43 protein-coding genes and 1 pseudogene (1 of these 44 running past the window's edge) are annotated in these 57,671 nt (G+C 74.1%); 23 read left to right on the forward strand and 21 right to left on the reverse strand.

Annotated features, from left to right (window positions below):
- Positions 1-113 precede the first annotated feature (113 nt).
- The 4 genes and pseudogenes from AB0O01_RS32860 to AB0O01_RS32875 all read right to left on the reverse strand — a co-directional run bounded on the left by AB0O01_RS32860 (position 114) and on the right by AB0O01_RS32875 (position 4,553).
- Positions 114-917, reverse strand: coding sequence for a class I SAM-dependent methyltransferase (locus tag AB0O01_RS32860; RefSeq protein WP_365319205.1), 804 nt, complete (start codon positions 915-917; stop codon positions 114-116).
- Between the two features lie 94 nt (positions 918-1,011).
- A complete protein-coding gene (gene rfbB, locus AB0O01_RS32865) occupies positions 1,012-1,980 on the reverse strand; it encodes a dTDP-glucose 4,6-dehydratase (RefSeq protein WP_365319207.1) in 969 nt (322 codons plus the stop codon).
- A 165-nt stretch (positions 1,981-2,145) separates the two neighbouring features.
- Positions 2,146-2,280: pseudogene (locus AB0O01_RS32870) on the reverse strand (glucose-1-phosphate thymidylyltransferase); the annotation flags it as partial.
- Between the two features lie 185 nt (positions 2,281-2,465).
- Complete coding sequence (locus AB0O01_RS32875; RefSeq protein WP_365319209.1) at positions 2,466-4,553, reverse strand: SpoIIE family protein phosphatase; 2,088 nt, start codon at positions 4,551-4,553, stop codon at positions 2,466-2,468.
- A 774-nt stretch (positions 4,554-5,327) separates the two neighbouring features.
- Here AB0O01_RS32875 and AB0O01_RS32880 point away from each other — a divergent pair.
- Complete coding sequence (locus AB0O01_RS32880) at positions 5,328-7,454, forward strand: SpoIIE family protein phosphatase (protein WP_365319210.1); 2,127 nt, start codon at positions 5,328-5,330, stop codon at positions 7,452-7,454.
- A gap of 180 nt (positions 7,455-7,634) precedes the next feature.
- On the opposite strand, the gene AB0O01_RS32885 is transcribed toward AB0O01_RS32880, so the two are convergent.
- Positions 7,635-8,921 carry a S1 family peptidase gene (locus AB0O01_RS32885; protein ID WP_365319212.1) on the reverse strand — a complete coding sequence of 429 codons (1,287 nt, stop codon included), beginning with the start codon at positions 8,919-8,921 and terminating at the stop codon, positions 7,635-7,637.
- Between the two features lie 13 nt (positions 8,922-8,934).
- Between AB0O01_RS32885 and AB0O01_RS32890 the strand changes: the two genes are divergently transcribed.
- A complete protein-coding gene (locus AB0O01_RS32890) occupies positions 8,935-9,303 on the forward strand; it encodes a PaaI family thioesterase (protein WP_365319408.1) in 369 nt (122 codons plus the stop codon).
- A 200-nt stretch (positions 9,304-9,503) separates the two neighbouring features.
- Here AB0O01_RS32890 and AB0O01_RS32895 read toward each other — a convergent pair whose 3' ends face one another.
- From AB0O01_RS32895 to AB0O01_RS32905, 3 genes are all read right to left on the reverse strand, one after another.
- A complete protein-coding gene (locus AB0O01_RS32895; protein WP_365319213.1) occupies positions 9,504-10,040 on the reverse strand; it encodes an SRPBCC family protein in 537 nt (178 codons plus the stop codon).
- Positions 10,041-10,045: 5 nt separating this feature from the next.
- A complete protein-coding gene (locus tag AB0O01_RS32900) occupies positions 10,046-10,450 on the reverse strand; it encodes a metalloregulator ArsR/SmtB family transcription factor (protein WP_365319215.1) in 405 nt (134 codons plus the stop codon).
- Positions 10,451-10,669: 219 nt separating this feature from the next.
- Positions 10,670-11,200: a subtilase-type protease inhibitor gene (locus AB0O01_RS32905; protein WP_365319218.1), complete on the reverse strand. Its 531-nt coding sequence runs from the start codon at positions 11,198-11,200 to the stop codon at positions 10,670-10,672.
- A 317-nt stretch (positions 11,201-11,517) separates the two neighbouring features.
- Here AB0O01_RS32905 and AB0O01_RS32910 point away from each other — a divergent pair, with 317 nt between their 5' ends.
- The 5 genes from AB0O01_RS32910 (at position 11,518) to AB0O01_RS32930 (ending at position 16,585) form a co-directional block, all read left to right on the forward strand.
- Positions 11,518-12,048, forward strand: a complete 531-nt coding sequence (locus AB0O01_RS32910; RefSeq protein WP_365319220.1) for a hypothetical protein — start codon at positions 11,518-11,520, stop codon at positions 12,046-12,048.
- Between the two features lie 370 nt (positions 12,049-12,418).
- Positions 12,419-13,597, forward strand: a complete 1,179-nt coding sequence (locus tag AB0O01_RS32915) for a lactate 2-monooxygenase (protein ID WP_365319222.1) — start codon at positions 12,419-12,421, stop codon at positions 13,595-13,597.
- Positions 13,598-13,769: 172 nt separating this feature from the next.
- Positions 13,770-14,216, forward strand: a complete 447-nt coding sequence (locus tag AB0O01_RS32920) for a DUF6188 family protein (RefSeq protein WP_365319225.1) — start codon at positions 13,770-13,772, stop codon at positions 14,214-14,216.
- Positions 14,217-14,397: 181 nt separating this feature from the next.
- Positions 14,398-15,735, forward strand: a complete 1,338-nt coding sequence (locus AB0O01_RS32925) for an extracellular solute-binding protein (protein WP_365319227.1) — start codon at positions 14,398-14,400, stop codon at positions 15,733-15,735.
- A gap of 103 nt (positions 15,736-15,838) precedes the next feature.
- Positions 15,839-16,585: a peptidase E gene (locus AB0O01_RS32930; protein WP_365319229.1), complete on the forward strand. Its 747-nt coding sequence runs from the start codon at positions 15,839-15,841 to the stop codon at positions 16,583-16,585.
- Between the two features lie 113 nt (positions 16,586-16,698).
- Here AB0O01_RS32930 and AB0O01_RS32935 read toward each other — a convergent pair whose 3' ends face one another.
- On the reverse strand, positions 16,699-17,742 hold the full coding sequence (locus tag AB0O01_RS32935) for a polysaccharide deacetylase family protein (protein ID WP_365319231.1): 1,044 nt from the start codon (positions 17,740-17,742) through the stop codon (positions 16,699-16,701).
- Between the two features lie 479 nt (positions 17,743-18,221).
- Between AB0O01_RS32935 and AB0O01_RS32940 the strand changes: the two genes are divergently transcribed.
- From AB0O01_RS32940 to AB0O01_RS32955, 4 genes are all read left to right on the forward strand, one after another.
- On the forward strand, positions 18,222-21,413 hold the full coding sequence (locus tag AB0O01_RS32940; protein ID WP_365319233.1) for an AMP-binding protein: 3,192 nt from the start codon (positions 18,222-18,224) through the stop codon (positions 21,411-21,413).
- Between the two features lie 127 nt (positions 21,414-21,540).
- A complete protein-coding gene (locus tag AB0O01_RS32945; RefSeq protein ID WP_365319235.1) occupies positions 21,541-24,627 on the forward strand; it encodes an amino acid adenylation domain-containing protein in 3,087 nt (1,028 codons plus the stop codon).
- Complete coding sequence (locus tag AB0O01_RS32950) at positions 24,627-30,332, forward strand: amino acid adenylation domain-containing protein (RefSeq protein ID WP_365319237.1); 5,706 nt, start codon at positions 24,627-24,629, stop codon at positions 30,330-30,332. Before AB0O01_RS32945 ends, AB0O01_RS32950 begins: the two co-directional genes overlap by 1 nt.
- A 35-nt stretch (positions 30,333-30,367) precedes the next feature.
- Positions 30,368-30,640 (forward strand): hypothetical protein, encoded by a 273-nt coding sequence (locus AB0O01_RS32955; protein WP_365319410.1) that lies wholly within the window; start codon positions 30,368-30,370, stop codon positions 30,638-30,640.
- 55 nt (positions 30,641-30,695) lie between these two features.
- Here the strand turns inward: AB0O01_RS32955 and AB0O01_RS32960 are convergent, their stop codons facing one another.
- From AB0O01_RS32960 to AB0O01_RS32970, 3 genes are all read right to left on the reverse strand, one after another.
- Entirely contained in the window at positions 30,696-32,276 is a 1,581-nt protein-coding gene (locus AB0O01_RS32960; RefSeq protein WP_365319238.1) for an RICIN domain-containing protein, read from the reverse strand.
- Between the two features lie 510 nt (positions 32,277-32,786).
- Entirely contained in the window at positions 32,787-33,170 is a 384-nt protein-coding gene (locus tag AB0O01_RS32965; RefSeq protein WP_355738023.1) for a toxin Doc, read from the reverse strand.
- A 3-nt stretch (positions 33,171-33,173) separates the two neighbouring features.
- Positions 33,174-33,419, reverse strand: a complete 246-nt coding sequence (locus AB0O01_RS32970) for a hypothetical protein (RefSeq protein WP_355738021.1) — start codon at positions 33,417-33,419, stop codon at positions 33,174-33,176.
- 182 nt (positions 33,420-33,601) lie between these two features.
- On the opposite strand from AB0O01_RS32970, the gene AB0O01_RS32975 reads away from it, so the two are divergent.
- Both AB0O01_RS32975 and AB0O01_RS32980 read left to right on the forward strand, forming a co-directional pair.
- Positions 33,602-34,324: a 2OG-Fe(II) oxygenase gene (locus AB0O01_RS32975; RefSeq protein ID WP_365319240.1), complete on the forward strand. Its 723-nt coding sequence runs from the start codon at positions 33,602-33,604 to the stop codon at positions 34,322-34,324.
- Between the two features lie 919 nt (positions 34,325-35,243).
- A complete protein-coding gene (locus tag AB0O01_RS32980) occupies positions 35,244-37,610 on the forward strand; it encodes a SpoIIE family protein phosphatase (protein WP_365319242.1) in 2,367 nt (788 codons plus the stop codon).
- A gap of 30 nt (positions 37,611-37,640) precedes the next feature.
- Here the strand turns inward: AB0O01_RS32980 and AB0O01_RS32985 are convergent, their stop codons facing one another.
- On the reverse strand, positions 37,641-39,440 hold the full coding sequence (locus AB0O01_RS32985) for a ricin-type beta-trefoil lectin domain protein (RefSeq protein ID WP_365319244.1): 1,800 nt from the start codon (positions 39,438-39,440) through the stop codon (positions 37,641-37,643).
- Between the two features lie 286 nt (positions 39,441-39,726).
- Entirely contained in the window at positions 39,727-40,647 is a 921-nt protein-coding gene (locus tag AB0O01_RS32990; protein WP_365319246.1) for a helix-turn-helix domain-containing protein, read from the reverse strand.
- A 70-nt stretch (positions 40,648-40,717) separates the two neighbouring features.
- Between AB0O01_RS32990 and AB0O01_RS32995 the strand changes: the two genes are divergently transcribed.
- On the forward strand, positions 40,718-41,539 hold the full coding sequence (locus tag AB0O01_RS32995) for a phytanoyl-CoA dioxygenase family protein (RefSeq protein ID WP_365319248.1): 822 nt from the start codon (positions 40,718-40,720) through the stop codon (positions 41,537-41,539).
- 20 nt (positions 41,540-41,559) lie between these two features.
- Here AB0O01_RS32995 and AB0O01_RS33000 read toward each other — a convergent pair whose 3' ends face one another.
- The 3 genes from AB0O01_RS33000 to AB0O01_RS33010 form a co-directional block, all read right to left on the reverse strand.
- Positions 41,560-42,528, reverse strand: a complete 969-nt coding sequence (locus AB0O01_RS33000) for an aldo/keto reductase (protein WP_365319250.1) — start codon at positions 42,526-42,528, stop codon at positions 41,560-41,562.
- A 79-nt stretch (positions 42,529-42,607) separates the two neighbouring features.
- Positions 42,608-43,150, reverse strand: coding sequence for a flavoprotein (locus AB0O01_RS33005; RefSeq protein ID WP_365319252.1), 543 nt, complete (start codon positions 43,148-43,150; stop codon positions 42,608-42,610).
- Positions 43,147-43,836, reverse strand: coding sequence for an NAD(P)H-dependent oxidoreductase (locus AB0O01_RS33010; protein ID WP_365319254.1), 690 nt, complete (start codon positions 43,834-43,836; stop codon positions 43,147-43,149). Before AB0O01_RS33010 ends, AB0O01_RS33005 begins: the two co-directional genes overlap by 4 nt.
- Positions 43,837-43,903: 67 nt before the next feature.
- Between AB0O01_RS33010 and AB0O01_RS33015 the strand changes: the two genes are divergently transcribed.
- The gene (locus tag AB0O01_RS33015; RefSeq protein WP_365319256.1) at positions 43,904-44,797 is read left to right on the forward strand and encodes a sigma-70 family RNA polymerase sigma factor; all 894 of its coding nucleotides are present in this window, start codon (positions 43,904-43,906) and stop codon (positions 44,795-44,797) included.
- A 443-nt stretch (positions 44,798-45,240) separates the two neighbouring features.
- Here the strand turns inward: AB0O01_RS33015 and AB0O01_RS33020 are convergent, their stop codons facing one another.
- Entirely contained in the window at positions 45,241-45,687 is a 447-nt protein-coding gene (locus AB0O01_RS33020; RefSeq protein WP_365319259.1) for a nuclear transport factor 2 family protein, read from the reverse strand.
- 202 nt (positions 45,688-45,889) lie between these two features.
- On the opposite strand from AB0O01_RS33020, the gene AB0O01_RS33025 reads away from it, so the two are divergent.
- The 5 genes from AB0O01_RS33025 to AB0O01_RS33045 all read left to right on the forward strand — a co-directional run bounded on the left by AB0O01_RS33025 (position 45,890) and on the right by AB0O01_RS33045 (position 49,898).
- Positions 45,890-46,336 carry a nitroreductase family deazaflavin-dependent oxidoreductase gene (locus AB0O01_RS33025; protein ID WP_365319261.1) on the forward strand — a complete coding sequence of 149 codons (447 nt, stop codon included), beginning with the start codon at positions 45,890-45,892 and terminating at the stop codon, positions 46,334-46,336.
- A 409-nt stretch (positions 46,337-46,745) separates the two neighbouring features.
- A complete protein-coding gene (locus tag AB0O01_RS33030) occupies positions 46,746-47,126 on the forward strand; it encodes an anti-sigma factor antagonist (RefSeq protein WP_365319263.1) in 381 nt (126 codons plus the stop codon).
- Positions 47,127-47,225: 99 nt separating this feature from the next.
- The gene (locus AB0O01_RS33035) at positions 47,226-47,885 is read left to right on the forward strand and encodes a DUF4230 domain-containing protein (RefSeq protein ID WP_365319265.1); all 660 of its coding nucleotides are present in this window, start codon (positions 47,226-47,228) and stop codon (positions 47,883-47,885) included.
- Positions 47,886-47,993: 108 nt separating this feature from the next.
- Positions 47,994-48,488, forward strand: a complete 495-nt coding sequence (locus AB0O01_RS33040) for a VanZ family protein (protein ID WP_365319267.1) — start codon at positions 47,994-47,996, stop codon at positions 48,486-48,488.
- 129 nt (positions 48,489-48,617) lie between these two features.
- A complete protein-coding gene (locus AB0O01_RS33045) occupies positions 48,618-49,898 on the forward strand; it encodes a family 16 glycosylhydrolase (RefSeq protein WP_365319269.1) in 1,281 nt (426 codons plus the stop codon).
- Positions 49,899-49,922: 24 nt separating this feature from the next.
- Here the strand turns inward: AB0O01_RS33045 and AB0O01_RS33050 are convergent, their stop codons facing one another.
- On the reverse strand, positions 49,923-50,159 hold the full coding sequence (locus AB0O01_RS33050) for a hypothetical protein (RefSeq protein WP_355737969.1): 237 nt from the start codon (positions 50,157-50,159) through the stop codon (positions 49,923-49,925).
- 169 nt (positions 50,160-50,328) lie between these two features.
- On the opposite strand from AB0O01_RS33050, the gene AB0O01_RS33055 reads away from it, so the two are divergent.
- From AB0O01_RS33055 to AB0O01_RS33065, 3 genes are all read left to right on the forward strand, one after another.
- Entirely contained in the window at positions 50,329-51,375 is a 1,047-nt protein-coding gene (locus AB0O01_RS33055; RefSeq protein ID WP_365319270.1) for a PHP domain-containing protein, read from the forward strand.
- A 280-nt stretch (positions 51,376-51,655) separates the two neighbouring features.
- Positions 51,656-52,624, forward strand: coding sequence for an SDR family NAD(P)-dependent oxidoreductase (locus AB0O01_RS33060; protein WP_365319272.1), 969 nt, complete (start codon positions 51,656-51,658; stop codon positions 52,622-52,624).
- Positions 52,625-53,001: 377 nt separating this feature from the next.
- Entirely contained in the window at positions 53,002-53,718 is a 717-nt protein-coding gene (locus AB0O01_RS33065; protein ID WP_365319412.1) for an NPP1 family protein, read from the forward strand.
- 79 nt (positions 53,719-53,797) lie between these two features.
- Here the strand turns inward: AB0O01_RS33065 and AB0O01_RS33070 are convergent, their stop codons facing one another.
- Together AB0O01_RS33070 and AB0O01_RS33075 are read right to left on the reverse strand one after the other, a co-directional pair.
- Positions 53,798-55,936, reverse strand: a complete 2,139-nt coding sequence (locus AB0O01_RS33070; RefSeq protein WP_365319273.1) for a ThuA domain-containing protein — start codon at positions 55,934-55,936, stop codon at positions 53,798-53,800.
- A 4-nt stretch (positions 55,937-55,940) separates the two neighbouring features.
- Positions 55,941-57,671, reverse strand: the 3' portion of a protein-coding gene (locus tag AB0O01_RS33075; RefSeq protein WP_365319275.1) for a carbohydrate-binding protein. It continues 1,200 nt past the right edge of the window; 1,731 of the gene's 2,931 nt are visible here — the last part of the coding sequence; the start codon falls outside the window, past its right edge — the gene reads right to left on this strand; its stop codon occupies positions 55,941-55,943.

Consider the following 57,671-nt stretch of genomic DNA (forward strand, 5'->3'; position numbering starts at 1 on the left):
GGGGGGCGGGGGGGGGGGGGGGCGCGGCCCCCGCCCCCCCCCCCCCCGCCCCCCCGCCCCTCCCCGTGTCCGGTGCGGGTGTCGCCGCCCCTCCCCCGTGCCCGGTGCCGGTGTCAGCGGTTGACCGCGTAGGTCTCCAGGGCGCGGCGCAGGGCGGGCCAGCCCCGGGTGCGGCCGGCGCCGATGTTGCGGGCGCGGGCCAGCGGGCCCCAGAACCCGGCCGAGAGCAGCTCCTCGGGGCGGACCGTGCGGACCCGGTCGAGGATGGCCTCGGGCACCTTCTGCGGGTCCGGGACGTCGAACTCGGCCATGATCTCGTCGTACTTGTCGCTGAGCGTGGTGTTGCCCGGGTCGGCGCCGAACACCACGAGCTGGCCGGTGGGTTCGGTGTCGACCAGGACGGTCACCAGGTCGGGGCGGTACCGGTCGAGGATCTCGACCAGCTTGTAGACATCGCCGGTCCAGGCGTTGGTGTGCCGGTCGCGGGCGGCCTCGTCGATGCTGCGCGGCAGCATGTCGTCGAAGACGATGACGCTCGCCCAGTCCGAGTGCTTCTCGATGTTGATGAAGTCGCGCAGCGCGTACTCGAAGAGGTGCATGCCGTCGATGAACGACAGGTCGAGCGTGGTGCGCCGCCAGTGGCCGATCGGGCTGCGGCCCCGGGCGAGATTGCGCAGCGGGTGCCGGCCGCCCTTGAGGTGGGCGAGGGGGTTGTCCCGGGCGAAGAAGTCGTCACTGGTCGCCTTCACCAGATGGACATCGCACCGGATCTCGCTGACCACCTTGAACGCCGGGTCGATCGCGATGCTCGGCACCCGGGACAGGGTGAGGCTGCGGCCGTCGTTGACACCGATCTCCAGGTAGTTGCGGTTGGCGGCGGCCTTGTGCAGGCCCCGCAGGAACTCGTGGCGTTTCACGCAGGTGACTCCTTGCGGATCAGGGGCGGTGCTTCTTGGCGGGGTGGTTGTCGGGTGACGGCCGGTGCGGGTGGGCCGGGTTCATGGGCCGGGTTCAGGTGGGCACCACACGGTGCTTGAGCGCGCGCCACCAGGCGCGGTGGGTGCGGTACCAGGCGACGGTGGTGGCGATACCGGACTCGAAGTCGTGCAGGGGGAAGTAGCCGAGTTCGGCGCGGGCCTTGGTCCAGTTGACGCTGTGGCGCAGATCGTGGCCCTTGCGGTCGGTGACGAACTCCACCATGTCCCAGCCGACGCCGCAGACATCGAGGATGACGGAGGTGAGTTCCTTGTTGGTCAGTTCGGTGCCGCCGCCGATGTTGTAGATCTCGCCGGGGCGGCCCTTGGTGCGGACCAGTTCGATGCCGTGGCAGTGGTCCTCGACGTGCAGCCAGTCGCGGACGTTCAGGCCGTCGCCGTACAGGGGGACCTTCTTGCCCTCCAGGAGGTTGGTGATGAACAGCGGGATCACCTTCTCCGGGAACTGGTGGGGCCCGTAGTTGTGGGAGCAGCGGGTGACGCGGACGTCCATGCCGTGGGTCTGGTGGTAGGCGAGGGCGAGCAGGTCGGAGGACGCCTTGGAGGCGGAGTAGGGGGAGCCGGGCCGCAGCGGGTGCTCCTCGGGCCAGGATCCGGCCTTGATCGATCCGTACACCTCGTCGGTGGAGACCTGGACGAAGGTCTCCACGCCGTGCCGCAGGGCGGCCTCCAGCAGCGTCTGGGTGCCCAGCACATTGGTGCGGACGAACGCGCCGCCGCCCTCGGTCGACCGGTCCGCGGGGGACTCCGCGGCGAAGTGCACCACCTGCTGGACACGGGCCATCGCCCGGTCGACGGCGGCCGGGTCGCAGATGTCACCGTGGACGAACTCCAGCCGGGGGTGGCTGTCCGGCAGGTTGTCCCGGGTGCCGGCGTGGGTGAGCCGGTCGAGCACCGTGACCCGTGGTCCGCCGGGCCGGGCCAGCAGCCCGCGGACATACGTGGAGCCGATGAACCCGGCGGCGCCGGTGACGAGGAGGTTCATGCAGGGATCTACACCTTGGTCATGTCTGGGGCTGCGGGGGTGCGACCGGCTCGGACCGGCCGCGGTGGGGGATGGCAGAGGGTGCGTGGAGGACGGCTGCGGACGGAGGTGAGGTAGGGGGTGGGGGCGGGGGGCTGCCGGTCAGACGGCACCCGCCTCGCCGGTCCCGGCCCCGGCGAGCGGATCCGGACCGTGGAACGGCACCGTCCCGCGGGCGGCCGGGACGGGGGACGAGGCCGGGGTGTGGGTGATCGGCCGGAGGCGTGTTCCGGCGCCGCCGACCGGCACAAGTGCCTTCATCTGGCACACCATAGCCAAGGAACGGCCGGAATGGAGGTGCTCCGTTGTGGTTCCGTATCACTCCATTCCGACTGCTGTTTCCCGAGGCGTCATCTGGGAAAAACGCGCGCCGCGCGGGGCGGTTGGGGCGTGCGCCGGCGCGGGGGCTTTACCGCGGTGCGTAGTTGGATGATCACGGGGTGCGGTCAGCGGGGGGCGTCGACGGGGAGTTCGCTCCAGACCTGTTTGCCGCCGCTGACCGGGACCGTGCCCCAGGTGCCCGAGAGGGCCTCCACCAGCAGCAGTCCGCGTCCGCCGGTGGCCTCCCAGCCGATGCGGGTGGGTTTGACGGGGCTGCGCGGGGAGGAGTCGGCGACGGCGACCCGGAGCCGGCCGCCGACCAGGGTGAGATCCAGGCGGACCTGCCCGTCGGTGTGCACCAGCGCGTTGGTGACCAGTTCGGACACCACCAGGAGCGCGGAGTCGCAGGGGTCGGTGACGCCCCAGGCGCGCAGGGTGCGGCGGGTGAAGCGGCGGGCGTGCCGGACCGCCTCCGGGACCCGCCACACCGTCCAGCTCTCCCGTCGCGGGCGGACCGCGAGGCCGTCGTAGCGCATCAGCAGCAGGGCGATGTCGTCGGTGCGGCGGGCGCCGACCAGCAGGGTGTCGGCGACCAGGCCGAGATGGGCGGGGTCGGCGCCGGACAGATCGCGGGCGAGGCGGTCCATGCCCTCGTCGATGTCGTGTCCGGCCACCTCCACCAGACCGTCGGTGACCAGGGCGATCAGGGTGCCGGGGCGCAGCCGCAGCTCGGTCATCGGGAACTCGGCCCCGTCGAGCACCCCGAGCGGGGGCCCGCCCTCCGCCTGGGCGGTCTCGGTGGTTCCGTCGGGGTGGCGCAGGACCGGCGGGAGGTGTCCGGCACGGACGCACCAGGCGGAGCCCTCCTCGGTGTCGACATCGACATAGGCGCAGGTGGCGAAGAGGTCGGTCTCCATCTCCAGGAGGAGGCGGTTGGCGTGGGAGACGACGACGTCCGGGGGGTGGCCCTCGGCGGCGTAGGCGCGCAGGGCGGTCCGCATCTGCCCCATCAGGGTCGCGGCGGCGGCACTGTGCCCCTGGACGTCGCCGATGACCAGGGCGACATGGTGGTCGGGCAGCGGGATCACGTCGTACCAGTCGCCGCCCAGCTCCAGGCCGGCCGTGGCGGGCAGATAGCGGGCGACGGCGGTGGCGCCGGGCAGGCGGGGCAGCCTGCGGGGCAGGAGCTGGCGCTGGAGCATGCCGACGAGTTCGTGCTCGGCGTCGAAGGCGTGGGCCCGCATGAGGGCCTGTCCGGCGAGCCCGGCGGAGGCGGTGAGCAGGGCGCGTTCGTCGGGGCCGAAATCGTGCGGGTCGTCCCAGCCGATCAGACAGGCCCCGGCCATCCTGGTCCCGGCCGGCAGCGGCAGTACGGCGAGTCCGCCCGGGCCGACCTCGGCGAGCGCGGGTTCCAGGGCGGCGGTTCCGGCGGGCCATATCCGGGCGCGGCCCTCGCGCAGCGCGGCGGCCAGGGTGGGCATCGCCCGGACCGGGGCCTCGGGCCACTCGGTGCGCCACTCCAGCCGCCACAGCTCGGGCCACGACTCGGGCTCGGGCGGGTCGAGGACGGTGACGACGAGCCGGTCGCCCTCCAGTTCGGCCAGGGCGATCCGGTCGGCGCGCAGCGGCCCGCGCAGCCCGGCGACGACGGCGTGGCTGACGTCCCGGACGGTCCCGGCGGCGGCGAGGGCGGCGGCGAGGCGCTGGACGCGGGCCACGTCGGTGGCGTCGGAGCGTCCGGTCGTGGCGTCGGTGACGGTGCCGACCAGCCGGGCGGCGCGGCCGTCGACGCCGGGCAGCGGCTGGCCGCGCAGCCGCAGCCAGCGGGGCGGCCCGGCGCGGCGGAGCACCCGGAAGTCCAGTTCGCGTTCGCCGGCGGACCGGTGACCGGCCTCGACGACGGACATCAGGGACGGCAGGTCCTCGGGGACGGTCAGGCCGAGCAGGGTCTCCACCCGGCCGTCGAAGTCCTCGGGGGCGAGCCCGAAGAGATCGAGCAGTTCCCGGCCGGTGTCGATCCGGCCGGTGTCCATGGCGAGCACGAAACCGCCGGGCGGCAGCTCCGCCGGGACGGGCGGGCACTCGGGCACGGCGCCGGCGACGGCGTCGGCGATCAGCTCCAGACAGGCGCGGTCCTCGGCGTCGAAGCCACCCGGGGACTCGGTGACGGCGAGCAGCCGGTGGCCGTCACGGGCGGGGACGACGGCGAGCACGGGGAGGGCGGGGAAGACGGGGCGGACGGGGGGATGGTGGGCGGCGGAGCCGGGGACGGACGGCGGGTCGGCGGTGGAGCCGGGGAGGGACGGCGGGTCGGCGGTGGAGCCGGGCGCGGGCGGCCGGGCGGCGGTGGCACCGGGGACAGGCGGCGGGTCGGCGGCATGACCGGACGTGGGCGGCCGGGCGGCGGTGGAGCCGGACGTGGGCGGCCGGTCGGCGGCGTAGCTCTCCGGCAGGCCGTACAGGGTGCGCGGGGCTCCGGCGGACTCGGTCAGGTGCAGCCGTCCGCTGTCGCCGGAGGGGGTGTAGAGGGCCGCGAGGGCGGCGGGGGTGAAGGCGAGGACCTGCTCCAGGAGCCGGTGGCACCGCTCGGCGGAGTCCGGCTCGCGGCGAGCGCCTTGAGGGCCGCCTCGGCCCGCGCGACCCGCGCCCTGCGTCCCGTAGCGCCCTCGTCGACCACGTCCGTCATTACAGCGCGTATGCGGCGGTGGCGCAGCCCCCGTGCAGTCGGCGGGGTCGGTCGCCGGGCCCACCCGAATCCTGCTGAATTCATCTGAACCCATCGCAACCATCGACTCTCGCCAAGAATTGGTGAGAATAGGATAAAAGCACGCCAAAAGCTAGGTATGACGGCCGTATGACGGCCTGCTCCCGGCCGGGTGGGACCGCGCTCGTCCGCGTCCCCACCGCTCGCGGTGCGCCCGGCGCCGGGCCGGGAGAGAGTGTGGTGCCTGAAGGCCGTCCCACGGCCGGTCGAGGAGGTGGTCGGCATGTCCGACGGGCAGCCCTCCGGGCGGCCGGGGGGCCCGGCCGGACGGCCGCTGCTGTCGCTCGCCCTCGTCGAGATGATGGAGGGCGTGCAGGCGCACTCCGGCGCGGTGTATCTGCTCGCGCACGACGAGCCGGTGCTGGAGATCGCGGTGATGGCGGGGCTGCCGCGGACCTTCGCGGCGCCCTGGGAGCGGGTGGGGCTGAGCGCCCCGATCCCGGTCGCCGACGCGGCGCGCGAACGGCGTCTGGTGTGGGTCGGCGGCGAGGAGGAGATGGCGAGCCGCTATCCGCGGGTCGCGGTGGTGCTGCCGTACCCCTTCGCCGTGGCCGCGCTGCCGCTGGCCACGGAGACCGCGGTGTACGGGGCGGTCTTCGTGACCTGGCCGGGCTCGCACCCCCGGGAGCTGGCCGGCCCGGAGCGGGACCGGCTGGCGACGGCCTGCCGGGATCTGGCCGGGCGCCTGGAACGGCTGGCGCGGGAGAGCCGGACGCTGCCGCCGGAGCCGGATCTGCCGAGTGTGCCGCCGGACGGCGGGGGGTCCGGGACCCCCGGGTCGGTCGAGGCGGTACGGATGGCGGGGCGGCTGCCGTACGGGCTGTGCTCGCTGGATCTGCACGGCCGGATCGGGTTCGCCAACCCGGCGGCGGCCGATCTGATCGGGGTCCCGGTGAGCGGTCTGCTGGGCACCCAGCTCTGGGCGGCGGTGCCCTGGCTGAACGACCCGGTGTACGAGGACCGCTACCGGGCGGCGCTGATCAGCCAGCGCATCACCTCGTTCGTGGCACTGCGCCCGCCCGGCGACTGGCTGTCGTTCCGGCTCTATCCCGGCCGCAGCGGGCTGAGTGTACGGATCAGCCGGGCCCGGGCGGTGGCCGACACGGTCCGGTCGGGCCCGGACGGGGACGGGACGCCGTCCCGGCTGGTGACCATCTCCACGGTGCTCAGCCTGGCCAGCGCGCTGACCGAGGCCGCGAGCGTCAAGGACATCGTCCAGCTCGTCGCCGACGAGGTGGCGCCGGCCGTGGGCGGTCAGGGCGTCGCCCTGCTCACCTCGCGGGGCGGGCGGATGCATGTCCTCGGCCACCGCGGCTACCCCGACACCCATGCCGTCGAGCGCTTCGACGGCACCCCGATGTCCGAACCGACCCCGGGCGTCCAGGCCCTGAACAGCGCGGTCCCGGCGTTCTTCGAGTCCCGGGAGGCGCTGGAGCGGCTGTACCCGGCGCGGCACACCACCCCGGACGGCTTCTCGGCCTGGGCCTACCTCCCGCTGATCGCCTCCGGCCGCCCGGTCGGCACCTGTGTGCTGGCCTACACCGAGCGGCACGCCTTCCCCACCGACGAGCGGGCCGTGCTCAGCAGCCTCGGCGGCCTGATCGCGCTCGCCCTGGAACGGGCCCTGCTCTACGACGCCAAGCACCAGCTCGCGCACGGTCTCCAGGCCGCGCTGCTGCCCAGCTCCCTGCCGCCGCTGCCGGGTGTCGACGCGGCGGCCCGCTATCTGCCGGGCACCCGCGGGATGGACATAGGCGGCGACTTCTACGACCTCGTCCCGGCCACCGGCACGGCCGTGGCGGTGATCGGTGACGTGCAGGGACACAATGTGACGGCGGCCGGGCTGATGGGGCAGATCCGGACCGCCGTCCGCGCCTACACGACCGTCGGGCAGCCGCCGCACGAGGTGATGCGCAGCACCAACCGGCTGCTGATCGAGCTGGGTTCCGATCTCTTCGCGAGCTGTCTGTATCTGCGGCTGGACCCGGCGCGCGGCCGGGCCGTGATGGCGCGGGCCGGGCATCCGCCGCCGCTGCTGAGACGGCCGGACGGCCAGGTGCGGGTGCTGGACCTGGCGGGCGGTCCGCTGCTCGGCATCGACGGGGCGGCGGTCTATCCGACGACGGAGGTCGACCTGACCCCGGGTTCGGTGCTGGTGCTCTACACCGACGGGCTGATCGAGTCCCCCGGGATCGACATCGAGGACGCCCTGACCGAGCTGAGCGAGCGGCTGTGCCGGGCGGGCCATCTGCCGCCGGACGAACTGGCGGAGGAGCTGATGAGGAGGGGCGCGGCGGAGGGGGAACGGCCGGACGACGTGGCGCTGCTGGTGCTGCGGGCGACGGGGTGAGGGCGGGGGCGTCGGGCGATGGGTGGGGGTGGGGTCCGCGGGCGATGGGTGGGGGTGGGGTCCGCGGTGCCCGGGGCGGGCCGGGCTTTGGTTCCGGTGCTCGGTCCCGTGCGGGTGGCCCGGCCCTCCCGTGCGGGGGCCGGGCCACCTCACCGCCACCGACCGCGGCGGGGGGTGCGGTCAGCGGGTCCCGGTCGGGGCGGAGCCGTCGGACTGGCGCCCGCCCTGCTGCTGTTGCCCGGCGCCGTAGCCGGAGTCGTCACCGGAGGAGTCACCGGAGTCGTCGTCGCCGGGGACCGGCGCGTCGGTGCCGGTCCCGGAACCGTCGTCACCGGCCCCCGGATCGCCCCCGCCGATCCCCGTGCCCAGCGTCGCGCCCACCGCCTCCAGGGCCGTGGTCACCGGCTGGAAGAAGGTCTCGCCGCCGATCGTGCAGTCGCCGCTGCCGCCGGAGGTGAGGCCGAGGGCGAGTCCGTCCCGGGTGAACAGGGAGCCGCCGCTGTCGCCGGGCTCGGCGCACACATCGGTCTGGATGAGCCCGGTGACCGTGCCCTCCGGGTAGTTGACGGTGGCGTCGAGGCCGAGGACCTGGCCGTCGGAGAGCCCGGTGGTGGAACCCATCCGGAAGACCTGCTGGCCGACGGTCGCCTCGGCGGCCCCGCTGATCGGTACGGTCCGGTCGCCGAGGTTCACCTCGCTGGGCGCGACGGTGGCCGGGTCGTCGTAGCGGACCAGGGCGAAGTCACCGGCGCCGGGGAAGACGGCCTGGTCGACGGTGCCGACCGGGGCGCCGCCCTGGAGGTCGGACCACTGGGCGACGGCGACGCCGCAGTGCCCGGCGGTGAGGAAGGCGGGGGCGCCGTCGCCCGCGGTGACATTGAACCCGGCCGAACAGCGCGACCCCCCGCCGAAGATGGCGTCGCCGCCGGACAGGAACGTACGGAAGGTGCCGGACGACTTCTTCAGGGTGGCCATGCCGTCGCCGAGCCGCCGCACGGCCGACTCCAGGGTGTCCCAGTCGCCGCCGGTGACGGTGGAGTCGGCGGTGACCAGGATCTTGTTGGTGCGCGGGTCGACGGCCCAGGAGGTGCCGGGGATGGTGGCCTCGCTGCTCAGGGTCCGGGCGGCGGAGGTGAGTTCGGCGGTGCTGTTGTCGACCTGGCGGACGGCCGCGCCGGCGCTTCGGGCGCGGACGACGAGCTGGTTGTCGTCGCCCACGACATTGACGACGAGCTGCTGGTTGTCGGCGTCGTAGTAGGAGCCGGCGAAGGCGTCCCCCAGCGATCCGGCGAGCCAGGTGGCGAGGTCCGAGGCGTCGCCCGCCTTGAGTGTGCGGGGCGCGGCCGTCCCCGACGGGCCGTCCTGGGACGCGTTGGCGTTCGGCAGGAGGACGGCCGCCGCCCCGAGCGCGGCGACACCGCCCACCGCTATGACGGCCTTGCGCTTCGGAATTCGCCTGTGACTCAACCTACTCGACCTCCTGGGGACCGGCTCCGCCTCCGTGCGGGGGCGGTTGGGGGCGCCTGACTGGCCACTGGTACGCGTGGGGCGGGCGCGGCGTTCAATCCCGTCGCGCGGCGGGAACGATCCGGCCATGACGCTTACGCCCGAGCAGGCCGAAACCGCCACGGTGGTCGCGGTGGCGGCGGCACGGGGCGGCTACGGGCCGATGACGACCGTGCAGCAGTCGACGTCGTTCCAGCGGGCGGTGGTGGGCGGGGATGTGCTGATCGAGGCGGTGGTGACGAAGCTGGGCCGCCGCACGGCGTTCGCCGACATCACCCTGACGGTGGCGGAGTCGGGCGAACTGGCGGCGCGCGCGAGCACGGTGTACGCGCTCCTCGGCTGAGCACGCCTGCGGGGCCCCTGCGGGGCCGTCCGGGCGCCACCGCAGGTTTCGGGCGGGGCCGTCCGGCCGGGGAGCTCGAGTCTTCGTGCCGGTCGGGCGCTGGTGCCGGTGCGGGTGCCGGGTGCCGCCTGCTGGTGTGGGTGCCGGTGCCGGTGTTCGTCCCGGTCAGGAGTCGGTGCCGGTGCCGGGGATCAGACCGGTCAGGCGCCGGAGGCCGTGCCGGGGATCGGGGCGCCGGAGGGGAACCCGGCGGCCACATAGCCGTCGTAGAAGCCCTGCCAGGGGGCGGTGGGGCCGGCGTGCGGGCCCTCGAAGGGGGTGCCCTGGGCCCTGGCGTCCAGGGCGGAGAGGCAGACCTCCCACCCGGCGCCGTTGCGGGCGGCGGTGTCCTCGGCGACCAGCACATTGGTGAGGGTGAAGCGGGTGCGCCCGTCGTCCAGGGGCTCCAGGTCGAAGTGGAGTTCGTCGCCGCCCCAGTCGAAGGAGAGATGGCGGGGCGGGTCCACGGCGATGATCCGGCCGGGGTGGTCCGCCATGGCGGGGTCGCCGGTGAAGGCGACGGCACCGCCGGGCCGCAGATCCATCTCGGCGCGGGCGGGGAACCATCCGGCGAGTTCGTCGGGGTCGGTGACGAAGTGCCAGACGCGGTCGACGGGGTGGTCGTAGGTGCGGCGGAAGCGGATCGCCGGGCGGCCGTCGTCGAGGGTGAGGAAGGTGCCGGTGAGGTCGGCGGTCATGGGGATCAGTCCTTCGGTGCGGGGGTGGATCGGTGCGGTCCGACGGACCGGGGCGCTGCTCGCGGCGGGCCCGGCGGGTCCGTGCCGTCCGCCGGGCCCGCCGCCGCGTCGAGGCGGTGGCCGAGGGCGTCCAGGCTGCGGTTCCAGAGGCTGCGGTAGGGCGTGAGCCAGGCATCGAGGGCGGCGATGGGCGCGGGGTCGAGGGCGTAGACCCGGCGTTGCGCGTCCTGCCGTACCCGGACGAGTCCCGCCTCGCGCAGCACCTTCAGATGCTTGGAGGTGCCGGGCTGGCTGAGCCCGGTGCGCTCCACCAGTTCCCCGACGGACCTCGGCCGCTCCAGGAGCAGCGCGACGATGGCCCGCCGATGGGGGTCGGCGAGGGCGGCCCAGAGCGCGTCGTCGTCGGACATGGGTTCAATATGCCTCGCTAGCTATATACCCGTCAAGGCATACAAGGCTCCTCGAAGACTTCCCCGCCAGACGCCGTCGGGGTCGGCGGGCGGCCCCACTCCGCCCACCGACCCCCTGTGCGGGATCCCGGCGACCCCGTGACAGGCGCCCGCTCTCCCCACTCACGGGCCGCCCGCTGCGCTCACGGGGACCGGCGATCCCGGTCCTTGGGCGGCGGCCTAGAAGGAGAAGACGCCGGCGCCGTGGGCGCGCATCATGCAGTCGTTGGGGAAGGTGCGCTCATAGCCGACCCGCTTGCCCTGCCAGACACCGGAAACGGTGGCCACGACCGGCCGGTAGTCCCGGGTGCACATCACGGCGGCGTCAGCGGTGAGGGTGTCGAAGTCGCCGCCGACCCGGGTCAGTTCGGCACAGGCGGCCCGGGGGGACGGGTGGGTGCCGCCGGGGGCGGGGGCGCAACTGAGGGTGACGGCCCGCTCGGGGGCGGTCGCACCGGCGGCCTCGCCGCGGGCCACGGTGAGCACCAGGGCGGTGGGGGCGTAGAGGGAGGTGGGGGTGGCGGGGGTGGCTACCGGGGCTACGGCGAGGGTGGCGGCCGGGGCTGCCGGGAGGGTGGCGGCCGGGGCGACGGCAGGGGTGGCGACCGGGATGGCGGCCGGGGCGGCGAGGGCGGCTCCGGTGAACGGACCGCCGATGGCGGCCGTGACGGTGAGGCCGAGGGTCGCTGCCCAGCGCGCGGTGTTCCGCATTGTGTGCATCCTTCCGCTTGAGGGAACGGGGGCCACTGCCCGGTGGGGCGAGCGGCGAGCGCGAGTCTGCCGAGTCCGGCCCGGAAACTCATCTCGACCCCATCGATTTCAGTAACCTTGCGTATTGAATCAGTGGCGTGAAGTGACGGAATGCGCGCCACACCGCCGCGATTCCTCAAGGCTCTTGATCGCCGGAGGTGGCCGGATGGTCGTTTCGTCCCGGCTCGTTAATCGGCCTGAAACATTCCGATTCCGCTCTCGGCGGACCGGTCCTGTCCACCCTTGCGTTCATGGAATTGCGGAGTAATCGTCATTACATGATTACTTCGGAGCAGACAGAGAAGGTACGCGGGTGGTTCGCGGGCCGACTGCCGGAGGACCTCTTCGAGGAGCTGGCCGAGGTCGTGGTGGATCGCGAGGAGATCACCGTGATCGGCCGGATTCCGCCGCCCCGGCAGGCCGAGGGCGTGTCGGACACCGAGCGGGAGGCGGCGGTGCAGGGCCGGGTCCAGGAGTTCCGGGAGCGCACCCGGGAGACCCGGATGGGCATCGCCCGTGAGGCCGAGCACCGGTTCGGCCGCAAGGTGTCCTGGGGGGTGCTGTGCGGGGCGGAGCGCGCTCTGTTCACCCATGTCGCCGCGCCCGTGATGACCCGGCTGCGGCAGCCGGAGCGGCGGGTGCTGGACACGCTGGTCGCGTCCGGGGTCGCCCGCAGCCGCAGTGAAGCCCTCGCCTGGTGCGTCCGTCTGGTGCGGCGCCATGAGGACGACTGGCTGACGGAACTGCGCACGTCCCTGGAGCATGTGCAGCGGGTCAGGGCGCAGGGGCCGGACGCGGAGGCGCCGTGAGGCGGGCGGTGTTCGTCGACGCCGATGCGGCGGTGGACGGCGGGTCGTGCCGCGACGCCGGGCCGGGCGAGGAGGTGGTGCGGGCGGTCGCTGACGCCCGTGGACGGCGGGGAAGCGCAGGGCGGTGACGCGGGCGGCGCCCCACCGTGAACCCACCGCGCCGGGCTCAGCTCAGGGCCCGCCACGCCAGGGCCCCGCTCAGGGCCCACCCGCGCCAGGCCCCGCCCAGAACCCACCACACCGAACCCCGCCCAGAACCCACCCACGCCGAGCCCGTCGGAGAGCCCACCCCCCTCCCCTGGACACCCCCGAACCGACCGGTGAGTATGGCGGCCATCGACCCCCGGGACGGGAAAGGCGGGACGCGCGGATGGCCAAGCACTGGGCTGACTTCCAGTACGAGATCTATCTCCAGGGAATGACGGGGGCCGTGCCCCGGCTGCCCACCGATCTGACCCGGCTGGAGGAGATCACCGCACAGCGGCTCGGACCCGGCCCGGTGGGCTACGTGGCGGGGGCGGCCGGGGACGGCAGCACCGCCCGCGCCAACCGGGAGGCCCTGCGGCGGCGCCGGATCGTGCCGCGGATGCTGCGCGATGTGCATGAGCGGGATCTGTCGGTGGAGGTGCTCGGCCGGACGCTGCCCGCCCCGCTGGCGCTGGCACCGGTCGGGGTGCTGTCGATCCTGCATCCGGACGCGGAGCCGGCCGCCGCGCGGGCCGCCGCCGCGCAGGGTGTGCCGTACATCCTGTCCTCGGCGTCCAGCACCCCGATGGAGGAGGTCGCGGCGGCGATGGGGGACGCGGAGCGCTGGTTCCAGCTCTACTGGTCCAAGGACCGCGAGGTGACGCGGAGCTTCCTCGGGCGGGCGCGGGCGTCCGGGTTCTCGGTGCTGGTGGTCACGCTGGACACCCCGCTGCTGGCCTGGCGGCCCCGCGATCTGGACCAGGCGTATCTGCCGTTTCTGCACGGGGTGGGCACGGCCAACTACTTCACCGACCCGGCGTTCCGCGCCGGTCTGGCCAAGCCGGTGCGGGAGGATCCGAACGCGGCGGTGATGCACTTCGTGAGCCTGTTCGCGGATCCGGGGAAGACGTGGCCGGACCTGGCGTTCCTGCGGGAGCACTGGGACGGGCCGATCGTGCTGAAGGGGGTGCTGCACCCGGACGACGCGCGGCTCGCGGCGGACGCCGGGATGGACGGGGTGGTGGTGTCCAACCACGGGGGACGGCAGGTGGCGGGCGCGGTCGCGGCGGCGGACGCGCTGCCGGGGATCGCGCGGGCGGTCGGCGACCGGCTGACCGTGCTGTTCGACAGCGGCGTCCGGACCGGCGACGACATCGTGAAGGCGCTGGCGCTCGGCGCGCGGGCGGTGCTGGTCGGCCGACCGTACGCGTACGGGCTGGGGCTCGACGGGCAGGCGGGCGTCGAGCATGTGATCCGCTGTCTGCTGGCCGAACTCGACCTGACACTGGCCCTGTCCGGCCACACGACTCCGTCATCGGTGACGGCGGCGGACCTGATGGAGCAGCCGGGGCCGGCGGCGTAGAGGGCCCCCGGTGTCCCGTCTCATCGGAGCCGTCTCTGGATCGTGGACTGAGCTGGTGGTTCGCCAAGTGGATCGAGAACACAGCACGCTGGATTCTCAACAGACGTGGCTTCGGCGGAGTCCCTGGTGGCCCGCCGTCGCTCGGGGCCGGGCCGTGCGCCATGGTGGGGTGATGAGTACCGAAGCAGAGCCGGTCGAACGCGATGACCGGTGGATCTTGAATCTCCAAGGGTTGGACGTTGTCGGGATCACTGTCGACCACCGCCTCACGCTGGCCCTTGCCGACGGTTGGGAAGTCGTACTCGAAACGCCTGCCCGGCTCTCATCCGGGACGGCCCACACCGATCGCGGCGTGCTTCTGCTGCCCGAGAGTCAGGACGTGGCCCCCGTCCTCCCGCTCTTCGGGACGAAGGTCGTCTCTGCGGTCGCCTTCACATCCGGCACGCTTCTGATGGTGTTCGAGCATGGCACGCATCTGACGTGTCCGGCCGATGAGGCGTTCGAGGCATGGCAGATCACAGGACCTGGAGGATGGCGGTTCGTGTCCCTGCCGGAAGGCGGCCTCGGCGTCTGGTCCGCAGCGAATGAGAATCCGCAGGATCGGTATGCAGAGCATTGAGAATCTGCCAACTGGAGTGCGCCAGGACACCCGGCCTGACTCGGATCCCGGTGTGACAGGGACCCGGCCTGACAGGTGACGGCTTGCTTTGGGTTTGCCCAGAGATCCGTCCTTCTCCTTGACCCCCTTCTCAGCGGGTGAGTAGATCTCGGGCGTCCCCTCTCCTCTCCAAGGAGCCACCGTGTCCCCCGTACTCCCCGGCCGTGCCGCCTCCTCCCCCGCTCGCCGTCATGTCCTGCGCGGAGCCACCGCGTTCGCCGCGCTCGGTGCCGCCGGTACCGGTACCGCGTCCGCCGCCCCGGCCGTGCCGCCGCTGCCCGATCTCACCGGCGTCACGCTCCGGGTCCTGGTGAACTCCCCGCACATCGCCATGCACCGCACGGTCCTCGCCCCGGCCTGGCAGCGCCTCACCGGCGGCACGGTGGAGGTGACATCCACCGACTACATCCAGTTGACGGACCGGATCATCGACGACGTCCGCAGCGGTACCGGCGCCTTCGACGTCTTCGATTACTACTACTACGGCCTGGGCGCGCTCGTGGAGGCGGGCGCGCTCGTCGATCTCACCGGCTGGATCAGGTCCCGGCGCGACCTGGACACCCAGGACTTCCTGCCGTCCATCCACGACGCGTACACCCTGTACCGGGGCCGCCGCTACGGTCTGCCCTACGACGGTGACCAGCATCTGGTCTTCTACAACCGGGAGTTGCTCGACGCGCACGGTCTCCGGCCCCCGGCGACCTGGGACGAGTTCGACACCGTCGCCGAGCGGATCACCCGGGCGGGCGGCGGCGCCTACCACGGTGCCGTGCTCCAGCGGCAGCCGCACGCCATGGGCCTCGGCTGCTGCTTCATCAACCGGCTCGTCGGTTACGGGGGTGACCTGGTCGACCGCTCGGGCCGTCCGACGCTCACCACGGACGCGGCCCTCGCCGCCGCCCGGCATCTGGTCGAGGTGGCCCCCCACTCGCTCCCCATCCCGCCGGAGCAGCCCAGTTTCGACCCGGCCACCAACGCGTTCCTCGGCGGACAGCTCGGGCTGATCGAGTCCTGGACGGGGCTGGCGCGCCGCGCCGACGATCCCGCGCTGTCGAGGATCGCCGGGAAGTGGGGCGCGGTGGCGCTGCCGCTCGGCGGGCGCAACCGGCGCCGCCGCACCCCGCTCAACGGCGGCTACGCGCTGGGCGTGTCGTCCGCGTCCCCCCGTCGCGAGGCGGCGCTCGCCTACCTCGCGTGGGCGACGGCCAAGGACACCATGCTGATGGAGACCACGCAGAAGAACAGCGCCATCGACCCCAACCGGCGCAGTGTGCTGCACTCGGCGGCGTACGGGGAGACCACCCCGACCGCCGTCGGGCTCGTCCGGGACGGTCTGGACGGCACTCCGGTCGTCTGGCCCAAGGGCCCGCACGACCCGGGCAACCTCCAGCGGCTCGCCGACGAACTGGCGCTCGCGGTGGCGGGCACCCAGACCGCCACCCGCGCCCTGCGCACCGCCCAGGCGGCCTGGCGTCACTAGGGCGGGTCGCCGGACTCCCCCCTGCCCCGCGGGCGACGGCGGGAGTCCGACGCCCCGCCCCGGCCGGACCCGGCACCGCCCCGCCGTCGTTACGATCCCTTCCATGACCGCTTCCGCGCCCACCGTTCTCGCCACCTCCGGCGGCCATCGCGCCGGGACGCGTGCCCGCGTCCAGTTCGACGCGCTCGTGTATCACGCGGTGGAACTGGCCGGCGTGACGGGCAGGCGCCCGAGGGTGATGTACATCGGCACGGCGATCGGGGACGCGGAGCACTTCACCACCCGGATGACGGAGGCGGCGCGGATCGCGGGGTTCGATCTGACGCCGCTGCATCTCTTCCCGATGCCCAATGTGGAGAACATCGAGGCGGCGGTGCTGGCGCAGGACGTGGTGTGGGTGATGGGCGGCTCGGTGGCCAATCTGCTCGCGGTGTGGCGGGTGCACGGCCTGGACGCGATCATGCGCCGCGCCTGGCGGTCGGGGGTGGTGCTCAGCGGGGTCAGCGCGGGTTCCCTGTGCTGGTTCCAGGGCGGCGCGACGGACTCGTACGGGCCCGAGCTGCGCCCCGTCACCAACGGCCTCGGTCTGCTGCCGTACGGGAACGGGGTGCACTACGACGTGGATCCGGGGCGCCGTCCGCTGATCCACCGGCTGGTCGCGGACGGCACCTTCACCGAGGCGCACTGCACGGACGACGGAGTGGGCCTGGTCTACCGGGGCACGGAACTGGTCGAGGCGGTGGCGGAGGTTCCCGGCAAGGGCGCCTACCGGGTCGTCCGGCGGGCGGAGGACGGGACGGCGGTGGAGGAGCGGATCGAGCCGCGCCGGCTGCCGGCGGCCCCTGACTGACCCCGGCTGACCCGAACCGACCCCGACTGACCCCGGCTGGCCCGGGTCGACCCGGGCCCATCAAGGGTGGGGCCGCCGCCTCCCCGCCCCTCCCCGCCCAAGCGCCCCGCCGGTCAGAGCGTTTCCGGGAGGCCCGCCAAGGTGTCCGCGTGGACGAAGGCCAGATCGCGGGCCAGGAGTCCCTCGATGATCGCGGGGAGCGCCTGGACGCTCTGGCGCCGGTCGCCGCCGCCGTCGTGCATCAGGATCAGTGAGCCGGGCCGGGTGTGGTCGAGGACGGTGCTGGTGATCTTCTCGGGGCCCTGGCGGGCCCAGTCCCAGGAGTCGACGTCCCACAGGGCCAGCGCGGGTCCGGAGGGGAGCAGTTCGGCGAGGGTCTCGGGGGTGCGGGAGCCGTACGGGGGGCGGAAGACGGCCGGGACCCGGCCCACCGCCCGGTCGAACGCCTCGCTGGTGCGGTCGAGTTGGAGGCGGAACTGGCGGGCGGTGAGGTCGGGCAGGAAGGGGTGCGACCAGGTGTGGTTGCCGAGGCCGTGCCCGGCGTCCACGATCCGCCGTACCTCGTCGGGCAGGGCGCGCACATGGAGGCCGACGCAGAAGAAGGTGGCGACGACGTCGTAGCGGGCCAGGATGTCGAGGACCTGGCGGGTGTGGACGGGGTCGGGGCCGTCGTCGAAGGTGAGGGCGATCTCGGGACGGTCGCGCGGGCCGTGCCGGAACCAGCGGCCCGCCTCGGTGAGTTGGGCCTCGACGGGCGCGCTGCGGCGGATCCCGTCGTGGTAGTCGTCGTCGCGGCCGGTCTGGCCGCCGCCCTCGGCGGTCAGCGGGGCGAGGGCGTCGCGGCCGGTCCGGGCGAGTTCGGCGAGGGCGAGGGCCGGGACGGAGCCGAAGTCGGGGCGGTCGCCGAGGTGCCAGGGGTCGGCCCGGTAGACCTCCAGTCCGGCCGCCGTGAACACTCCGTCGACCAGACCGTTGGTGCTCTCCAGGGCCACGGCGCACGGGCCCTGCGGGTGTCTTTCCTCGCCGGTCAGCCAGCGGGTCAGCTCCGGTACCCGGTCGGCGCCCCAGTGGGTGGGCGGCAGGGCGCGTGCGCCGTCGGCGTCCACCACTTCGACCTGATAGCCATCGGCGGACCAGGCGATTCCCGCGTACAGCATCTGTGTGATTCCTTCTCACTCGCCCGGGTACGGCGGCGTACCCGGGGGGCCGGTTGAGGGGTGTCGGAGGGGGTGAGGGACCGGGCGGGGTCCGTCACGGGGAGTGCCGTGGGGGGGGTGGACGCGGGGCGGCCGGAATTGTCGGACGGAAGACCGCGTCGACTCCGGCCGTGCCGCCCCGCGTCCCCGTCCCGGCGGGTGCGGTGCGGTTGCCCGGGTGTTGGCCGGGTGTACCCCCGGTGACGAGGGGTTTTGCCGGGGAGTCCGGGTCCTGGCGGGGCGGCTCGCGCGACCGATCCCCACCGATGTCCACGAACTCTCCATCATTGCGACACAAGTGCGACAGTGGCGCGCTATCCTTCGCCGTGCCCCGCCGAATGGTCCAGACCATACCCAAGGGCGGACTTCGCGCGCCATGCCCATCGACCGACTCCTCTGTCAGCGCATGTCCGGGTCAACTCCCGGACCGGACAACGAACTTGGAGGGCATCATCAACGCACCGCCCGCTGTGCCGACCGTCCCCGATCTGCTCGACGCCCGTGCCGAACGGCAGCCCGACGGCATCGCGATCCAGGTACGCGGCGGCTCCACCCTCACCTACGGCGCCTGGCGGTTACGGGCCGTCCGCGCCGCCCGGGGGCTCGCCGCCTCGGGGGTGCGCCCCGGTGACCTGCTGGCCCTGCGCTTCACGAACGAGGAGTGGGACCACTACGCGGTCGCCTTCCTCGCCGCCCACTACGCCGGGGCCGCCGCCCTCGTCCTGCGCGCCGACCTCGCCGCACCGGAGGCCGCCCGGCTCGCCGCCCACTGCGGCGCCACCGCCGTCCTGCGCGGCTCCCGACTCCCGCCACTCGACGGCGAGTTGACGGATCACACCCTGAACGCCGTCGAGGCGGCCGGGACGGACGGGGATCCGACGCCCCCGCACCGCCCCGCCCCCACCGACACCGCCCAGATCGTCGGCACCTCCGGCACCACCGGGACGTCCAAGGGCGTCGTCGCCTCCCACGCCAGTCTGACGGCGGGACTGCGCCCCAACCCCCGCCACCGCCCCTACGCCCACTCCCGCCACGCACTGCACGCCTTCCCCCTCGGCACCAACGCGGCCCAGATGATGCTCATCGGCGCCCTCAGCGCGGCGCCCGCGACCGTCGTCCTGCCCCGGTTCGACGCCGAGGAGTTCGGCCGCGCCGTCGCCGAACTCCGCGTCGGGACCGTCTTCCTGGTCCCCTCCATGGCCATCGAACTCCTCAACTCCCGCACCGCCGAACGCCATGACCTCACCAGCGTGCTGCTGCTCTCCTGCTCCGCCGCCGCCCTGCCCGTCCCGGTCGCCCTGGCCCTGACCGAGGCCCTCCCCAAGGCCACCGTCGTCAACGCCTACACCTCCGCCGAGGCGTCCCCCGCCCAGCTCTCCACCATCGTCGACCTCACCCGCCCCGGCTCCGTCGGACGCCCCACCGACCCCGGCGACCTGCGGCTCCTCGGCCCCGACGGCACCCCGGTGGCCCCCGGCGAGACCGGTGAGGTGTGGCTGCGCCAGCCCGGCCCGCCCCGCGCCTACGCCGGGGACCCGGACGGCTCCGCGACCGTCTTCCGGGACGGCTGGGTGCGGATGGGCGACCTGGGGAAGCTGGACGACGGGGGCTTCCTCCATCTGGTCGACCGGGAGAGCGATGTCATCAAGTCCGGCGCCCTCAAGGTCTCCACCCTGCGGATCGAGGACGCCCTGCACGCCCACCCCCAGGTCGCCGACGTCGCCGCCCTCGGCATCCCGCACCCCGTCATGGGCGCGGTCCCGGCGGCGGTCGTGGTGCCGTCCGGGGACGGGCTCGACCTGGACGGGCTGCGGCTCTTCCTGGTCGGCAGACTCAGCCGCGCCGAGCTGCCGGTCCGGATCCTGCTCGCCGCCGACCTGCCCCGCAACGCCACCGGCAAGGTCGTCAAGCACCGGCTCCGCCCCCTCTTCGACGACCCCGCGCCCGACCCGGCCCACCCCGCCCCACCACAGCCCCGCACCGCCACCGAGGAGGCCCTCGCCGCGCTGTGGCAGGAGGTGCTGGAACGTCCGGTCACCCACAGCGGGGAGGAGTTCTTCGCGCTGGGCGGCGACTCCTTCCGCGCGGTGCGGCTGGCCACCGCCCTGAGGGAACGATTCGGCGTCGAGGCGGGCGCCGCCCTCGTCTTCGGCCGCCCCTCCCTGCGCGCCCAGGCCGCCTGGATCGACCGGCACACCGGCACGACAGCCGCGGCAGCGACGGCAGCGACGGCACCCCGGGCAGCAGCGGCAACACTGGCACCCTCGGCACCCCGGGCAGCAACGGCAGCAACGGCAGCAACGGCAGCAACGGCAGCAACGGCTCACCCCGCCCTGCCGCCCTACCTCCGCGCCCTGCGCGCCCAGCCCCACGAGGTGCCCCTCACCAGCCAGCAGGAGAACTTCCTCGACTGGGCGGCCGAGGAGGCGGGACGCGATGTCGGCGCGGTCACCGCCGTCTTCCGGGTCACCGACCGGCTCGACACCGGGGCCCTCGGCCGGGCCGTCACCGCGCTCGTCGCCCGCCACCCCGCGCTGCGCACCCGGTTCGTGCCCGTCCCCGGCGGGCCGCCCGGACTGGTCCGGACCGTCCTCGACCCGGAACCCCGCGTCCGGCTCACCGTCCTCGACGTGCCCGGCGCCACCGACCACGAGACCGACGCGCTGCTGATCGCCGAACGCGACCGGCTCACCGATCTGGGCGGGGACCCGCTCACCCGGCTGCTGGTGGTCTCCCGGGGCCCCGAGGACCATGTCGTCCTGCTCGCCGTGCACCACATGGTCGCCGACGGCTGGTCCATCGGCGTCCTGCTGCACGAACTCGGTCTCGCCTACGACGCCCTGCGCCGGGGTCGCGCCCCCCGGCTGCCCGAGCACGCCCTGCCGTACCAGGACCTGGTGCGCTGGGCCGGCGACCAGTGGGACGCGGGACGGCGGCACTTCGCGGACGCGCTGGACGGCGCCCCCTCGGCGCTGGACCCCTTCCCCGGCCGCCGGGCCGTCGACCGGGTCCACACCGTGGCCCACCCCTTCACCGTCGCCGCCGGGCCCGCCGGACAACTGCGCGGGCGCGCCCGGGACCTCGGGGTCACCCCGTTCATGGCGGTCGCCGCCCTGTGGAGCGGACTGCTCGCCGGGCGCGGCGGCGGCACCGATCTGGTGCTGATGACCCCGGTGCCCGGCCGGACCCGGCCCGAGGCCCAGCGGACGGTGGGCTGTCTGGTGCAGTCCCTGCTGGTGCGCGTCGACTGTTCCGGCGGCCCCGGCTTCGCCGAACTCGCCGAGCGGGTCCGGCTCGCCACCACCGGCGCCCTGGACCACCAGATGTACCCCTACGCCGAGTTCACCCCGCACCGGATCGCCTTCCCGGCCTGGCTGCGGTACGAGAACTGGGCCGCCGACGCCCACCTTCCCGGGCTGCGCTGCGCGCCCTGGACGCTGCCGCGTGGGACCACCGTCCCCTGGCCGCTGCCGGGCGGCGACCTGGGCGTCCCCGAACTCACCGTCGTGGAACAGCCCGACGGCTCGCTGGACTGCTGGATCCAGTTCAACGCGCTGGCCTTCGGCGAGGACGCCATCACCGCCCTCGCCGAGGACTTCACCACCGCCCTCACCGCCGCGACCGGCGGCTGACCCACCCCTCCCCTCCCCCGCCGGACGCGGGCAGCGCCGCCCCGTCCGTACGGCACCGCATGTCCTCTTGCGCCCACTGTCCCTCCCTCTGTCCGCCCGCACGCACGACCGATCGAGGAAGACTCCCGTGACCAGCATCACCGCCAGCCCCGCCCAGCAGGGCATCTGGATCAATGAGCGGCTCGCCCCGCTCGGCTCCCTCCACCATCTGGCCTTCGCCCTGCACATCGAGGGCCCCCTCGACGAACCGGCGCTCACCGCCGCCGTCGCCGATGTGGCCGCCCGACATCCCGCGCTCTCGCTCACCGTCCGGGACGACGACGGCACCCCCGTGCTCGTCCCCGGCCCGGCGCCCGCGCTCACCGTGCGCGATGTCGCCCCCGGGTCCCGGGACTTCGTGACCGCCGAGGAGAGCGCGGCCCCCTTCGACCTGGCCGCCGGGCCCCCGGCCCGGTTCACCCTGCTGCGGACCGGTGCCACCCGGGCCACCCTGCTGGGCGTCCTGCACCATCTCGTGCACGACGGCACCTCCACCGACATCCTGCTGACCGATCTCGCCGCCTGCTACGCCCACCGCACCGGGCACGGCCCCGCCCCCGCCCCGCTCGCCCCGGCCGGGGATCCCCTGCCCGCGTACGGTCCGGAGGACCTGGCCGCGGCCACCGCCCACTGGGCGGGGCGGGAACTGCCCTCGCCCGACGTCCGGTTGCCCGGTCTCGCCGCCGACCCCGACGGGCCCTCGGGCCCCGGCACCGGACCGGGTGCCTTCGTCGCCTTCGACCTCGACCCGGCGCTCCGCGCCGACCTGGACGTCACCGCCGGGAAGCTCGGCGTCACCCCCTTCGAACTCCTCCTCACCGCCGTGCACACCCTGCTGCTGCGGTACGGCAACGAGCGACCGGCCGTCGCCGTCGACCTGGGCACCCGGGGCCCCCGCGACGAGGGGCGGACCGGGATGCACGTCAATGAGCTGCCGGTGGTGTCCGCGCCCCGCCCCGACACGCCCTTCGGGACGTTCGCCCGCGCGGTGCGGGCCGAACTCCGGGCCGCCTACCCGTACCGCCGGGTCCCCCTGGCCCGCGCGGTGCGGGGTCTGCGTCCCGGCGTCACCCTCGCGCCGGTGTCCCTCACCTACCGGCGGCGGATGGCCCCCGTCGCCCTGCACGGGCTGACCACCACGACCGACTGGTTCGTGTTCCCGGGCACGGCCCGGGGCGCGCTGCGGTTCCATCTGCTGGACGGTCCCGACCAACTGAGCGTGCTGCTGATCCACCGCACCGACCGGCTGGAGCCCCGGCGCGCGGAGCGGATCGGCGCCCATCTGCGGCGGCTGCTCGGCGCGGTCACCGCCGCCCCCGGCACCGCGCTGGCCGATCTGCCCCTGCTGGACGACGCCGAACTCGCCCCGCTCACCGGCCCCGCCCCGGACCCGGACGCCCCCGGCGCCACCCTGCCCGCCCTGCTCACCGCCGCGTTCGCCGCGCACGCCGACCGCCCGGCCCTCACCGCCGGGGAGCGGACCCTGACCTACGGCGAACTGGCCCGGGGCGCGCGCGGGCTGGCCCACCGACTGGTCGCCGAGGGGGTCGGGCCCGGGACGGTCGTCGCGGTCTGCGCGGAGCGGTCCGCCGAGCTGGTGGCCGCCGTGCTCGCCGTCACCCTGGCCGGGGGCACCTATCTGCCGGTCGACCCCGGCTATCCGCCGGACCGGGTGGCGTTCGTCCTCGCCGACTCCGGAGCGCCCTTCGCCCTGGCCGGACGGGGCACCGCCGACCGGATCCCGCCGGGGGTCCGTACGCTGCTCGTCGACGGCCTGTTCGACGCCCCCGCGGGTGCGGACACCGGCACGGACGCCGCGCCGGACCCCGCCGATCTCGCCTACCTCATCTACACCTCCGGCTCCACCGGCCGCCCCAAGGGTGTCGAGGTGCCGCACGGCGCCCTGGCCCATCTGCTGCTGGCGTTCCGCACCTCGCTGACCGCCCGCCCGGGTGACGTCTGGCTCGCCGTCACCTCCCTCTCCTTCGACATCTCCGCCCTGGAACTGCTGCTGCCGCTGATCACCGGCGGCCGGGTGGTCCTCGCCGACGAGCGGCAGGTCCGTGACGGCGGCGCCCTCACCGGGCTGGCCGCGCGGCACGGGGTCACCCATCTCCAGGCCACCCCGTCCGGCTGGCGGCTGATGCTGGACGCCGGACTGGACGCCCCCGGGCTCACCGCCCTGTGCGGCGGCGAGGCGCTGCCGCTGCCGCTGGCCCGGCGACTGCGCGAGCGCGTCGGACGGCTCTGGAACGTCTACGGCCCCACCGAGACCACCATCTGGTCCACCGCCGCCGAGATACCCCCCTCCCCCGGCGAGATCACCATCGGCCGCCCGATCGCCGGGACCACCGCCCTCGTCCTGGACCCGGCCGGACGGCCCGCCCCGCACGGCATCCCCGGTGAACTCGCCCTCGGCGGCGCGGGACTGGCCCGCGGCTACCGCGACCGGCCCGAGCTGACCGCGCGGCGGTTCGTCACCGACCCGGCGAGCGGCACCCGGCTGTACCGCACGGGCGATCTGGCCCGGGTCCGCGCCGATGGCGCCCTGGACTGCCTGGGCCGTCTGGACGACCAGGTGAAGCTGCGCGGCCACCGGATCGAGCCGGGGGAGATCGAGGCCCGGGTCCAGGAGCACCCGGCGGTCTCCGCCGCCGCCGTCGCCGTGCACGGCACCCCCGACGACCCGGGCGGCCAGATCCTCACCGTCCATCCGGTGTGGCGGACCGGCGTGCCCGTCCCCACCCCCGCCGAACTCCGCGCCTTCCTCGCCCTCACCCTGCCGCCGGTGATGCTGCCGCAGGCGGTGGTCCCGCTGCCCGCGCTGCCGCTCACCCCCAACGGCAAGACCGACCGCCGGGCCCTGCCCGCCCCCGACCGCACCCCGGCCGCCCCCGACCCGGGCCCCGGTTCGACGGCCCCCGGTGACGAGCCCTGGGACGAGGTCACCAGCGAGGTCGCCGCGATCTGGCGCGAGGTCCTCGGCCTCGCCTCCCTCGGCCTGGACGACGACCTCTTCGACCTCGGCGCCCACTCCCTGACGATCACCCAGGTCGCCGCCCGGATCCGCGACCGCCTCGGTGCCGAGGTCCCGCTGCACGTCTTCTACGAGGCCCCCACGGTCGCCGCCGTCGCCGACGCCGTCACCCTCGAACTGCTGGCGGAGGACGACTGATGGCCGCCGTGGACCAGCCGGCACCCGTGCCGCAGACCAGACGCCGCACCCTCACCCCCGAGCAGCGGGCCCGGCTCGCCGCCCGTCTCCGGGACCGCCCCGCCCCCGGCGCCCGCACCCCGTCCGTGCCGCCCCGCCCGCCGGGCACGCCCGCGCCGCTGTCCCTGGCGCAGGAGCGGCTGTGGTTCGTGGAGCAGCTCACCCCGGGCACGGCCGCCTATGTGCTGCCGATCGCCGGGCGGCTGCGGGGCGCGCTGGACCCGGCCGCGCTGGCCGAGTCGCTGCGGCTGATCGCCGTGCGGCACGACACGCTGCGGGCGTCGTTCCCCGCCGCCGACGACGGGACGCCGCTGCTGCGGATCGCGCCGCCGGACTCCTTCGCCGTGCCCTGGCGGACCGTCGATCTGGGCGGGCTGCCCGCGCCCGAGGAGGCGGCCCGCGCCGCGGTGGAGGCGGAGGTGGCCCGGCCCTTCGATGTCGCCGAGGGGCCCCTGGTCCGGGCCCTGCTGCTGCGGCTCGCCGACGACGACCATGTGCTGGCCGTCTGCCAGCACCATCTGACCGGCGACGGCTGGTCCGCGTCCGTGCTGCTGGACGAACTCCTCGCCGGGCACCAGGAGCTGACCGGCGGCCCGGCACCGGAGCGGGCGCCGCTGCCCGTCAGCTACGCCGATGTGGCGCACTGGCAGCGGGCGCGGCAGGAGGAACCGGCGGCGCGGGAGTCGCTCGCGCACTGGCGGGCGGCGATGACCGGCGTACCGCCGCTGGAGCTGCCCACCGACCGGGCCCGGCCCGCGCTGCCGGGGCCCGGCGGTGCCACACACACCTTCCGGCTCGACCCGGAGGCGTTCGAGGCGGCCCGCGCCCTGGCCCGGGGGCGCGGTGCCACCCTCTACATGACGCTGCTCGCCGCGTTCCAGGTGGTGCTGGGGCGCTGGTCGGGACAGACGGACTTCGCGGTCGGCACCCCGTTCGCGGGGCGGCCCGCCGAGGCGACCGAGGGGCTCATCGGGCTGTTCAGCACCATGCTGCCGCTGCGGGCCGCTCTCGCCCCGGAGGTGCCCGAGGGGCCCTCGCCCGGTTTCACCGACGTTCTCGCCCGGGTGCGGGCCGCCGCGCTCGCCGCCCAGCAGCATCAGGACACCCCCTTCGAGCGGCTGGTGGAGGCGCTGGACCTGCCGCGGGACGTGAGCCGCCCGCCGCTGTTCCAGGTGTCGTTCGCCCTCCAGAACCATCGCGCCCCGCACTTCACCCCCCGCGATCTGGAGTGGAGCACCTTCCCGTTCCACGGCACCGGGGTCCATCTGGACCTGGGCCTGTACTGCACCGAGACCGGCGGCGGACTGGACGCGTTCCTCACCTACCGCACCGATCTGTGGGACCCGGCGACGATCGCCCGGCTCGCCGGGCACTGGCAGCGCGTCCTGGTCGGCGCCGCCGCCGACCCGCACGCCCCGGTGGGCACGCTGGAGCTGCTCGGCGCCGAGGAACGGCACCGGGTGCTGACCGAGTGGAACGACACCGGCACCGCCGTCCCGGGCGCGGCGACCCTCGCGGACGCCGTCGCCGCCCAGGCCGCCCGCACCCCGGACGCCATCGCCCTCGTCCACGGCGGGCGGAGCATCGACTACCGGGAGCTGGACCGGCGGGCGAACCGGCTGGCGCATCTGCTGCGCGCCTTCGGGGCCCGCGCGGACGCGCTGGTCGGGGTCTGTCTGGACCAGGGCATCGAGCAGGCGGTGGCGCTGCTGGCGGTGCTGAGGGCCGGGGCCGCCTATGTGCCGCTGGACCCCGAGCAGCCCGCGCGGCGCCTCGGGCACATGCTGACCGACTCCGCGCCGGTCGCCCTGGTCAGCACCGCCGCCCACCGTCCCCTGCTCGCCGGGGCCGAGGCCCCCGTCCTGCTGCTGGACGACCCGGCGGATCCGCTCGGCAGGATGCCGGACACGCCCCCGGAGCCGGTCGGCGGGCCGGACCGGCTGGCGTATGTCATCTACACCTCGGGGTCGACGGGGACACCCAAGGGGGTGGCGGTGCAGCACCGGCAGGTGCTCACCTATCTGGACGGAGTGCGGCAGCGGTTCGCGGCGGCGGGGCTGCCCGACGGCGCCCGCTATCTGCTGCTCCAGTCCCTCGCCTTCGACTTCGGCCTGACGACCCTCTATCTCTCCCTCACCACCGGCGGCACCCTGCATCTGCTGCCGCCGCGCACCTCCGGGCCCGAGATCGCTGCCCATCTCGCCCGGCACCGCATCGACTGCGTCAAGCTCACCCCCTCCCATCTGGCCGCCCTCATGGCCGAGGTGGACGATCCGGCGGCGCTGCTGCCCCGGCGGCTGCTGATCCTCGGCGGCGAGGCGTCCGGATGGGAGTGGAGCCGGGCCCTGGCCGAGACGGGCGCCCGCACGGGCTGCCGGGTCGTCAACCACTACGGGCCCACCGAGGCCACCGTCGGCGCGACCACCCATCTGGTCGACCCGGACCGCCCGGCCGAGGGGCCCACCACCCCCATCGGCCGCCCGCTGCCCGGCGCCCGGGTCTACCTCCTCGACGGCGAGGGCGCCCCCGTGCCGCCCGGCGCGGTCGGTGAGCTGTGGATCGGCGGCGACCGGCTGGCCCGCGGCTATCTCCATCTGCCCGACCTCACCGCGGCCCGCTTCCGCCCCGATCCCTTCGTCCAGGACCCGCCGGGACCGGGACCGGCCCGGATGTACCGCACCGGGGATCTGGCCCGGCACCGTCCGGACGGGACCGTGGAGTTCCTGGGCCGGGGCGACGACCAGGTCAAGATCCGGGGCTACCGGGTGGAGCTGGGCGAGGTCGAGTCGCATCTCGCCCGGCTGCCCGGCGTCGGCCAGGCGGTGGCCGCCGCGCGGGGACCGGCCGGTGAGCTGACCCTCGTCGGCTATCTGGTGCCCGCCGACCCGGACAGTGCGCCGCCGCCCGCCGCCGAGCTGCGGCGGCTGCTCGCCGAGCACCTCCCCGACTACCTCGTCCCGTCCCGCTTCGTCGTGCTGCCCGACCTGCCGCGCCAGGCGCACGGCAAGGTGGACCGGCGGGCGCTGCCGGAACCGGGGCGGCCGGAACCGGGTGAGGGGGCGGCATACGTGGCGCCGCGCAGCGACGCCGAGCGGACCGTCGCGGGGCTGTGGGCCGAGCTCCTGAACCTCGAACGGGTCGGCGCGCACGACGACTTCTTCGACCTCGGCGGGCACTCCCTGCTCGCGATGCGGATGGTGGCGTCCCTGCGCCGGCTGCTGGGCCCGGAGGCCGGCGTCACCCTGATGGACGTCTTCCGCCACCGCACGGTCGCCGCCGTCGCCGCCCTCGCCGACGCCGAACGCGGCCCCCGCCGCCTGCTGCACCGCCTCACCCCCGACCGCCCGGCGACCCTCTCCCTGGTCTGCCTGCCGTACGGCGGTGGCAGCGCCGTCGTCTACCAGCCGCTGGCGGACGCCCTGCCCGACGGGGTGGCCCTGCACGCGGTCGCGGTCCCCGGGCACGATCTGGGGATGTCGGAGGAGTCCCTGCCGCTGGAGGAGGTCGCCCGGCGCTGCGCGGACGAGATCCTGGAGTCGGTGTCCGGGCCGGTCGCGGTGTACGGGCACTGCGGGGTGGGGGCGGCGCTCGCCGTGGAGACGGCCCGGCTGCTGGCCGCCGCCGGACGCGACCCGCGGGCCGTCTACCTGGGCGGGATCTTCCCCTTCGCCCGCCCCACCGAGGGGCTCCTCGGCCTGTTCTCCCGCTTCTCGGTCCTGGACCGGCGGCGCAGCGGCCGGCTCCACCTCAACTGGCTCCGGTCGATGGGCGCCGACCTGGAGGGCCTCGAACCCGAGCAGCTCGCCACCGTCGTCCGCAATGTCCGGGAGGACTCCCGGGCGGCCGAGGCGTACTTCACCGAGCGGCTCGCGGGGCCGCCGTCCGGGCTCGGCGGCCCGGTGGTGTCGGTGGTCGGCTCGGCCGATCCCGGGACCGAGTTCCACCGGGAGCGGTTCCGCGAGTGGGGGTTCGTCGGGCCGACGACGGCGGTGGCCGTGCTGGACGAGGGCGGTCACTACTTCCTCAAGCACCGGGCCGCGGAACTCGCCGAGATCGTGACGACGGTCCATCCGGCGGTGGACCAGGGCACGGCGGACGGTCTGTGCCGGGCGGGGCGCGGGGAGGGGGCCACCTGGTGGCTGGACGGGGCGCACCGGGAGGCCGACGCCTCCGGACAGACCCCGGACGCCGCTCCGCGCACCCGGCGGGACACCCGCCGGTTCGTCGCGGTGGCCGCGTCGCAGACGGTGTCCCAGACGGGGTCGGCGCTGACCGAGTTCGCGCTGCCGCTGTGGATCTATCTGACCACCGGGTCGGTGGCCTGGTTCGGGCTGTTCGCGGTGCTGGGGATCGTGCCCGGACTGATCGCCGCGCCCGTGCTGGGCAGTCTGGTGGACCGGGTCGACCGGCGCCGGGTGATGCTCGTGGCCACCCTGGTGTCGGGTTCGACGGAGGCCGCGCTCGCGCTGCTCCATCTCTTCGGGGCGCTGAACCCCTGGCACGTGGGCGTTCTGATGGCCGTGCTCTCGGTGTCCCTGACCGGGCAGCGCCTCGCCTTCCAGTCGGCCATCCCCCAACTGGTCCCCAAGCGCTATCTGGGGCACGCGAACGGGGTCGTCCAGATCTCGGGCGGGATCGCGCAGGTCGTGGCGCCGCTGGCGGCCGTCGGTCTGCTCGCCGCGATCGGTATCGGCGGGGTGCTGCTGCTGGACGTGGTCAGCTACGCCGTCGCCGCGACCGTGCTGCTGACCGTGCGGTTCCCGCGCACGCTGGCCGCGCGGCGCCGGGAGACCCTGCGGCAGGAGATCGTCGAGGGGTTCCGGCTGGTGGTCGGCCGTCCCGGCTTCCGGGCGATGCTGGTGTTCTTCGCCGTGCTGAATCTGTTCCTGCCGGTGCTGTTCCAGATGATCTCGCCGCTGGTGCTCGGTTTCTCGTCGCTCGGTTCGGTGGCCTCGGTGTCGCTGGCGGGGGGGCTGGGCGCGGTGGTGGGCGGGCTCGCGATGGGCCTGTGGGGCGGGCCGCGGCGGCGCCGGATGCGGGGGATGCTGCTGGTCGTCCCGGTCCTCGCGCTGTTCTGCGCGCTGACGGGCCTGCGCCCCGATCTGCTGGTGGTGGGCGCCGGGGTGTTCGGCATGTCGGCGTCCCTCTCCCTCCTCAACGGCATCTATCTGACGATCATTCAGGTGAAGGTGCCGCAGCGGTTCCACGGCCGGGTGATGGCCCTCAACCAGCTCGTCGCCTGGTCCACCCTGCCGGTCGGCTATCTGGTCATCGCCCCGCTCGGCACCGAGCTGCTGGGCCCCCTGATGGCACCGGGCGGCGCGCTCGCCGACACCCTCGGCCCGCTCCTGGGCACCGGCTCGGGCCGGGGCATCGGCCTGCTGTACCTCCTGCTGGCGGCGGCGATCCTGCTGCTGGGCGCGGTGTCCCTGCGGGTACGGGTCCTGGCCCGCTTCGACCAGGAGGTGCCGGACGCCCAGGCCGACGACCTGGTGGGCCTGGCGGCACTGGCGACGGAGCGCGGGGGTGATGTCCCGGAGGTAGGGCGCCGAGGTGAGTACGGGCCGGGCCGCTCCTTGAGTACGGGTACTCAGGCAGCGGCCCGGCGTTCTCCGGGACAGTGGTCGCGGCCAGCCGACCACGACCCGAGAAGAGACCTCCGGTGACCACGCCTCCCACCGCCCGCCGCCGACTCGCCCTCATGACCGCCGCCCTCGCCGCCGGGGCCCTCGCCCTGACGGGCTGTTCGCTCCGGATCCAGGAGGACATCTGCCGCGGCGGCGAGTACCCGGCCCTCTCCATCGGCGGCGGGGGCTCGTACTGCGAACGCGACGGCGACGAGCCCGACGCGGGCTTCACCCGCTACCCCGAGGGCAAGGTGCCGCAGCAGGTCGACGACGAGTGGGACGTGTACTGGCGGACCCACACGGTCGACAAGGACGGCGAGATCGTGGATCTGCCGGCCGGGGCGTGAGGGGCTGTCCGGAGCGGCTCGTCAACGCCCCCGGACCCCCTCCGCGCGCTCCCGCTCAGGGCGTGTCCGCCGCGCCCACCGCGCGCGGGGAGGGCCGGGCGCTCTCGATGGAGAGGGAGCCGGACGACGGGGCGTCGGTGCGCCAGCGCTGGCTGTCGGAGCCGTCGCGGACCTTGACGACCAGGTCGGCGGCGAGGTCGCCGGTGGTCGGGGCGAGGGCGAGGCGGTCGTCCCAGCGGGGCAGCAGCTCGCCCTCGGCGGTGAGGTCGTAGCGGACGTCGGCGGCCCGTTCGGACCGGGCGTCCACGCAGGTCCCGAGGATCACCACCCCGGCGTCGGCGTGCGAGTCCAGGCACAGCTCCGGGGCGGCCACGCTGCGCAGCAGTCCGTCGGCCTCGTACGCCCACTGCTGGGCCGGGGAGGTGGAGCACACGGCGAGTTCGGTGCCCGCACCGGCCTCGGCGGTGCCGCGTACGGCGAGACAGGCGTCGGTGGCGGAGTGGTGCAGCCGGGTGCTGCGCTGCGCGCCGGGCAGTCCGGCACCGCCGGGCGGGGCGGAGGCGCCGGTGCCCCGGTTGCCGCCGCCGGGGGCGCTGTCGGAGGCGATGGGGTCGGCGGCGCCGCCGTCGCCCCAGTTCGTGGCGGTGAGGACGACGGCGAGGAGTCCGGCGGAGACCAGCCCGGCGGTGACCAGGGCCCGGTTGGGGCGTGGTGCCCCGGGGCGGCGCGCGGGCAGCGGGAGGCGGGCGACGATCCGGTGGCGTCCGGCGGCGGCGCGGCGGCCCGTGGCGCGGCCGGGCTGGGTGCGGCCGGGGCGGGAGTCGCGGTAGCGGCGGGCGCCCCAGCCGAGGACGGCCTCGGCGAGAAGCAGATCGAGGCCGCCGTCGAAATGGCTCAGTTGTTCGGCCGCGTCCCGGCAGTAGCGGCACTCGGCGAGATGCTGCTGCACATCGGGCAGCAGGGCGCCGCCGCGCCGAATGGGAACGTCGAGGAGCCGGTTGTAGTAACCGCAGTCCTTGCTGGGGGCGAGTTCGCGGTGGGCCCGGACAAGGCCCTCGCGGTATTGGTCGCGGGCCTGTTCGAGTCCGGCCGACGCGCTGTCGGGATCGAGGCCGAGCAGTGCGGCGGGGCTGGATATCGGTTCCGCCTCGACCTCGGTGTGCCACAGGAGGCACTGGGCGAGTCCGGTGAGGCCCTTGAATGCGCGTTCGGCCAGGACGCGGTTTTCCGGCGTCAATGATTTCGCCGTGCGCATGCCACGTCCGCCGGAGGGTCTGCGGATGTCCGGGAGGACGGCGGCCGTCCGGTCGTCCGCCGACCAGAGCCGGACCGTGTCCCGGACGGCGACCAGCAGGCGGGGGCGCAGCGCGATGGCCGGCTCGCCCAGGGTCAGCCGGTCGAAGACCTGGTGGAACGCGGTGCCGGTGACCATCCCGGCGACCTCGGAGGAGGCCGCCAGACAGATCACCGCGTAGTCGTGCGCCGGGCGCCAGTGGCGGGCGGTCAGGACGGCGGTGGAATGGGCGACTTCCGTGTCCGTGCTGCCGTTGAGGCGGGTGGCGAGGGACTCGTCGGATTCCGCGGGCGTCCCGCCGGGCGGTGGGTAGGGCGGACGAGGGGGGTGGGGGGTGGGCACTGAGCGGATTCCTTCCCACGCGCGCGTGACACTCAGGGATTTCGGTCGCCGAAAAGGGGTCCGAGATGGTGTGTACCTTTTTGGCGAGGTCGCGGGGAGGGCGAATTCGTCCGTGGTCGGCCGGACTTCGTTCACCGGCGGACGCCGATCGGCCCCGCCCATTCCCCCCTGGGACGTAAACCCTCGCACACGTCGCTCAAGGCCAACAAGGCACTTGGGCAACATCCATATCGCTGAAGGAAAGTCAGACAACGCCGCCGCAGACCGCGCGGTACGGATTTCACCTTTCCCCGCGCCCCGTGTGAATCCTCCGCACACGCCGGCCGGGCACGCTCCCTGCCGGTGCCCCGCCGCCTGCGCTGCACTGGATACGGCCCCCCTTCCCGCGAGGCCACGCGCAGAACGGCGGCACTTCTGCGCGTCACGGCCGCCGGCCCCGATCATCCGCCTGGGGCCGGCGGCCCCCGGGGGCTTCCCCGGGGGGCCGGTCCCCCGTGGTGCCGCGGGCCCTCAGATCTGCCAGGAGCGCAGCCGGTCCGCCGCCCCGTACACATCCGTCTTGCCGTCGATCAGCGCGCGGACCAGGTCGACCAGGGCCCCGTAGGGCGGGTCGATGCCGACGCCGCTGACGAACATGTAGGCCACCGCCGTCGAGCAGGCGAAGCGGGCGTTGGCGGCGGGCAGGGGTTTGAGCAGGGCGAGGGTGTGCAGCAGGGCGGCGGCCCGCCAGGCCGGATCGGAGTCCACGCCGAGCCGGGGCGGATCGACCCGGTGCCGGGCGACGGCGGCGACCAGGGCGGAGAAGTCGTTGACGGTGGGCTGGTCCGGCAGCACCTCTTCGTGCCGCTGGAGCAGCCAGGGGACGTCGATATGGATGACGGGAGCGGGGCTCATCGGTCAGCCGACCCGCCCGGCACCCTTGACGGCGGGTTCGTCCTCCGGGAACGCCGCCGCGAACTCGTCGGCGTGCGACGCGAAGAACCGGCGGAACGCCTCCGCCCCCTCCTGCAACGCCCGGTGGCGCGCGATGTCGGCCGCGGCGGCCTCGCGCACGAGCGCCTTCATCGACGTACCGCGCTCCTTGGCGATCTGCCGGAGATCCTCCAGTTCGCGGTCACTGAACTCCACATTGAGAGCTGGCATGACCCAACGGTACCCCCGGGGTACTTACCCGTAAATATCGCCAGGTCACGAGGGATGGGGGACGGTACCGGCCGGTGTGGGGACGGGGGTGAGGACCAGGTCCGATTTCCGCCGGAAACGGACGCCCCGCCGTACCAGACTCGCTCCTGGACGCTCACTTCCGCACCGCAGAGGACAGACCCATGACGCTCACTCCCGCCGAGGCCCGCCGCCGCGCCGCCGGGACCGACTGGCCCGCCCTCGCGGCCGAACTGGACCGGTACGGCTGCGCGCCCACCGGACCGCTGCTCACCCCCGACGAGTGCCGGGACCTGGCGGACCTCTACGACACCCCGGAGCTGTTCCGGACCACCGTCGATCTGGCCCGGCACCGGTTCGGCTCCGGCCAGTACCGCTACTTCACCCACGACCTGCCCGCGCCGGTCGCCGCCCTGCGTGCCGCCCTCTACCCCCGGCTGCTGCCGATCGCCCGCGACTGGGCGGAGCGGCTCGGCCGTCCGGCGCCCTGGCCGGACACCCTGGACGCGTGGCTGGAGCGCTGCCACGCGGCCGGGCAGGACCGCTCGGCGCAGATCCTGCTGCACTACACCGAGGGCGACTGGAACGCCCTGCACCGGGATGTCTTCGGCGAGCTGGTCTTCCCGCTCCAGGTGGTGATCGCCCTGGACGCGCAGGGCACCGACTACACCGGCGGCGAGTTCCTGATGGTCGAGCAGCGGGCCCGCGCCCAGTCCCGGGGCACGGCGACCGTGCTGGAGCGGGGGCACGGGCTGGTGTTCACCACCCGGGAGCGGCCGGTGCGCTCGGCGCGCGGCTGGTCGGCCGGGGCGATGCGGCACGGGGTGAGCACGGTCCGCTCCGGGCGGCGACGCACCCTGGGCCTGGTCCTCCACGACGCCGCCTAGCGATCGCCTGGTGATAGGGGTGCCTCGACCGCCGACGCGGTGAGAGGGGAGATCAACGCCCGGGGGACGCGCCGGGGGTGCTGGTCCCGGTGGTGGTGGTCCCGGTGGTGGTGTTCCCGCTGCTGCTGGTGCTCAGCGGGTGTGCCCGTTCGCCGGGGCCCGCTTCACCCGCGACCGGCGCGAGCACCCTCCGCCGGAGCGGCCCCGCGACCGGCCGGTGCGCACGGCGACCGGCGCGGCCCGGACCGACCGGTATCCGGTCCTGCTCGCGGGCGGCGGCAACGACATCGTGGCGGCCCGGCCCCATCCGTCGATCGCCACGGCGACCCGGGCGGTGCGGATCGGGGTGTCCGCCGTCCCGGTGCCGGTCTCCGTGGTGACCCGGCGGATCCGTCCGGGGCCGCGGGCGCGGGAGCTGCCGTCGCACGGCCGCGAGGCGGGCCGGATCGTCCGGCTGGCGTACGGCGGGTACAGCGAAGTGCGCGAGCCACTCGACGCGGCCCGCCGCCATGTCCTGACGGCCCACGGGCGGCCGGGCCCCCGGTGGGCCCCCGCGACGGCCGGGCCGTCGGCGCCGGGCCCGGGGAGCCCGCCGGGCCCCCGGTCCGGGACGGCACCGGCTACGAGGCCGGGCCGGGGACCGGGGACGGCGGCGGGAACACCGGTGGACCGTCCGGAGGCGGTCCCGCCCACAACTGATCACGAACGGCCGAATGGTGACGGCATGTCAGTCACCATCCGGCCGGTTCCCGGTGTACGGCCCCGCCTCGTACGTCGGAGCGGCCGGTTCCGCGCCTTGACCTGCTCACCTGAGCCGGGCGGCGAGCTTGGGGCTTGTCGCTCGGGAAGCGTCGGAACGCACTACGCTTGACTCAAGTGACTCACCCTTCACGGTGAGTGTGCGCTAGGAGTGGCGACGATGAGCCCGGACGACCCGTTCGACGATGCCTCGACAGCCAGGGCGGTCATCGATGCCCACGGCGATGTGGCGGAGTGGAACGAAGGAGCCCGCAGGCTGCTGGGCTGGACCGCCGCCGAGGTCGTGGGCCGCCCGGTCGCCGCGCTGGTCGACGGCCCGTTCCCGGTCCCCCGGGCCCCGCGCTGGGACGGAACGCTCACTTTGCGCCACCGCGACGGCCGCGGACTCCCCGTGTGGCTGCTGATCCACCACCGCCGCCCGCACGGCACACCGGGCGACTGGCTGGTGGTCACTCCTGTGGGCGATGCCGCCATGACCCCGGACGACACCCTGGACAGCGCGGCCCTCACCCAGTCCCCCTGTGCCGTGGCGGTCTGCGACGAGCAGTTGCGGCTGCGCGGCCTCAACGCCGCGATGGCCGAGATCATCGGCCTGCCCGGCGACCGCATCAAGGGCCTGCGCCCCTCCGAGATCGGCGGAACACCGGAGACCGAGACCCTGGAGGAGCGGCTGCGGCAGTCCCTCTCCGAGCGGCGCGCCCTCGACATCGAGATGTGGATGCGGACCCGCGACAGCGACCGCGCACGGGCCTGGCTCACCCGAATGGCCCCGCTCACCGACACCGAGGGCCGGGTGCGCGGGGTGTGCCTGGCCGCCCACGACGTCACCGAGAACCATTTCGCCCGGGACCGCCTCCAGCTCCTCAACGAGGCCAGCGTCCGCATCGGCAGCACCCTCGACCTCACCCGCACCGCGCAGGAACTCGTCGACATCTGCGTCCCCGTGCTCGCCGACTTCGCCAGCGTCGATCTGCTGGACCCCGAGGACTACGGCGGTGAGCCCCCGCTCCGGCTCACCGCGCCGGTCGTACTGCGCCGCGCCGCCCACGGCTCGGTCACCCCGGGCACCCCCGAGGCCACCGTCAAACCCGGGGACGTCGACCGCTATCCGGCCGCCGCCCCGCACGCCGCCTCGCTCACCGCCGGGCACACCGTCCTCTCCTCGGTCGCGGCCGGTGACCTCGACCCCTGGCTGGCCACCACGGCACTGCGCGGCGAGCGCGTCCGGCGGATGGGGGTCCACGCCACGATGTCGGTGCCGATACGGGCCCGCGGCATCACCCTGGGCGTCGCCGTCTTCACCCGTTTTCGCCGCCCCGACCCGTTCACCGAGGACGACGTCCTGCTCGCCGAGGACCTCACCGCGCGGGCCGCGGTCTGTCTGGACAACGCCCGCCGCTACTCCCGCGAACGGCAGACCGCGCTCGCCCTCCAGCGCAGTCTGCTGCCCCGCACCCTGCCCCGCACGGCCGCCGTCGACGCCGCCTCCCGCTATCTCCCGGCCGCGCGGGCCGGGGTGGGCGGCGACTGGTTCGACGTGATCCCGCTGTCCGGGCTGCGGGTCGCCATGGTGGTCGGCGACGTGGTGGGACGGGGCGTCGCCGCGTCGGCCACGATGGGCCGGCTGCGCACCGCCGTCCGCACCCTCGCCGACATCGATCTCGCGCCGGACGAACTCCTCACCCACCTCGACGATCTGGTACTGCGGCTGTCGGAGGAGTCCGGGGGCGAGGGCAGCCCGGGAGAGGTCGGGGCGACCTGTCTGTACGCGGTGTACGACCCGGTGTCCCGGCGGTGCACCATGGCCAGCGCCGGTCATCCGCCGCCGCTGCTGCTGCCGCCGGGCGGGGAGCCCCGCCAGGTGGCGGTGCCGGAGGGCCCGGCGCTCGGCCTGGACGGGCTGCCGTTCGAGACGGCGGAGCTGTATCTCGCCGAGGGCAGTGTGCTGTCGTTCTACACGGACGGTCTGCTGGAGTCCAAGGGCCGCCCGCACGACGAGGGGCTGCGGCTGCTCTCCGACGCGCTCGCGGACCCCGGGGGTTCGCTGGACGAGACCTGCGACCACATTCTGCACACCCTGCTCCCGGCGGGCGGCGCCTGCGACGACGTGGCGCTGCTGCTGGCCCGCACCCGGGGCCTGCCTCCGGCCCGGATCGCCACCTGGGACATCCCGGCCGACCCGGCGCTGGTCGCCCCGATCCGCAAGCAGGTGGTGGAGCAGCTCGGCGTCTGGAAGCTGGAGGAGGCGGGGTTCACGGCCGAACTGGTGGTGAGCGAACTGGTCACCAACGCCATCCGCTACGGCGCCCATCCGATCCGGCTCCGGCTGATCCATGACACGGACACCCTGATCTGCGAGGTCTCCGACACCAGCCACACGGCCCCGCATCTGCGGCGCGCCCGCACCTGGGACGAGGGCGGCCGGGGCCTGCTGCTGGTCGCCCAGCTCACCCAGCGCTGGGGCAGCCGCCACACCCCCGAGGGCAAGACCATCTGGGCCGAACTGGCCCTCCTCGACGACACCTGAGCCGACCCGCGCCGGACACCGGGAGCGGGCTCAGCGCCCGCCCCGGCCCCCGCCGCCACCGTGCCCGCCCTCACCACCGCCACCGTCACCGTCGCCGCGGCCCCCGTCCCCGTCGTCCCCGTCGCAGTACGCGTAGGGGTAGCAGGGGTGGTCGGTGGACGGCTCGGGGGTCGGGGTGGGGGCGGCGGAGGGGGTCGCGGGCGGGCGCGGGGCCGTCGTCGGGGAGGGTGCGGGTGCGGGCTTCGCGGTGGTGGGAGCGGGGGGCGGCGGGGTGGTGCGGCCGAGGCCGCCGATGTCGTCCCAGTCGACGGCGGCCATCCGCAGATCGGGCCCGGAGGTGTCGAACACCCAGTGCTGGGCCTGCCCTCCGTCGCGCAGCTTCACCATGAGGGCGCCGGTGCCGTCGGTGGCGGCGGGGGTGAGCGCGAGATCCTGGTCCCAGCGCGGCACCAGGGTGCCGTCACGGGTGAGGTCGTAGCGGACGTCGGCGGTGTCGCCGCAGGCGGTGAGGCGGACCGAGTGCCCGATCCGGGAGTCGACGCACAGCCCGGGGTCGGCGGCGCTGCGCAGCAGTCCGTCGGTCTCGTACGACCAGCGCTGGGCAGGGTCGTCGCCGCAGGGGGCGAGTTCGGTCCCGGCGCCCTTGGCGACCTCGCCGCCCGCGACGGAGAGGCAGAGCCCGGAGGCGACGTTGTGGAGCCGGCCGCGGACATCGCGCTCGGGGGCGGAGGCGGGGTCGAAGCCGGAGGGGTCCCCGGGCCCGGACGGGGGTGCGGCACGGCCGGTGCCGGGGGTGCCGGCGGTGGCGGGGGCGCCCTCGCCGGAGCCGTTCGCGGCCCACAGGCCGAGCGGGACGGCGACCAGCGCGCCGGCGGTGAGGAGTACGGCGGCCCGGTTGCGGCGCCGGGCGGCGGCCCGGCGGGCGGCCACCCGGGGAGCCGGCGGGCGGGCGCCGGGGGCGGGGGCGTCCGGTTGCGGCGGCACGGCGGTGAAGGGGGCGTGGGTGGGGCGCGGCGGGATACCGGCGGGTGCCTCGCGGGCGGCGCGGGTGGCGACATAGGGGCGGGCGCCCCAGCCGAGGACGGCCTCGGCGAGGACGACACCGAGGTCGGTGTCGAACCGGCGGAGCTGGTCGGCGGTGTGCCGGCAGTGCGGGCAGGCGTCGACATGGGTGCCGAGGTCGGGGTCGATCCCGGCGCCGCCGCGGCGGCAGGTGACGTCGAGCATCCGGCTGAAGTGGCGGCAGCGCTGGGAGGGGGCCAGTTCATGGTGGACCTGGACGCATTCGGCGCGCAGCCGCTCGCGGGCCCGGCGCAGATCGGTCTCGGCGCTCACCGGGTCGGAGTCGAGCAGGGCGGCGGGGACCGCCGGGGGGTCGGACTCGACCTCGATGTGCCAGAGCAGACAGCGGGCGGATTCGGGCAGCCGCCGGAACGCGGCGGCGACCAGGCGTCGTTCGCCGGACGGCACGAGTGCGTCGGACGGGGCGCGGCGGAGGCCCCGGGCGCGCGATTCCCCACGCGGTGGTGCGGTCAGTTGGGCGCGCAGTTCGGGGGCCAGCAGCGCGTGCCGGTCGTCCGCGCTCCATTCCGCCGCGATACGGCGGACGGCGGTCAGCAGGCGCTGGCGCCACAGGGGGGACGGTGCGCCATGCGCGGGCGATTGGCCGAAGAGCCTGGTGAACGCGGCCGTGGTGAGCATTCCGGCGGCGCGGGAACCGTCGGTGCACAGTCGGGCGTAGGCGAAGGCCGCTTCCCAGTGCCGGTCGAGGAGTTCACCCACGGGGTGGGGCACGGGGTCCGGGGAATTCGACGAGCCTGCGTCGAGCACGGCTGCATTCCTCTCAAAGGACATGCGGCGAACGCAATGTCTGCACACCAACTGCGCACACTTTCGCACAGGGCATCTGACGGAACAAGAGACATCTTCATTTTCCGGCGCGGACCGGGTTTGGCGTGCTGCGGACGGCATTTGACCCCAGGTCAATTCCGCGGAGATCCAAAAAGGGCGGGGTCGAATCGACCGGAAATCGGCGTCTTGCCGACCGGGAAAGGTGGCGGGAATGTCGACAAGGGAATTCGGCGCCTTTGCGGTGGGGGCTCAGCGGTGGGGGTGCTCAGCGGTGGGCGGTGCGGTAGGCACCCGGCGGGGCCCCGTAGCGGCGGTGGAAGACCCGGTTGAAGTGGAACGGGCTGGCGAAGCCGGAGGTGGCGGCGACCCGCTCGACGGGCAGGTCGCTCTCCTCCAGCAGCCGAGCCGCGTACTGGAGCCGGGCCTCGCGCAGCGCCCGCATCGGGGACTCGCCGAGCTGCTGGGCGAAGAGATGGGCGAACCGGGACGGGGAGAGCGCGACGGCGGCGGCCAGTGAGGCCACGGTGTGCGGGGCGCCCGGGTCGGCGGCGATGACGGCCTGGGCGCGCAGCAGCCGGAGGTCGACGCCGGGGGCGGCGGGGGCGGAGCGGGCCGTGCCGGTGGCGAGCAGCACCGCCTCCTCCAGTGCCACGAGGGCCAGCTCGGTGGTGAGGGTGCCGTGCGCGACGGCGACCGCCTCGGCGGACGGCGGGACCGGGGCGCCCACCGGTCCCGGGGTGGCGCCGGGCTCGCCGGACCAGCGGGCATCGGCGAGCAGCCGCAGGAACGCCGACTCCACCCGGGCGTGCAGTCCGGCCGCGACCGGCGCCACGACATAGACGCCGTCCCCGGCCGCGTAGGGGCGCAGCCAGCCGAGCCAGGCGGCGCGTGCGCGGCAGTGCGCCCACCAGAACCGCCAGTGGCGGGCGCGGGGCGCCACCGCGTAGAGCTGCCGGACGCCGGGGGCCAGCGCCACCAGCTCCCCCGGGCCCGCGCTGACCTCGGTGGCGCCCTGGCGGAGCCGGCCCCGGCCGGCGGTGGTCCAGGTGAACAGCCAGCTATCGGCGCCGGACGGGCGGCTGACGGTGTAGCCGGGCCGCTGGTCGTAGTGCCCGGCCACCACCAGGCCGGGCGGCGGGGAGGGATTGCCCGGGGCGGCGGCCACGGACAATTCGTCAGCGCTCATGGACATCCTCCGGTGCGATCCGCCGACCTAGCGTGACCTGTGCACGGACGCCGGACCGAGGGAGCAGAACATGACAGCCACGGACAACGGCACCGCCGACCCCTCCATCCTGGCCCACACCGAGCTGGCCGGCTTCCACGACGGCTACCTGGTGGTACGGGGCCTCTTCGGCCCGGCCGAGATCGAAAAGCTGTGCGAGGAGTTCGCCGCGCTGCACGCGGCCGGTCCGGTGCCGGGGCACTTCGAGCCGGGCCGGGGCGGAGCCGGTGATCCGCTGGCCACCCATCCCCGGGTGATGCAGCCGCACGAGATCAGCGCGCCGGCCCGGGCCATGCTGCTGGACCCGCGGCTGCGCACGGTGCTGGAGTCCCTGCTCGGGGAGGAGGTGCTCGCCGCGCAGAGCATGTTCTACTTCAAACCGCCGGGCGCGCGGGGGCAGGCGCTGCACCAGGACAACTTCTATCTGCGGGTGGAGCCGGGCACCTGTGTGGCGGCCTGGGTGGCGTGCGATGTCATCGACCGGGAGAACGGCGGCCTGGAGGTGGTGCCGGGCACCCACCGGATGGACCTGTTCTGCCCGGAGACGGCGGACGAGGAGCTGTCCTTCGCCCGGGAGTACGTGCCGCCGCCGCCCGGTCTGGCCCCGGTCCCGGTCGACATGGCCCCGGGCGACGTGCTGTTCTTCAACGGCAGCCTGGTGCACGGCTCCCGTCCGAACCGCTCGGCGGACCGGTTCCGGCGCTCCTTCATCGGCCACTACGTGGGCCGCTCCACCGAGCGGATCGGCGGCTACTACCGCACCCTCACCATGGACGGCCGACGGGTCCCGCTCCCGGAGAGCGGGGGCGCGGGCCCGTGCGGCACGGAGTTCACCCCGGGCGGACCGCACTAGGGGGATGGCTGGGCGGCGGTTCAGTGGCCGGAGACCGGGTGCGGGGTGTAGGGCCGCTCCAGTTCCTCGGTCTCCTCGTCCGTGAGGGTGAGTTCGACGGCGGCGACCGCGTCCTCCAGATGGCCGGGCTTCGACGCGCCGACGATCGGGGCGGTGACCGTGTCCTGCTGGAGCAGCCAGGCCAGGGCGACCCGGGCGCGGGGGACGCCCCGCTCGGCGGCGATCCGGGTGACCGCCTCCACGACGGCCCGGTCGCCCTCCTGGTAGAGGGTGCTGCCGAACCGGTCGGTGGCACTGCGTCCGGTGGCCGTGCCCCAGTCGCGGGTGAGGCGTCCCCGGGCGAGCGGGCTCCAGGGCAGGACGCCGACCCCCTGGTCCGCGCAGAGCGGCAGCATCTCGCGCTCCTCCTCGCGGTAGATCAGGTTGTAGTGGTTCTGCATGGACACGAACCGGGTCCAGCCGTGGGCCGCGGCGGTGTACTGCGCCTTCGAGAACTGCCACGCGTCCATCGAACTCGCCCCGAGGTAGCGCACCTTGCCCGCCCGCACCAGATCGTGCAGCGCCTCCATCGTCTCCTCGATGGGGGTGTGGGGGTCCCAGCGGTGGATCTGGTAGAGGTCGACGTGGTCGGTGCCGAGGCGGGTCAGGCTGTGGTCGATCTCCGTCATGATCGCCTTGCGGGAGAGTCCGCCGCCGTTCGGACCGGGGCGCATCCGCCCGTGGACCTTGGTGGCGAGCACGATCTCGTCCCGGTCGGCGAAGTCCCGCAGCGCCCGGCCGACGATCTCCTCGCTGGTGCCGTCGGAGTAGACGTTCGCGGTGTCGAAGAAATTGATCCCGGCATCGAGGGCCTGCTTGATCAGCGGGCGGGCGGCGTCCTCGTCGAGGGTCCACTCATGGGTGCCCCGGTCGGGGACGCCGTAGGTCATACAGCCCAGGCAGATCCGGGACACGTCCATACCGGTCGAACCGAGCTTCACGTACTCCATCGTTGCTGCTCCCGTCGTCGGGTGGGGCGACCGCCAGGCAGCCTACGACCTCGCGTCCGCGCCCCGCCGTGCGCACGGATCAGCGCTCCACGAGATCCAGGGCCCGTTCCCAGCCGAAGCGCGGGCGGTGGCCGTGCTCGTCCGGGTCGCCGGAGTAGGGGTCGCCGAAGCGGACGCCCATCGCGCGCAGCCGGATCAGACTGTCCTGGTAGGCCGGGTGGGCGGCCAGCGCGTCCGCGACACAGGGCAGCGCGGCGACCGGGACGCCGAGGCCGTACGTCTCGCAGAGGGTGGCCACGGCCAGGGTGTCGGCGAGGCCCGCCGCCCATTTGTTGACGGTGTTGAAGGTGGCGGGCGCGACCACCACCGCGTCCGGCGGCGGGAACGGGCGGGGGTCGGCGGGGCCGCGCCAGGCCGAACGGATCGGGCGCCCGCTGCGGGCCTCGATGTCGGCGACGTCGAAGAAGCCGCCGCCCGCGGCGACCGGGGTGGCGATGACCCCGGTCTCCCAGCCCCGCCGCCGGGCCCCGTCGATCAGCTCACCGACCTCGGCGGCGATCCCGGCGGCACAGACGACGACGTAGAGGAAGGGTCCGGCGTCCCCGGGGTTCTGCTGGCTCATCCGGGAACCCTACTGGCAGGGCCCGCTGCCAGGGCCGTCAGGCGCTGCTCCGCCTCGGTGAGGGAGCGGGCGGCCAGGTGTTCCAGGCCGGCCAGGTGGGGGATGAGGTCGGCGCGGGTGAGGTCGGCGGTCACCAGATGGAGATCGGTCACGCCGAGGTTGCCGAAGTAGGTGCGCAGGTAAGGGGCCTGGAAGTCGTGGTGCTCGCGCGGGGTGCCGGGGCCGTAGCCGCCGCCGCGGGCCAGCACCGCCACCACCCGGGTCCCGGCGAGCAGGCTCTCGCCGGAGTCCGGGTCGGTGAAGGCGCCGGGGAAGGTGACCCGGTCGATCCACGCCTTCAGGGAGGCGGGCACCGAGAGGTTGTACATGGGGACACCGAGCAGCAGGGTCCGCGCGGTGCGGAGTTCGTCGATCAGCGGGCGGGTCAGCGCCCACTCGCGTTCCTCGTCCGGGCCGCTGAGCAGGGCGGGCACCGTGTCGGGCGGGACCATGCCCGCGCGCTCCACCCGGCGGCCGAGCGCGGTGTAGGCGGCGGTCAGCGGCGGCACCGGATCGGCGGCCAGGTCGCGGTGGCGGACCGGGCCCCGGTGCCGGGCCCGCCAGACGGTCAGGAACCGCCCGGTCAGCCGTCGGCTCACCGAGTCGGCGGGCGTGTCGGCGCTGGAGTCGATGTGGAGCAGAGTCATCCGTGGTCACCTCGATGGTCGTGGGCTCGTCAGAGAGGTGACGGGGCACGACAGGGAAAGGTGACCGATGCACGGCGACGGTGGCGGGGGCGAGGAGCTGGCCCTGCGGTTCGAGGAGCAGCGCGGGCGGCTGCGGGCGGTCGCGTACCGGATGCTGGGCTCGCCGGAGGAGGCGGAGGACGCCGTCCAGGAGACCTGGCTGCGGCTCGGCCGCTCCGGCGCCGAGGGGATCGGCAATCTGGCGGGCTGGCTGACGACCGTGGTGTCCCGGGTGTGCCTGGACATGCTGCGGGCCCGCGCGTCCCGCCGGGAGGAGCCGTACGGGCCGTGGGCGCCGGAGCCGGGCGGTCCCGGTGAGGGGAATGTGCCCGAGGAGCGGGCGGTGCTGGCGGAGTCGGTGGGGCTGGCGCTGCTGGTGGTGCTGGGGCGGCTGACCCCGGCGGAGCGGGTGGCGTTCGTGCTGCACGATCTGTTCGCGCTGCCGTTCGAGGAGGTGGCGCCGATCGTGGACCGCTCACTGCCGGCCGCGAAGAAGCTCGCCAGCCGGGCCCGGCACAAGGTGCGGGGCACCTCCGCGCTGCCCGGGGAGACGCTCGAAGGGCACCGGCGGGTGGTCGAGGCGTTCCTCGCGGCGGCGCGGGGCGGTGACACGGCGGCGCTGCTCGCCGTGCTCGCCCCCGATGTGGTCCGGCACGCCGACCCGGCCGTGCTGCCACCGGGGATGCCGGTGGAGCTGCGGGGCGCCCGCGCGGTGGCGGAGGGCACGGTACTGCTGCGGGAGCGGGCCCGGTCGGGTGCGGTGGCCCTGGTGGACGGCGCGGTCGGCATCGTGGTCGCCCCGGGCGGACGGCTGCTGTGCGTGCTCCGGGTGACGGTGGCCGGGGAGCGGGTCGCCGGGTACGAGGTGGTCGCGGACCGGGGGCGGCTGCGGGGGGTGGAGGTGGGGGTGTTGGGGGTGTGAGGGGGGGGTGGGGAGGCGGGGGGGTGATTGGGGCGGGGGTGTGAGTGGGGGGCGGGTTCGGTGGGGGCGGGGGTGTGAGTGGGGGGCGGGGGTGCGTTGCTTGTCGGGTTGGGCGGCGGTGGGGGGGGCGTGGCCCGGCGCCCCAAGGCCGCGCCGCTCGGCCTCCGGGCGCCGGGTGGGCTCGCTGTCGGCGGGTGCGCGGCCGGGGGGGCGGCACGGCCGGGGGGCGGCACGGTCCGGGGACGGCACGGTCCGGGGGGCAGCGCGGCCGGAGGGGCAACCAGGCCGGGGAGGCGGCACGGTCAGGGGGGCAGCGCAGCCGAGTGACAGCGCGGCCGGGGTGTCGTTGCGGGCCCGGGTCGGAGGGGTCGGCGTCGGCGGGGCGGGCGGGGGCGCCGTCGTGTCCGCTCCGGTGGGGGCGGGGCGGCGCACGGGGGTGGGAATCAGGCGACGGCCGCCGGGGTGAACGCCTGGGACACGGCGAGGCTGTCCTCGTAGACGTGGTGGCGGACGACGAGGCCGTCGGTGACGGTGAGGTGGAGGGCGAAACGGGCCCGGTAGGCGCGGCCGGTGGCCGCGGCGGTCTGGCGGATCTCACCGAGGACCACCGCGTCGGCGCCGTCCACCAGGACGCGTTCGACCCGGGTGTCCACCTCCTCGGGGCGGTGGTACGCGCCCAGGTCCCGGTAGTGGGCGGCGGCGTCGGCGCGGGTGCGGCGGGGGCGGATCCACGGGGTGGCGGCGCGGCCGTGCTCCTCCTCGGGCCAGCTCAGCTTCCAGTCGGTGTCGTCGGCGTACAGCTCGGCGACGCGCTCCGGGTCGCCCGCGGCGATCCGGCGCAGCAGTTCCTCCACCACGGTGCGTGTGGTCGTGTCGTCGGCGCTGGTCATGGCCTCTCCCCTGTCGTCGTGCGATGTTGTTCGCGGTGATCACCACTGTGCCGGACGGGCCCGCGGGTACGCGATGACCTCCGGGGTAAGGGCGCGCGGCGGGCCGGGCCCGGTGGAGGAAACGGGCGCGGTGCGGCGTTGCAGCCGACAGGTGCGCTGTCCGCGAGCCGCGTGACAGCGGGACGCGAAGGGACGGGCAGTCATGCCTCTGGAAGGTGAGTACGAGCCGAGCCCGAACAAGTGGGTCGAGGACCAGGTCCAGCTCTACGAGCGGACCGGCGGGGCCGAGGGCAATCATCAGCCCGGCGGTGACCGGCCCGTGGTGATCCTCACCAGTGTGGGCGCGCGGAGCGGCAAGATCCGCAAGACGCCGGTGATGCGCGTGGAGCACGACGGTACCTACGCGGTGGTCGCCTCCCTGGGCGGTGCCCCGAAGAACCCGGTCTGGTACTACAACCTGAAGTCCGAGCCCCGGGTGGAGCTCCAGGACGGGCCGTTGCGGCGGGACATGGTCGCCCGCGAGCTGTCCGGGCCGGAGCGCGAGCGCTGGTGGGCGCGGGCGGTGGAGGCGTATCCGCCGTACGCGGAGTACCAGACGAAGACGGACCGGGTGATCCCGGTGTTCGTGGTGGAGGCGGCGGGCGGGTGAGCCGGGCGCCCGCGCCGGAGCGGAACCGAACTCTCCGCGCCGGGCGTGCATAAATCTGCTTCACGCCGGGCACTCGACAGTCAGGCCCCGCCGCGTTCCCCCGTCGCGGCGGGGCCTCTCGCGGAGGTCCGGCCGATCGGGCCCGCCTCCGCCTCGCCCCTCTCGCCCCGTCGGCGCCCGGCGCCGAGGCACCCGGGGCAGCCGTCGACCCGTGGGACGGTTACGCTCCGCTGGGACCACAAAGTACACAACTACGGTCGGTCTCCGCCCCGCGAGCACAGAACTCGCTCTCAATTCGGCGACATATGTCAATCGAACATGCTGGAATTCCTCCTAACGAGGGTAACTTGCAGGGCAGCGAACGGTGTTGGACCGTGTCCCGCGGGTTCAGCAGGTAGGAGGCGATGTCGTGCAGCAGGACCCCGCGCCGCTCACCCGGCAGTTGCGCGTCCACCGGGTGCGCGGCTACACCGTCGTGGAGTTCCGCGGCGAGATCGACATCGCCGCCGCGGCGGCGATCGCCCCGTACCTCGACGCCGTGACCGCCCGTCCCGGGTCGTTGATCGTGCTCGACCTCACCCACATCGAGTTCTTCGACTGTTCGGGGCTGCGCCTGCTGTACCGGGCCCGCACCCGGGTCCTGGACCGGGACGGGCGGCTCCAGTTGGTCTGCGCCCATCCGCTGACCCTGCGGGTGCTGCGGGTGACCGGGCTCTCCCGGCTGCTGCCGCCGCTCGCCACCCTGGAGGAGGCGACGGCCCGGCCGGGGGCCGCCTCGGGCTCGCTCTGACCGTTCCCGGGCGTCCGCGGCGATAGGTGCTCCGTCAACCCATCGGTATGGCCCCGGACTTGGCTGGGCATCCGGAAGGGAGGAAGGAGGGCCGTCGACATGTCGACTCACCTCAGGCGCCTCCCGGGCCGGATGCCCGGCTGGGCCAAGCTCGCGGCCGTCGTGGTCCTGGTGCTCGCCGTGCTCTTCGCCGGTCTCCGGCTGAGCGTGGTCCCCGGGCTCAGGGATCTCTTCGGCAGCGACACCCGGGACCGCTCCGGTCCCGCCCTGCTCCAGTCCATCCAGGACATGAGCCGCTACGAAGCCGCCTCGGGCAACTTCCAGGTCGTGGTCGATCTGGAGAAGGACGCCCGGCTGCTGCCGGACGCGATCCGCGGCACCCGCACGCTGTATGTCGGCGCGGGCACCGTCGACGCCCATGTCGACCTCGGCAAGGTGGGCGAGGGCGATGTCACGGTGAACGAGGACCGCACCTCCGCCACGCTGAAGCTGCCGCACGCCGCGCTCGGCACCCCCGCCCTCGACCCCGACCGCTCCTACGCGGTCTCCAAGCAGCGCGGGCTCCTCGACCGTCTCGGCGACCTCTTCTCCGGCAACCCCAACAGCGAGCAGGCGGTGCAGAAACTCGCCGTCCAGCACATCGGCGACGCGGCGAAGGAGAGCGGGCTCACCGCCCGCGCCGAGACCAACACCACCGGGATGCTGGAGGGACTCCTGCGCTCCCTCGGCTTCAAGGACGTCAAGGTGACGTACGGGTGAGCCCCACCTGAGACACCCGCGCATCCCCTCTCCCCTCTCCTCTCTCCTCCCTCCCCTACCCCTTCCCTTCCCCGCGAACCGCCCGTCCCCGACAGGAGGAGCCCTGCCATGGCCCGTGCAGCCGCACGTCCCCGCCCGGCCCGCCACTACCTCCGGCTGCTCCTCCGCCTCCTCGCCATGGCCTGCGCGTTCGCGCTGATGGTGGCGTTCGCGGCGGTGCTCGCCCGGCTCACCCTCCAGCCCTCCCCCGCCTCCGAGGCGCTGATCCACACCAATCTGCGCCCCGGCCGCTCCCTGACGGCCTATCTGGACCAGCCCGAACTGCGGGACGCGGCGAAGCAGATCGGTGGAAATCTGCTGCTCGGCGTGCCGTTCGGGGTGCTGGTGCCGGTGGTCGCCCCGAAGGCGCGGGGTGTGCTGCGGATCCTGCTGCTGACCGCGTTCGTGATGCTGTGCGTGGAGCTGGTCCAGGGCGCGATGGTGACCGGGCGGGCCTTCGACATCGACGACGTGATCCTCAACAGCACGGGCGCGCTGGTCGGCTATCTGCTGCTCGGCCGGCGGCTGGGCCGGGCCGTTCACTCCCGGGAACCGGCGCGGTGAGATGCGAATAATGGTCCGTACCAGAGTATTGACGGACCCTTATCTCATTACTTAAATCAAGGGCGACCTCTCTTTCCCCCACCTCGGTGGACAGCCCGCCCCATCGGGCCGCCCACGGAAGGGAGAGCCGTGGCCCCTCCACGACTGCTCCGCAGATGTCTGCTCGCCGCCCTGTCGGCCGTGCTGGTCGGCTCGGCGGCGGTCGCCACCCCCGCACAGGCCGGGACGGACGGCACCGACGACACCACCACCGCCGCCGCTGAGGGCCCGATCGGCGCTCAGGCCGTGGTCTTCTCCGACTACTTCGACGGCCCGGCGGGTTCCGCCGTGAACGGCGCGAAGTGGCAGATCGAGACCGGCGACAACGTCAACAACCACGAGCGGCAGTACTACACCGCCGGCAACGCCAACGCGGCCCTCAACGGCCAGGGCCAATTGGTGATCACCGCCCGCCGGGAGAACCCGAACAACTACCAGTGCTGGTACGGCCGGTGCGAGTACACCTCGGCCCGGCTCAACACGGCCGGGAAGTTCACCGCGCAGTACGGGCATGTCGAGGCCCGGATCAAGGTGCCGCGCGGTCAGGGCATGTGGCCGGCGTTCTGGATGCTCGGCAACGATCTCGGCCAGGTCGGCTGGCCCAACTCGGGCGAGATCGACGTGATGGAGAACGTCGGCTTCGAGCCGTCGACCGTGCACGGCACCCTCCACGGTCCCGGCTACTCCGGCTCGGGCGGGATCGGCGCGGCCTACTCGCTGCCGGGCGGGCAGGCGTTCGCGGACGCCTTCCACACCTTCGCGGTGGACTGGTCGCCCAACGCCATCACCTGGTCCGTGGACGGGAATGTCTACCAGACCCGCACCCCGGCCGACCTCGGCGGCCGTCAGTGGGTGTTCAACAAGCCGTTCTTCCTGATCCTGAACTTCGCGGTGGGCGGCTACTGGCCGGGCGACCCGAACAGTTCCTCGGTGTTCCCGCAGCAGATGGTCGTCGACCATGTCACGGTCACGACCAGTGACAGCGGCGGTGGCGGCTCGGCGATCCGGGGCCTGGCCGGGAAGTGCGCCGATGTGGCGGGCGCCAGTTCCGCGAACGGCACCGCCGTGCAGCTCTACGACTGCAACGGGTCCGGGGCGCAGCAGTGGACGGTCGGCTCGGACGGGACCGTCCGGGCGCTCGGCAAGTGCCTGGACGCCACCGGGGGCGGGACCGCCGACGGCACCCGGCTCCAGTTGTGGGACTGCAACGGGTCGGGCGCCCAGAGATGGACGGTCAGCGCGGCGCAGGACATCGTGAACGTCCAGGCGAACAAGTGCATGGACGTGACCGGTGCCAACTCCGCCAACGGGACCCGGCTCCAGCTCTGGACGTGCAACGGCTCCTCCGCCCAGAAGTGGACCGTCGGCTGAGCGGAGGGAGGGCCGGGCGGCCGGTCAGCGCGGGATCCAGGTGAACTTGTCACCGCCGACCCAGCAGACCACGTCCGGGTCGTCCAGGTCATGGACGGTGATACCCCACTCGGCGGCCACTTCGAGTACGTCGATGACGGTCCTCGCCGCGCCGACCACCTCGCCGTCGATCTCCACGATGCGGAACGGCGGGGTGCCGGGCTGGACGCCGAGCACCATGATCCGCGGGCGGAAGATACGCGGACTCGCTACTTCGGTCATGCCTAGAGCGTAGAGCGCATTTGTCTGATTTGTACTACATGATCGGTCGGTGATCCATGGGTGATCCATGGGTGATCCGCTGGTGATCCGCTGAAGAGCGGCCCGGCGGGTCCCCGGTCCCGGGTGCGGGCCGGGCGGGGGTGCGGAACCCTGGGGGCAGGAGGTGGCGATGGATCCCGTGGAGGCCCTGGAACGGATCGCCTTCCTGCTGGAACGGTCCCTGGCGCCGTCCTACCGGGTGCGCGCCTTCCGCACCGCCGCCCGGGTGCTGACCGGCCTCGGCCCGGACGAGGTGCGGCGGCGGGCGGCGGCCGGGACACTGGAGGGACTCAAGGGCGTCGGCCCCAAGACCGGCCAGGTGGTGACCGAGGCCCTCGCCGGACGCGTACCCGCCTATCTGGCGGGACTGGAGGACGAGGCGGCGGCCCGGCCGGAGCCCGAGCGGGGGCGGGAGCTGCGGGCGCTGCTGCGCGGCGACTGCCATCTGCACTCCGACTGGTCCGACGGCGGCAGCACCGTCGAGGAGATGGGCCGTACGGCCGCCGCGCTCGGCCATGAGTGGGCCGCGCTCACCGACCACTCCCCCCGGCTGACCGTGGCGCGCGGGCTGAGCCCCGCCAGGCTGCGCGAGCAGCTCGATGTGATCGCCGCCCTCAACACGGCCTGGGCCCGCTTCCAACTGCTCACCGGCATCGAGTGCGACATCAACGAGGACGGCTCGCTGGACCAGGAGCCCGAGCTGCTGGAGCGGCTCGACGTGGTCGTGGTGTCGGTCCACTCCAAGTCGCGGATGGACGCCCGCGCGATGACCCGGCGGATGGTGGCCGCCGTCCGCGATCCGCGCTCCGACATCCTCGGCCACTGCACCGGGCGGCTGCTGATCGGGCGGGACGGCGGGCGGCCCCGGCCCGAGTCCCGGTTCGACGCGGACGAGGTGTTCGCCGCGTGCGCCGAGACCGGGACCGCCCTGGAGATCAACAGCAGGCCCGAGCGGCTCGACCCGCCCCGGCGGCTGCTGCGCCGGGCGGTGGACGCGGGGGTGCTGTTCTCGGTCGACACCGACGCGCACGCGCCCGGCCAGCTCGACTGGCAGATCCTGGGGTGCGCGCGGGCCGAGGAGTGCGGGGTGCCCGCCGAACGGGTGGTCACCACCTGGTCGCGGGAGGAGCTGCTGGCCTGGACGAAGGAGGGGCGGGTACCGGCCGGGGTGCGGTGACACGGCTCACGGAAGGGCGGGAACAACGGGGGATGGTTCTCCGTTGAACAGACCGTGGGTGCGAAGGGAACAGTGTCCCCGGGCCTCACCTTTCGCCCACAGGGACGATCGTTCGGCTGAAGCCCTGTGGAGCCCTTCGCCAGGAGGCGACCGCCCTTCGCACCCCGCCCCCGAGCTGCCCCGACCGTGGTTCCCCCGTCGCGGTCGGGGCTTTCCCCTGCCCGCGACCGGGCCGCTCGCACTTGACTTCGAGAGCGCTCCAATTCGTAGCGTTCCGAGCATGACCACCACTGCGCAGCACAGGATCGGATCCGGGTTCGGCGCCCGTACCACCGCCGACGAGGTGCTCGAGGGCATCGATCTCACCGGACGGCTCGCCGTCGTCACCGGCGGCTACTCGGGGCTCGGTCTGGAGACCACCCGCTCGCTGGCCCGCGCCGGTGCCCGGGTCGTCGTCCCGGCCCGCCGCCCGGAGGCCGCCCGCGAGGCGCTGGCGGGTCTGGACGGGGTCGAGGTGGACTCCCTGGACCTCGGGGACCTGGAGAGCGTGCGCGGCTTCGCCGACCGGTTCCTGGCCTCCGGACGCACCATCGACCTCATGATCGGCAACGCCGGGATCATGGCCTGCCCGGAGACCCGGGTGGGCCCCGGCTGGGAGGCCCAGTTCGCCACCAACCACCTCGGGCACTTCGCCCTGGTCAACCGGCTGTGGCCGGCCATCGCGCCGGGCGGGGCGCGGGTGGTGTCGGTGTCCTCGGCGGGCCACCACAACTCCCCGGTCCGCTGGGACGACATCGACTTCCGCGACGGCTACGACAAGTGGCTCGCCTACGGGCAGGCCAAGACCGCCAACGTGCTGTTCGCGGTGGAGCTGGACCGGCTCGGGCAGGACGCCGGGGTACGGGCCTTCGCCCTGCACCCGGGGGGCATCCTGACCCCGCTCCAGCGCCATCTGAGCACCGAGGAGATGGTCGGGCGCGGCTGGATCGACGAGCACGGGGAGCCGGTCGACCCGGACGCCTTCAAGACCCCGCAGCAGGGCGCCGCCACCCAGGTCTGGGCGGCGACCTCGCCGCGACTGGACGGGCTGGGCGGGGTGTACCTGGAGGACTGCGACATCGCCGAGCCCGCCGCCGACGGCGCCCGCTCCGGCGTGATGCCCTACGCGACGGACCCGGAGCAGGCGTCCCGCCTGTGGACCCTGTCGGCGGAGCGGACGGGGGTGGACGCGTTCGGGGGGCGGGGCTGACGGGGGTCCCCGGGGGGCGGCGGGCACGCGGGAGCGCGTGCGGCTGGCAGGAGCGGGGGCGTGGGCGGGGCGCTCGGCGGGATGTGATCGGCCTCCCCGACGGCCGGAGGCGAGGGGCGGGGACGGCTCCCATTCCGGCCGGGAGGTGAACGGTGTGGGTGCGGTCGGCGGAGGGCAAGTGCCGTCTGCTGCGAGGTCATTGACGTCGTCGAATCGGGCCTGCGATGGTCTGGACCTGAATTGGCCGAGCGCGTCCAGCGTCTCGTTCGCAGTCAGGAGTCGACGTGCGCAACCCGCTGTCCCCCACCAGAGGTTCCGGCACCGCCGCCCCCACCCGCGTCCGGCGCCGTTCCGCGGTCGCCGCCGCCCTCGGCGCGATGGCCCTGGTCGTCGCCCTCCCCGCCCAGGCGCAGGCCGGTGTGCTCACCGCGCTGCCGCAGAACGCGCCGGGCCTGGACCAGACCTTCTCCCCCGCCTACGACTACGACGGCGACGGCTGCTATGCCACCGCCGCGATCGGCGCCGACGGCACGATCAACCCCGGGCTGCCGCTGGGCGGCGATGTCAACGGCAAGTGCCGCGACTACGCGCAGCTCGCGGGCGCCAACACCTACTCGCGGGCCAAGTGCAACAACGGCTGGTGCGCGGTGATGTACGCGAGCTACTTCGAGAAGGACCAGGCGACCCTGGGCCCGGCCGCGATCGGGCACACCCACGACTGGGAGCATGTCGTGGTGTGGGTCCAGAACAACGAGGTCGCGTATGTGTCGGTGTCCCAGCACTCCTCGTACCAGGTGGCCGCCCGGTCGGCGATCCGGTTCGACGGGACCCATCCGAAGATCGTGTACCACAAGGACGGGGCGTCGACCCACTGCTTCCGGTTCGCCAACGGCAATGACGAGCCGGCCGAGAACCACACCGGCAACTGGTTCTACCCGCGTCTGGTGGGCTGGGACGGCTACCCGGCGGGCTACCGCGACAAGCTGACGGCGGCGAACTTCGGCTCCGCCTCCCTGAAGATCAAGAACGGCGACTTCGAGTGGCACCTGAACTACTCGAAGCCCTCGGGGATCGCCTTCGACGCCTACGCCTGACCCGGCTCTGGGACGGGGCGGACGGGTGCCCGGACCGGTCAGGTACGGTCCGGGCACCCTCGGGGGCGGGCCTGCACCACTACGGGTTGAAGCGGCCCGCCCAGTACGCCGTGCGGTCGAGGTAGGCGGTCTCGGCGGCGGTGCCGGTCTGTCCGTAGGCGCCGTTGTAGGTCTGGTAGCCGAAGCCGGTGGGCGGGGTGGAGTCGGCGGGCTCGATGGAGCTGCCCTCGTGCCATTCGTTGAACGAGGTCACCGACACCCAGGTGGGATTGCCTCCGATGGCCGGGTCCAGGGCGTTGTTCCACTGCCGGTCGTAGGCGGCGCCGCCCGCGCGGGCCACGGTCGGGGTGGAGTTGCCCGGGACGGCCCGGTCGTCGATGTAGCCCGGGGCGACGGACGGGGACCAGATCAGCCCGTTGGCGCGGGCGTGGTCACCGGCCTGCTTCCAGCCGGGGGCGGTGGCACCGGCGATGCCGTCGTAGGTGTACATGCCGGAGAAGTGCGCGACCTTGGTGGTGTCGGTGGTCTGGGCGAGGACGATGCTGGAGCCGGTGACCTGGTCCAGCGCCGTCCAGTCGGGGACGTCCAGGCTCTGGAAGACGTAGTAGGCGCCCTTGTCGCCGTGGTCGGCGGAGCGGTAGAAGGCCGGGTGGCCGCCGTAGGTGCTGTTGATGTACTGGATGTCGGCGACCGTGGAGGCGGCGGAGCGGCCCCCGTACGGTTCCAGGTGCCAGGCGATCTTGATGCCCTTCTTCTGGGCGGCGTCCAGGACTCCGCGGGCGAGCCGGTCCTCGTAGCTGTCCCGGCCCCACCAGCTATAGACGAGCACTCCGGCGCCCGAGCGGGCGACCCACTCCATGTGCTGGGCGACGGCTCCGGCGAAGTCGCCGGAGTCATAGGCGCCGAGGGTGGGGTAGAGGTCGGCGCCGACATCGTTCGGCGGGGTGCGGCTGCCCTGCTGCCAGTGGCGCCAACTGCCGTTGACGGCGGGGCTGCCGTACCAGGGGTAGTAGAAGAGGTGGACGTCGTCGGAGAGGGCCTGGGCGGTCTGGGTGGCGAGGCTGAAGGTGTCGATGTCGAAGAGGGCGCCGGAGCCGCCGGTGAAGCGCAGGAAGAGCGGGCCGGTGGCGGTGCCGGTGAGGGTGGTGGAGACGGTGGTGAAGGTCTCCCAGCCGCCGGTCACCGGGACCGCGACCGAGCCCAGCAGGGTGCCGGTGGCGGAGCCGGAGCGGACCTCGATCCGGCCGCCCGCGCCCGCCGAGGACACCTTCGCGGTGAAGGTGCGGGCGCCGGAGGTGGAGACGGAGGCGTAGCCCGCCCAGTCGCCGTTGTCGATGTAGCCGAGGGTCTGACCGCCGCTGGCCGGGGTGTGCGCGGCGGCCTGGACGCCGGACTGGGAGGTGAAGGACTCGGCCTCGATCTGGCCGGTGCCGGCCGGGGGCGCGCAGTTGGCGCCGACCTGTCCGGCGGCGTAGCGGACCCCGCCGAGCAGCAGGGTGCGGAAGTTGGGGTCGGCGTAGGACTCGATGGTGTGGCCGAGGCCGGTGTAGAAGGAGCGGCCCTGGCCCTGGCCGTGGCACCAGGTGATGGGGTGGTCGGAGCCCATGGAGCCGCCGCTGTAGGTGGACTCGTCGAGGGTCTGGAGGACATGGACGCTGGGGCGGGGGTTGGCGCGGTAGTTGTACCACTCGTCGGTGCGGGTCCAGGTGGTGCCCAGGTGCTGGGTGGCCGGGTGGGTGCGGTCCTCGGTGCGCACGGTGGCCGACTGGATCGCGGGGTGGCTCTGGAACCAGGCGCCGACGAGCTGTCCGTAGTAGGGCCAGTCGTACTCGGTGTCGGCGGCGGCGTGCACGCCGAGGTAGCCGCCGCCGGAGTCGATGTAGCTCTGGAAGGCGGTCTGCTGGGTGGCGTTGAGGACATCGCCGGTGGTGTTGAGGAACACCACGGCCTCGTACTGGCCCAGGTTGGCGGTGGTGAAGGCGGTGGCGTCCTCGGTGGTGGTGACGGTGAAGTCGTTCTGGGTGCCGAGGGTGCGCAGGGTGTCGAGGCCGGTGGGGATGGCGTCGTGGCGGAATCCCGCGGTCTTGGAGAAGACCAGGACGTCGAAGGCGGCGGCGTGGGCCGTGCCCGCCGGGACGATCAGGGAGCCCATGAGGGCCAGGGCCGCGGCCGAGGTGAGGCGGCGCAGGGCGCGGGTCAGTCGGGTCGGTCGGGTCATGTCGTCACCCCTTCCGTGCCGTGGAGGTGAGGGCGGTGGTGCCCAGGGTGAAGGTGTCGATGTCGAAGAGGGATCCGGCGCCGCCGGTGAAGGTGAGGAACAGCGGGCCGGTGCCGGTGCCGGTGAGGGTGGTGGTGACGGTGGTGAAGGTCTCCCAGCCGCCGGTCACCGGGACGGTCACCGAGCCGAGGACGGGGCCGGTCTGGGAGCCGGAGCGGACGGTGATGGTGCCGCCCGCGCCCGCCGAGGACACCTTCGCGGTGAAGGTGCGGGCGCCGGAGGTGGAGACGGAGGCGTAGCCCGCCCAGTCGCCGTTGTCGATGTAACCGAGGGTCTGACCGCCGCTGGCCGGGGTGTGCGCGGCGGCCTGGACGCCGGACTGGGAGGAGAACGACTCGGCCTCCCAGGGGGTCGTGGTGCCGCCGCCGCTCGCCAGGGTGAAGGCGTCGAGGTCGAAGAGGTTGCCCTGTCCGGTCACCCCGCGGAACACGAGGTAGAGGTCGGTGGTGCCGGCCGGTGCTCCGGAGAGGGTGGCGGTGACGTCGGTGAAGGTCTCCCAGCCGCCGGTCACCGGCACGGTCGCGGTGCCGAGCAGGGTGCCGGTGGCGGAACCGGCGCGGACCTCGATCCGGCCGCCCACGCCGCCGGAGGAGACCCGGGCGGTGAACCGGGTGGCACCCGCGAGGGCGTACGGCTTGAAGGAGACCCAGTCGCCGTCGTCGGTGAAGCCGACCGTCTTGCCGCCCTCGGCGGGGGCGTGGTCGGCGGTCTGGATGCCGGACTGGGCGCCGAAGTGCTCGCCCTGCCGGTGCCGTGGCTGGAGGGTGCGCAGGGAGTGGCCGGTCAGCCCGGCGCTGTCGGTGTACTCGGCGTCGAAGACCCCGTACAGGTTGGCGGCGCTGTCGTGCTCGCCGTCGGCGGGGACGGTGATGGTGCCCTCGCACCCGGTGGAGGAGGTGATGGCGTGGGTGTGGGCGTCATGGCCGAGGAGATAGGTGACCTTGACCTTGGAGCAGTCGATGGTGCCGTCCTCGGGGTCGGAGACCTGCACCTTGAAGGGCACGGTGTCGCCGAACGAGAAGAGCTGGCCGTCCAGGGGCTGTTGCAGGGTGACCGTCGGCGCGGTGTTGCCCGCGGTGACGACGAGACTGGCGGTGCCGGTGAGTCCCTGGGGGTCGCGGACGGTGAGGGTGGGGCGGTAGGTGCCCGCGGTGGTGTAGGTGTGACTGGGGCTGGCCGCGGTGGAGGTGGTGCCGTCGCCGAAGTTCCAGGAGTAGGTCAGCGCCCCGCCCTCGGGGTCGGAGCTGCCCGCGCTGGAGAACTGGACGGCGAGCGGGAGGGCGCCGGAGGTGCGGTTGGCGGACGCCTGGGCGACCGGGTTGCGGTTGGCGCCGCCGATGTACTCGATGCGGTACAGGGCGGAGTTGTTGCTGCCGGTGCCGTAGTCCAGGACGTAGAGGGCGCCGTCGGGGCCGAAGTCGGTGTCCATGACCTGGGTGCCGTTCCAGGGCATGTCCTCGATGACGCCGTAGGTGCCGTCGGCCTTGACCTCGATGGCCTTGATCCACTGGCGGCCGTACTCGGCGGCGAAGAAGCGGCCGTCGAGGGACTGGGGGAACTTGACCGTGGAGGTGGAGTTCGGGTCGTAGCGGTAGACCTCGCCGCCCATGGGGGACTCGGAGCCGCCGCCGAACTCGGGCGGGGAGCCGTCCAGTCCGTACTTGATCCAGCTCGG

The organism is Streptomyces sp. NPDC093252 (assembly GCF_040683675.1).
Classification (GTDB): domain Bacteria; phylum Actinomycetota; class Actinomycetes; order Streptomycetales; family Streptomycetaceae; genus Streptomyces.

Coding starts and splice junctions, on each gene's coding strand:
- AB0O01_RS33070 (WP_365319273.1), bottom strand. CDS start 55,936: ATGACCCGACCGACCCGACTGACCCGCGCCCTGCGCCGCCTCACCTCG.
- AB0O01_RS32920 (WP_365319225.1), top strand. CDS start 13,770: ATGAGTACCGAAGCAGAGCCGGTCGAACGCGATGACCGGTGGATCTTG.
- AB0O01_RS33035 (WP_365319265.1), top strand. CDS start 47,226: ATGTCGACTCACCTCAGGCGCCTCCCGGGCCGGATGCCCGGCTGGGCC.
- AB0O01_RS32980 (WP_365319242.1), top strand. CDS start 35,244: ATGAGCCCGGACGACCCGTTCGACGATGCCTCGACAGCCAGGGCGGTC.
- AB0O01_RS32905 (WP_365319218.1), bottom strand. CDS start 11,200: ATGCGGAACACCGCGCGCTGGGCAGCGACCCTCGGCCTCACCGTCACG.
- AB0O01_RS33015 (WP_365319256.1), top strand. CDS start 43,904: ATGCACGGCGACGGTGGCGGGGGCGAGGAGCTGGCCCTGCGGTTCGAG.
- AB0O01_RS33020 (WP_365319259.1), bottom strand. CDS start 45,687: ATGACCAGCGCCGACGACACGACCACACGCACCGTGGTGGAGGAACTG.
- AB0O01_RS32895 (WP_365319213.1), bottom strand. CDS start 10,040: ATGACCGCCGACCTCACCGGCACCTTCCTCACCCTCGACGACGGCCGC.
- AB0O01_RS32935 (WP_365319231.1), bottom strand. CDS start 17,742: ATGCTGTACGCGGGAATCGCCTGGTCCGCCGATGGCTATCAGGTCGAA.
- AB0O01_RS33055 (WP_365319270.1), top strand. CDS start 50,329: ATGGATCCCGTGGAGGCCCTGGAACGGATCGCCTTCCTGCTGGAACGG.
- AB0O01_RS32880 (WP_365319210.1), top strand. CDS start 5,328: ATGTCCGACGGGCAGCCCTCCGGGCGGCCGGGGGGCCCGGCCGGACGG.
- AB0O01_RS32910 (WP_365319220.1), top strand. CDS start 11,518: ATGATTACTTCGGAGCAGACAGAGAAGGTACGCGGGTGGTTCGCGGGC.
- AB0O01_RS33040 (WP_365319267.1), top strand. CDS start 47,994: ATGGCCCGTGCAGCCGCACGTCCCCGCCCGGCCCGCCACTACCTCCGG.
- AB0O01_RS33060 (WP_365319272.1), top strand. CDS start 51,656: ATGACCACCACTGCGCAGCACAGGATCGGATCCGGGTTCGGCGCCCGT.
- AB0O01_RS33000 (WP_365319250.1), bottom strand. CDS start 42,528: ATGGAGTACGTGAAGCTCGGTTCGACCGGTATGGACGTGTCCCGGATC.
- rfbB (WP_365319207.1), bottom strand. CDS start 1,980: ATGAACCTCCTCGTCACCGGCGCCGCCGGGTTCATCGGCTCCACGTAT.
- AB0O01_RS32970 (WP_355738021.1), bottom strand. CDS start 33,419: ATGCCAGCTCTCAATGTGGAGTTCAGTGACCGCGAACTGGAGGATCTC.
- AB0O01_RS33065 (WP_365319412.1), top strand. CDS start 53,002: ATGGCCCTGGTCGTCGCCCTCCCCGCCCAGGCGCAGGCCGGTGTGCTC.
- AB0O01_RS32990 (WP_365319246.1), bottom strand. CDS start 40,647: ATGAGCGCTGACGAATTGTCCGTGGCCGCCGCCCCGGGCAATCCCTCC.
- AB0O01_RS32950 (WP_365319237.1), top strand. CDS start 24,627: ATGGCCGCCGTGGACCAGCCGGCACCCGTGCCGCAGACCAGACGCCGC.
- AB0O01_RS32995 (WP_365319248.1), top strand. CDS start 40,718: ATGACAGCCACGGACAACGGCACCGCCGACCCCTCCATCCTGGCCCAC.
- AB0O01_RS33010 (WP_365319254.1), bottom strand. CDS start 43,836: ATGACTCTGCTCCACATCGACTCCAGCGCCGACACGCCCGCCGACTCG.
- AB0O01_RS32955 (WP_365319410.1), top strand. CDS start 30,368: ATGACCGCCGCCCTCGCCGCCGGGGCCCTCGCCCTGACGGGCTGTTCG.
- AB0O01_RS32975 (WP_365319240.1), top strand. CDS start 33,602: ATGACGCTCACTCCCGCCGAGGCCCGCCGCCGCGCCGCCGGGACCGAC.
- AB0O01_RS32900 (WP_365319215.1), bottom strand. CDS start 10,450: ATGTCCGACGACGACGCGCTCTGGGCCGCCCTCGCCGACCCCCATCGG.
- AB0O01_RS33050 (WP_355737969.1), bottom strand. CDS start 50,159: ATGACCGAAGTAGCGAGTCCGCGTATCTTCCGCCCGCGGATCATGGTG.
- AB0O01_RS32965 (WP_355738023.1), bottom strand. CDS start 33,170: ATGAGCCCCGCTCCCGTCATCCATATCGACGTCCCCTGGCTGCTCCAG.
- AB0O01_RS33005 (WP_365319252.1), bottom strand. CDS start 43,150: ATGAGCCAGCAGAACCCCGGGGACGCCGGACCCTTCCTCTACGTCGTC.
- AB0O01_RS33025 (WP_365319261.1), top strand. CDS start 45,890: ATGCCTCTGGAAGGTGAGTACGAGCCGAGCCCGAACAAGTGGGTCGAG.
- AB0O01_RS32915 (WP_365319222.1), top strand. CDS start 12,419: ATGGCCAAGCACTGGGCTGACTTCCAGTACGAGATCTATCTCCAGGGA.
- AB0O01_RS32930 (WP_365319229.1), top strand. CDS start 15,839: ATGACCGCTTCCGCGCCCACCGTTCTCGCCACCTCCGGCGGCCATCGC.